51 protein-coding genes are annotated in these 56,010 nt (G+C 68.3%); 27 read left to right on the top strand and 24 right to left on the bottom strand.

All coding sequences use genetic code 11. The features are described from left to right. Nucleotides 1–514: hypothetical protein (locus tag WAS25_RS15730; RefSeq protein WP_422313826.1), on the top strand; the 514-nt coding region annotated here is incomplete at its 5' end. A 100-nt stretch (nucleotides 515–614) separates the two neighbouring features. Here WAS25_RS15730 and elbB read toward each other — a convergent pair. Next, nucleotides 615–1,292, bottom strand: a complete 678-nt coding sequence (gene elbB, locus WAS25_RS15725) for an isoprenoid biosynthesis glyoxalase ElbB (RefSeq protein WP_422313824.1) — start codon at nucleotides 1,290–1,292, stop codon at nucleotides 615–617. Nucleotides 1,293–1,368: 76 nt separating this feature from the next. On the opposite strand from elbB, the gene WAS25_RS15720 reads away from it, so the two are divergent. The 10 genes from WAS25_RS15720 to dsrP all read left to right on the top strand — a co-directional run bounded on the left by WAS25_RS15720 (nucleotide 1,369) and on the right by dsrP (nucleotide 12,954). Next, nucleotides 1,369–2,526, top strand: coding sequence for a pyridoxal phosphate-dependent aminotransferase (locus WAS25_RS15720; RefSeq protein WP_422313822.1), 1,158 nt, complete (start codon nucleotides 1,369–1,371; stop codon nucleotides 2,524–2,526). Nucleotides 2,527–2,551: 25 nt separating this feature from the next. Further along, nucleotides 2,552–4,582, top strand: a complete 2,031-nt coding sequence (locus WAS25_RS15715; protein ID WP_422313820.1) for a DUF4178 domain-containing protein — start codon at nucleotides 2,552–2,554, stop codon at nucleotides 4,580–4,582. Next, nucleotides 4,582–4,761, top strand: a complete 180-nt coding sequence (locus tag WAS25_RS15710) for a hypothetical protein (RefSeq protein ID WP_422313818.1) — start codon at nucleotides 4,582–4,584, stop codon at nucleotides 4,759–4,761. Before WAS25_RS15715 ends, WAS25_RS15710 begins: the two co-directional genes overlap by 1 nt. Beyond that, a complete protein-coding gene (locus WAS25_RS15705) occupies nucleotides 4,761–4,979 on the top strand; it encodes a DUF350 domain-containing protein (protein ID WP_422313816.1) in 219 nt (72 codons plus the stop codon). The genes WAS25_RS15710 and WAS25_RS15705 overlap by 1 nt, the downstream gene beginning before the upstream one ends. Then, a complete protein-coding gene (locus tag WAS25_RS15700; RefSeq protein ID WP_422313814.1) occupies nucleotides 4,972–6,522 on the top strand; it encodes a polyamine aminopropyltransferase in 1,551 nt (516 codons plus the stop codon). The genes WAS25_RS15705 and WAS25_RS15700 overlap by 8 nt, the downstream gene beginning before the upstream one ends. Nucleotides 6,523–6,532: 10 nt before the next feature. Further along, a complete protein-coding gene (locus tag WAS25_RS15695) occupies nucleotides 6,533–8,140 on the top strand; it encodes a flavin monoamine oxidase family protein (protein ID WP_422313812.1) in 1,608 nt (535 codons plus the stop codon). Between the two features lie 264 nt (nucleotides 8,141–8,404). After that, complete coding sequence (locus WAS25_RS15690) at nucleotides 8,405–10,219, top strand: hypothetical protein (protein ID WP_422313810.1); 1,815 nt, start codon at nucleotides 8,405–8,407, stop codon at nucleotides 10,217–10,219. Continuing rightward, a complete protein-coding gene (locus WAS25_RS15685) occupies nucleotides 10,216–10,761 on the top strand; it encodes a cytochrome c3 family protein (RefSeq protein ID WP_422313808.1) in 546 nt (181 codons plus the stop codon). The genes WAS25_RS15690 and WAS25_RS15685 overlap by 4 nt, the downstream gene beginning before the upstream one ends. Beyond that, a complete protein-coding gene (locus WAS25_RS15680) occupies nucleotides 10,758–11,693 on the top strand; it encodes a 4Fe-4S dicluster domain-containing protein (protein WP_422313806.1) in 936 nt (311 codons plus the stop codon). The genes WAS25_RS15685 and WAS25_RS15680 overlap by 4 nt, the downstream gene beginning before the upstream one ends. A gap of 4 nt (nucleotides 11,694–11,697) precedes the next feature. Beyond that, nucleotides 11,698–12,954, top strand: a complete 1,257-nt coding sequence (gene dsrP, locus WAS25_RS15675) for a sulfate reduction electron transfer complex DsrMKJOP subunit DsrP (protein ID WP_422313804.1) — start codon at nucleotides 11,698–11,700, stop codon at nucleotides 12,952–12,954. 125 nt (nucleotides 12,955–13,079) lie between these two features. On the opposite strand, the gene WAS25_RS15670 is transcribed toward dsrP, so the two are convergent. From WAS25_RS15670 to WAS25_RS15645, 6 genes are all read right to left on the bottom strand, one after another. Further along, nucleotides 13,080–14,162, bottom strand: a complete 1,083-nt coding sequence (locus WAS25_RS15670) for an aldo/keto reductase (protein ID WP_422313802.1) — start codon at nucleotides 14,160–14,162, stop codon at nucleotides 13,080–13,082. A 34-nt stretch (nucleotides 14,163–14,196) separates the two neighbouring features. Beyond that, entirely contained in the window at nucleotides 14,197–15,279 is a 1,083-nt protein-coding gene (locus WAS25_RS15665) for an HD-GYP domain-containing protein (RefSeq protein WP_422313800.1), read from the bottom strand. Nucleotides 15,280–15,406: 127 nt separating this feature from the next. Then, on the bottom strand, nucleotides 15,407–15,853 hold the full coding sequence (locus tag WAS25_RS15660) for a hypothetical protein (protein ID WP_422313798.1): 447 nt from the start codon (nucleotides 15,851–15,853) through the stop codon (nucleotides 15,407–15,409). Further along, entirely contained in the window at nucleotides 15,853–17,382 is a 1,530-nt protein-coding gene (gene guaA / locus WAS25_RS15655; protein ID WP_422313796.1) for a glutamine-hydrolyzing GMP synthase, read from the bottom strand. Before guaA ends, WAS25_RS15660 begins: the two co-directional genes overlap by 1 nt. 8 nt (nucleotides 17,383–17,390) lie before the next feature. Next, a complete protein-coding gene (gene glyS / locus WAS25_RS15650) occupies nucleotides 17,391–19,463 on the bottom strand; it encodes a glycine--tRNA ligase subunit beta (RefSeq protein WP_422313794.1) in 2,073 nt (690 codons plus the stop codon). Further along, nucleotides 19,460–20,371, bottom strand: a complete 912-nt coding sequence (locus WAS25_RS15645; RefSeq protein WP_422313792.1) for a glycine--tRNA ligase subunit alpha — start codon at nucleotides 20,369–20,371, stop codon at nucleotides 19,460–19,462. The genes glyS and WAS25_RS15645 overlap by 4 nt, the downstream gene beginning before the upstream one ends. Before the next feature lie 58 nt (nucleotides 20,372–20,429). Here WAS25_RS15645 and WAS25_RS15640 point away from each other — a divergent pair, with 58 nt between their 5' ends. Further along, a complete protein-coding gene (locus tag WAS25_RS15640) occupies nucleotides 20,430–20,975 on the top strand; it encodes a GNAT family N-acetyltransferase (RefSeq protein ID WP_422313790.1) in 546 nt (181 codons plus the stop codon). A 10-nt stretch (nucleotides 20,976–20,985) separates the two neighbouring features. On the opposite strand, the gene WAS25_RS15635 is transcribed toward WAS25_RS15640, so the two are convergent. Both WAS25_RS15635 and WAS25_RS15630 read right to left on the bottom strand, forming a co-directional pair. Further along, nucleotides 20,986–22,800, bottom strand: coding sequence for a hypothetical protein (locus WAS25_RS15635; protein ID WP_422313788.1), 1,815 nt, complete (start codon nucleotides 22,798–22,800; stop codon nucleotides 20,986–20,988). Nucleotides 22,801–22,810: 10 nt separating this feature from the next. Further along, nucleotides 22,811–23,296: an RDD family protein gene (locus WAS25_RS15630; protein WP_422313786.1), complete on the bottom strand. Its 486-nt coding sequence runs from the start codon at nucleotides 23,294–23,296 to the stop codon at nucleotides 22,811–22,813. A 143-nt stretch (nucleotides 23,297–23,439) separates the two neighbouring features. Between WAS25_RS15630 and WAS25_RS15625 the strand changes: the two genes are divergently transcribed. Both WAS25_RS15625 and WAS25_RS15620 read left to right on the top strand, forming a co-directional pair. After that, nucleotides 23,440–24,387, top strand: coding sequence for a carbamate kinase (locus WAS25_RS15625; RefSeq protein ID WP_422313784.1), 948 nt, complete (start codon nucleotides 23,440–23,442; stop codon nucleotides 24,385–24,387). Nucleotides 24,388–24,612: 225 nt separating this feature from the next. Continuing rightward, nucleotides 24,613–24,906, top strand: coding sequence for a YciI family protein (locus WAS25_RS15620; protein WP_422313782.1), 294 nt, complete (start codon nucleotides 24,613–24,615; stop codon nucleotides 24,904–24,906). Here WAS25_RS15620 and WAS25_RS15615 read toward each other — a convergent pair whose 3' ends face one another. The 5 genes from WAS25_RS15615 to WAS25_RS15595 form a co-directional block, all read right to left on the bottom strand. Continuing rightward, complete coding sequence (locus tag WAS25_RS15615) at nucleotides 24,907–25,278, bottom strand: response regulator (RefSeq protein WP_422313780.1); 372 nt, start codon at nucleotides 25,276–25,278, stop codon at nucleotides 24,907–24,909. It abuts the gene before it with no gap. Between the two features lie 34 nt (nucleotides 25,279–25,312). Then, nucleotides 25,313–25,717, bottom strand: coding sequence for a bacteriohemerythrin (locus WAS25_RS15610; protein WP_422313778.1), 405 nt, complete (start codon nucleotides 25,715–25,717; stop codon nucleotides 25,313–25,315). Nucleotides 25,718–25,821: 104 nt separating this feature from the next. Continuing rightward, on the bottom strand, nucleotides 25,822–26,244 hold the full coding sequence (locus WAS25_RS15605; protein WP_422313776.1) for a bacteriohemerythrin: 423 nt from the start codon (nucleotides 26,242–26,244) through the stop codon (nucleotides 25,822–25,824). Between the two features lie 46 nt (nucleotides 26,245–26,290). Then, entirely contained in the window at nucleotides 26,291–26,695 is a 405-nt protein-coding gene (locus WAS25_RS15600) for a bacteriohemerythrin (RefSeq protein WP_422313774.1), read from the bottom strand. A 48-nt stretch (nucleotides 26,696–26,743) separates the two neighbouring features. Further along, nucleotides 26,744–31,225, bottom strand: coding sequence for a PAS domain S-box protein (locus WAS25_RS15595; RefSeq protein ID WP_422313772.1), 4,482 nt, complete (start codon nucleotides 31,223–31,225; stop codon nucleotides 26,744–26,746). 334 nt (nucleotides 31,226–31,559) lie between these two features. Between WAS25_RS15595 and WAS25_RS15590 the strand changes: the two genes are divergently transcribed. The 10 genes from WAS25_RS15590 to WAS25_RS15545 all read left to right on the top strand — a co-directional run bounded on the left by WAS25_RS15590 (nucleotide 31,560) and on the right by WAS25_RS15545 (nucleotide 42,562). Further along, the gene (locus WAS25_RS15590) at nucleotides 31,560–33,284 is read left to right on the top strand and encodes a methyl-accepting chemotaxis protein (RefSeq protein ID WP_422313770.1); all 1,725 of its coding nucleotides are present in this window, start codon (nucleotides 31,560–31,562) and stop codon (nucleotides 33,282–33,284) included. A 98-nt stretch (nucleotides 33,285–33,382) separates the two neighbouring features. Then, the gene (locus tag WAS25_RS15585; RefSeq protein ID WP_422313768.1) at nucleotides 33,383–33,883 is read left to right on the top strand and encodes a chemotaxis protein CheW; all 501 of its coding nucleotides are present in this window, start codon (nucleotides 33,383–33,385) and stop codon (nucleotides 33,881–33,883) included. A gap of 4 nt (nucleotides 33,884–33,887) precedes the next feature. Next, nucleotides 33,888–34,190, top strand: a complete 303-nt coding sequence (locus WAS25_RS15580) for an STAS domain-containing protein (protein WP_422313766.1) — start codon at nucleotides 33,888–33,890, stop codon at nucleotides 34,188–34,190. Beyond that, nucleotides 34,187–35,260, top strand: a complete 1,074-nt coding sequence (locus tag WAS25_RS15575; RefSeq protein ID WP_422313764.1) for a methyl-accepting chemotaxis protein — start codon at nucleotides 34,187–34,189, stop codon at nucleotides 35,258–35,260. The genes WAS25_RS15580 and WAS25_RS15575 overlap by 4 nt, the downstream gene beginning before the upstream one ends. A gap of 15 nt (nucleotides 35,261–35,275) precedes the next feature. After that, nucleotides 35,276–35,638, top strand: a complete 363-nt coding sequence (locus tag WAS25_RS15570; protein WP_422313763.1) for a response regulator — start codon at nucleotides 35,276–35,278, stop codon at nucleotides 35,636–35,638. An 8-nt stretch (nucleotides 35,639–35,646) separates the two neighbouring features. Further along, nucleotides 35,647–37,746, top strand: a complete 2,100-nt coding sequence (locus WAS25_RS15565) for a chemotaxis protein CheW (protein WP_422313761.1) — start codon at nucleotides 35,647–35,649, stop codon at nucleotides 37,744–37,746. Continuing rightward, a complete protein-coding gene (locus WAS25_RS15560) occupies nucleotides 37,743–38,606 on the top strand; it encodes a CheR family methyltransferase (RefSeq protein ID WP_422313759.1) in 864 nt (287 codons plus the stop codon). The genes WAS25_RS15565 and WAS25_RS15560 overlap by 4 nt, the downstream gene beginning before the upstream one ends. Continuing rightward, nucleotides 38,603–39,214, top strand: coding sequence for a chemoreceptor glutamine deamidase CheD (gene cheD, locus WAS25_RS15555; protein WP_422313757.1), 612 nt, complete (start codon nucleotides 38,603–38,605; stop codon nucleotides 39,212–39,214). The genes WAS25_RS15560 and cheD overlap by 4 nt, the downstream gene beginning before the upstream one ends. Continuing rightward, on the top strand, nucleotides 39,211–40,266 hold the full coding sequence (locus WAS25_RS15550) for a protein-glutamate methylesterase/protein-glutamine glutaminase (protein WP_422313755.1): 1,056 nt from the start codon (nucleotides 39,211–39,213) through the stop codon (nucleotides 40,264–40,266). Before cheD ends, WAS25_RS15550 begins: the two co-directional genes overlap by 4 nt. Before the next feature lie 34 nt (nucleotides 40,267–40,300). Then, nucleotides 40,301–42,562, top strand: coding sequence for an ATP-binding protein (locus WAS25_RS15545; protein WP_422313753.1), 2,262 nt, complete (start codon nucleotides 40,301–40,303; stop codon nucleotides 42,560–42,562). 3 nt (nucleotides 42,563–42,565) lie between these two features. Here WAS25_RS15545 and WAS25_RS15540 read toward each other — a convergent pair whose 3' ends face one another. From WAS25_RS15540 to cysK, 8 genes are all read right to left on the bottom strand, one after another. Continuing rightward, complete coding sequence (locus tag WAS25_RS15540) at nucleotides 42,566–43,531, bottom strand: MlaD family protein (RefSeq protein WP_422313751.1); 966 nt, start codon at nucleotides 43,529–43,531, stop codon at nucleotides 42,566–42,568. Continuing rightward, nucleotides 43,528–44,187, bottom strand: coding sequence for an ATP-binding cassette domain-containing protein (locus tag WAS25_RS15535; RefSeq protein WP_422313749.1), 660 nt, complete (start codon nucleotides 44,185–44,187; stop codon nucleotides 43,528–43,530). The genes WAS25_RS15540 and WAS25_RS15535 overlap by 4 nt, the downstream gene beginning before the upstream one ends. Before the next feature lie 10 nt (nucleotides 44,188–44,197). Beyond that, nucleotides 44,198–44,983 carry an MlaE family ABC transporter permease gene (locus tag WAS25_RS15530; protein WP_422313747.1) on the bottom strand — a complete coding sequence of 262 codons (786 nt, stop codon included), beginning with the start codon at nucleotides 44,981–44,983 and terminating at the stop codon, nucleotides 44,198–44,200. 36 nt (nucleotides 44,984–45,019) lie between these two features. Then, nucleotides 45,020–45,664: a CAP domain-containing protein gene (locus WAS25_RS15525; RefSeq protein ID WP_422313745.1), complete on the bottom strand. Its 645-nt coding sequence runs from the start codon at nucleotides 45,662–45,664 to the stop codon at nucleotides 45,020–45,022. Between the two features lie 22 nt (nucleotides 45,665–45,686). Further along, nucleotides 45,687–46,481 (bottom strand): hypothetical protein, encoded by a 795-nt coding sequence (locus WAS25_RS15520; RefSeq protein ID WP_422313743.1) that lies wholly within the window; start codon nucleotides 46,479–46,481, stop codon nucleotides 45,687–45,689. Beyond that, nucleotides 46,478–47,383 carry an ABC transporter ATP-binding protein gene (locus WAS25_RS15515; RefSeq protein ID WP_422313741.1) on the bottom strand — a complete coding sequence of 302 codons (906 nt, stop codon included), beginning with the start codon at nucleotides 47,381–47,383 and terminating at the stop codon, nucleotides 46,478–46,480. The genes WAS25_RS15520 and WAS25_RS15515 overlap by 4 nt, the downstream gene beginning before the upstream one ends. Further along, a complete protein-coding gene (locus WAS25_RS15510) occupies nucleotides 47,380–47,787 on the bottom strand; it encodes a GntR family transcriptional regulator (protein ID WP_422313739.1) in 408 nt (135 codons plus the stop codon). The genes WAS25_RS15515 and WAS25_RS15510 overlap by 4 nt, the downstream gene beginning before the upstream one ends. Before the next feature lie 137 nt (nucleotides 47,788–47,924). Next, nucleotides 47,925–48,884 carry a cysteine synthase A gene (cysK, locus tag WAS25_RS15505; protein ID WP_422313737.1) on the bottom strand — a complete coding sequence of 320 codons (960 nt, stop codon included), beginning with the start codon at nucleotides 48,882–48,884 and terminating at the stop codon, nucleotides 47,925–47,927. A gap of 126 nt (nucleotides 48,885–49,010) precedes the next feature. Between cysK and WAS25_RS15500 the strand changes: the two genes are divergently transcribed. Continuing rightward, nucleotides 49,011–49,439 (top strand): RrF2 family transcriptional regulator, encoded by a 429-nt coding sequence (locus tag WAS25_RS15500; protein WP_422313735.1) that lies wholly within the window; start codon nucleotides 49,011–49,013, stop codon nucleotides 49,437–49,439. Here WAS25_RS15500 and WAS25_RS15495 read toward each other — a convergent pair. Together WAS25_RS15495 and WAS25_RS15490 are read right to left on the bottom strand one after the other, a co-directional pair. After that, complete coding sequence (locus WAS25_RS15495; RefSeq protein ID WP_422313733.1) at nucleotides 49,436–51,466, bottom strand: ATP-binding protein; 2,031 nt, start codon at nucleotides 51,464–51,466, stop codon at nucleotides 49,436–49,438. The two genes, WAS25_RS15500 and WAS25_RS15495, sit on opposite strands and share 4 nt — an antisense overlap. 144 nt (nucleotides 51,467–51,610) lie before the next feature. Further along, entirely contained in the window at nucleotides 51,611–54,742 is a 3,132-nt protein-coding gene (locus WAS25_RS15490) for a C45 family autoproteolytic acyltransferase/hydolase (protein WP_422313731.1), read from the bottom strand. An 87-nt stretch (nucleotides 54,743–54,829) separates the two neighbouring features. On the opposite strand from WAS25_RS15490, the gene WAS25_RS15485 reads away from it, so the two are divergent. After that, nucleotides 54,830–55,699 carry an RluA family pseudouridine synthase gene (locus WAS25_RS15485; RefSeq protein WP_422313729.1) on the top strand — a complete coding sequence of 290 codons (870 nt, stop codon included), beginning with the start codon at nucleotides 54,830–54,832 and terminating at the stop codon, nucleotides 55,697–55,699. Then, nucleotides 55,696–56,010, top strand: a 315-nt coding sequence (locus tag WAS25_RS15480; RefSeq protein WP_422313727.1) for a diacylglycerol/lipid kinase family protein, incomplete at its 3' end; no start/stop codon positions are given. The genes WAS25_RS15485 and WAS25_RS15480, both read left to right, overlap by 4 nt.

The following is a 56,010-nucleotide window of genomic DNA, read 5'->3' as shown; positions in this document are numbered from 1 at the left end:
GGGCCGCCTGCCCTGGCGGGCCCTGGCCGCGGTGGCGACCGACGCGGCGGCCCACCCCCAGGCCGCCCAGCAGGCCACGGAGAAGCTTCTGCAGCTGTGGCCGGTCATGACCACCGGCGAGCGGCGCAGCCTCGCCATCCATGCGCCGAGACAGCTCTGGCCCATGGTGTGGAGGTGTCCTGCGCCCTCGGTGCTGGCGGCCTTCCTCCACCATCCCAAGCTCGGCCTGGAAGCCCTGGTCGCCCTCATCCAGCCGCCCCTGCGTCCGCCCCAGGCGGAAGCCCTGGCCCTCTCGCGCTGGCGCGAGGCCGGGCCCGTAGCTGAACAGGTGCTGCAGGCACTGGACCGTAGTCTCCCCCTGCCCGACTCCGGCCTGGCCCTGGGCCATGCGGCGCCGTGGATCAAGGCGCTGGACGAAGAGGCTCGCATCCTCGCCGCCAGCCGCATCCTGACGCCGGCGCTCCGGCGCATGGTTCACCCGCGGCGGATGGACAGCGAAGGACCGACTGCCTAGGCCATGGCCTGCCGGAATTCCGGAAGGCCCCAGCAGACACCGATAAAGCCAATGGGGTCGTCCCCATCAGTGCAAACCTGGATTTAACCGTGGCTGATCTTTAGGCCCGCTTGAGCACTTCCGCCACGCACCGCTCGATGCCCACGAAGACATCGCTGAGCCGGGCGTCGTCGAACATATAGGCGGGGGTGGTGACCAGGTTGTTCGCCTCGTCCACGACGATCTCCCGCGCGCTGGGCGTGCCCTGGTGCAGGTGCCCCAGCCGGCGCATGGCGTCGGCGCAGCCGGGATCGCCCCCCAGGGTGAGCCTCGCCACGCTGCGGCCCGAGAGCGCCAGGGCCACCAGGGCGGGCGAGATGCAGATGGCGCCCACGGGCTTCTTCGCGTCGAAGAAGCCGCGCAGGAAGGCGGCCACGTCTGGACGCACCTCACCCTCCGGCCCCTTGAAGGCGAAGGTGCAGAGGTTCTTGGCCACACCATACCCGCCGGGCATCAGCAGCGCGTCGTAGTCCTCGACGCGGGCCCGGGCCAGGTCCAGGCACTGCCCCACCCGGGCGATGCGGCTGGCCTCCTCCAGGATGTTGCGCACGGCGCCGGCCACCGGCTGGCCCGTGGCGTGGTTGATGACGTGGTGCTGGTCGGCGTCCGGCGCGATGCACTGGAAGGCGGCCCCGTGCTGGTCCAGGGCCAGCAGGGTCAGCACCGCCTCGCGCACCTCGGCGCCATCCAGGTGGCCGCACCCCGCCAGCAGCACCGCGACCTTGAGTGTCCTCGCCATTGGAGCCTCCTGAGCCTTCCGGTGATTATCGCGCCAATCCGGGAAGCGGGCTGCGGTTCTCGTCTACCCTGAACCCATGCGCCTCTCCTCCCGCCTGCCGCCGGGCTTTGAGCCGAACGCCCTCACGGCCACGCTGGCCCGGCTCCGGGTCCAGGGCCGGGAGGTCCTCGACCTCACCGTCTCCAACCCCACGCGGTGCGGGTTCGCCTATCCCGAGGCGGAGATCCGGGCGGCCCTCGCCCAGCCCGAGGTGCTGGCCTACGACCCCGATCCGCAGGGTTCAAGGACTGCCCGGGAGGCCATCGCCACCCACCACGGCCACGGCCTGCGCGCCGGGGACCTCCTGCTCACGGCCTCCACCAGCGAAGGCTACGGGCTGCTCTTCAAGCTGCTGGGCGACCCCGGGGACGAGGTGCTCGTGCCCAGCCCCAGCTATCCCCTCTTCGACTGGCTGGCGCGGCTGGAGGGCCTGTCAGCCCGGCCCGTGCCTTCCTACTTCCATGACCGGTGGCACCTGGATCTCGGCGCTCTCGAAGCCGCCGTCTCGCCACGGACCCGGGCCGTGGTGGTGGTGAATCCCAACAATCCCACGGGCCACTTCCTTTCCCGCGCCGAGTGGACTGCCCTCACGACCCTGTGCGCCGAACGCCAGCTCGCACTGCTGGTGGACGAGGTCTTCGCCGACTACGCCCTGGAGCCCGCCGAGGACCGGCTGGCCACGGCCCTCCAGGATCCCGAGCCACCCTGTCCGGTCTTCCTGTTCTCCGGGCTGAGCAAGGTGGCGGCCCTGCCGCAGCTCAAGCTGGGCTGGATCGCCGTGCGCGGCCCCGGCGCGGAGGCTCACCTGGAGGCCCTGGCCTTCCTGGCCGACCAGTACCTCTCCGTCTCCGCGCCAGTGCAAGCCGCGGCCCCGCGGCTGCTGGAGCTGGCGGCGCCCATCCGCACACAGCTCCTGGGGCGGCTGGGGGCCAACCTCGCCAGCCTCGATGTGGCCCTCACCGGCCAGCCGCACCTGTCGCGGCTGCCCGTGGAGGGCGGCTGGTCGGTCCTGCTGCGGCGGCCGGCCGTGGATGCGGACGAGGCCTGCGCCCTGCGGCTGCTGGAGGGGGCCTCGGTGCTGGTCCATCCCGGCTCCTTCTTCGACCTGGCCGGCGATGGCCACCTGGTGCTCAGCCTGCTGACCGCGGAGTCCGGATTCCGCGAGGGGCTCCATCGCATCTTCCCCTGGCTGTGACGCCCCTGCATAATCACCCCACCCCATGAGCATCCTCGCCTCCTGCCCCAGCTGTGGTGCCGCCCTGAGCTTCCGGCCCGGGACCATGGTGGCCGTCTGCACGTACTGCAAGGCCCTCGCCGCCCGGAAGGACCGCGATCCCGAGCTGATCGGCAGGGTGGCCGACCTGGTGGACACCGGCTCTCCGCTGGGACTGGCCGCCTCTGGAACCTTTGCGGGGCGCGCCTTCACCCTGGCCGGGCGGGTCCAGCTGAAGCATCCCCTCGGCGGCGTGTGGGACGAATGGTACCTCGCGCTCGATGACGGCCGCTGGGGGTGGCTCGCCGAGGCCCAGGGTCGCTTCTACCTCACCTTCACCCAGGACCCGCACGGATCCCTGCCCGCGGCCGACAGCCTGCAGGCCGGCGGTCTTGCCGACCTGGGCCCTGCCGGCCTCTGGACCGTAGGCGAGATCAGCGAGGCCGCCTTCCACAGCGCCGAAGGCGAGATCCCCTGGGCCGTGGAGCCCGGCACCACCTACCGCTTCGCGGACCTCTCGGGCCGGAACGGCGCCTTCGCCACCCTGGACTACAGCGAGGACCCGCCTCTGTTCTTCCTGGGCCGCGAGATCCCCCTGGCCGACCTCCACATCCAGGGCGGCACCCGCAAGCCCGCCAAGGTCGGCGTCCAGAACCTCAACTGCCCCAAGTGCGGCGGAGCCCTGGCCCTGCGCGCGCCGGACCAGACCCAGCGCGTGGGCTGCCCCAGCTGCGGTAGCCTGCTGTCCGCGGAAAACGGAAAGCTGGCCTTCCTGAAGAGCCTCAAGCAGCCGCATCAGGAGGTGGTGATCCCCCTGGGCACGGAAGGCGTGCTGAATGGCGAGAAGGTGATCTGCATCGGGCAGCTGCGCCGCAGTTGCACCGTGGATGGCATCGCCTATCCCTGGACGGAGTATCTGCTCCTGGACGCCCAGCACGGCTTCAAGTGGCTGGTGGAGAGCGAGGGTCACTGGAGCCTGGCCGTGGCCCTGCCACCCGGCGAAGTGCCCCAGGCGCGCGACGGGCAGAAGAACCTTCAGGCGCTCGGCGCCAACTGGCGGCGTTTCCAGGACGTCGAGGCCTTGGTCGAAGGCGTCTGGGGCGAGTTCTACTGGACGGTGGAGCAGGGGGAGCGGGTGCAGGTGGCCGAGTTCATCGCCCCGCCACGCAGCCTCACCCGCGAGCGCCAGGGGCACAAAGGCGGCGGCGAGGAGGTGAACTGGAGCCTTTCCACCTACCTGGATCCGACCGCGGTCTGGACCGCCTTCAAGCTCAAAGACGCTCCGCCCGCCCCCCGCGGCATCGCCTCCTTCCAGCCCAACCCCCACAAGGTGACCCTCTCCAAATCGGCCCTGTGGGTGGTAGGCGCCCTGGGCCTGCTGCTGGCCCTCGTCATGGTGGAGTCCGCCACCCACCGCAACGAGGAGTTGTTCAAGAAGCGGCTGGACCTCTACGAACTGGCGCCCGGCCTGCGCAAGGAGGCGGCCGAGGCCGTGCGCAAGGGCATTCCCGTGCGCCGGCCCAATGCGCCCGGTTCCCCGGTCGCGCCGGCAGCCGAGGCCCAGGAACCCGTCTACTTCTCCGGCCCCATCGAGATCAAGAACGGCCACCGCAACCTGGCTGTCACCCTCAGCGCCCCGGTCAATAACAGCTGGATCGGCCTGGAGGGCGCCCTAGTGAGCGAGACCACGGGCGTGGCCGAGCTCTTCCTCCTGGAAAGCAGCTTCTACCACGGCGTGGACGGCGGCGAATCCTGGGCCGAGGGCGGGCAGACCAGCACCGTCTACCTCAGCGCCGTGCCCGCCGGAACCTACGTGCTGCGCCTGGCCCCCCAGTGGGACGGGAAGTTCCCCCCCGTCGGCGTCATCGACGTGCAGCTGCGCCAGGGCGTCATGCGCTGGCTCTATCCCGGGCTCGCCCTGCTGGCCATCCTCGTGGTGCCCCTGATCCTGGTGATCCAGGTGGCGGCCTTCGAGGGGCGCCGCTGGCAGGAGAGCATGTATGGCACGGCGGCAACTGCCAGCGGAGGTGATGACTGATGCGGATCCTCTACCTGCTCTTTCTCGGCGGCGGCTTCAGCCTCATGGTCGCCAACGGCTTCTTCGGCCGGGAGTTCTTCGGCCAGCGACGCCGGGCCGATCTGCCACCCAGCGTCCGCCAGACGCCCGGCGCCTACCGCACCTTCCTGCACAACAACGGCTTCCACGGAGGTAAGTGATGTTCACGAACCAGATGCTGCACCAGCTCCTCGTCGCCGCCGTCTTCTCCGCCCTGGGGCTTGCCATCCTGGGCCTAGTCTGGCTATTCCTGGTGAAGGTGCTGCCCTTCTCCCTCCGCAAGGAGATGGAGGACGACCAGAACGTCGCCCTCGGCATCGTCCTAGGCTGCCTCATCCTGGGCATCAGCCTCATCATCGCTGCTGCGATCCATGGGTGATTTGCCGCAACCGGATGCGGAAGCTTCTGCTGCCCAGCCCACGCTAAAAGCGCCGCTGCTCTTCATCAGCGTGCTGCTTATCGCCAGCTGCGGTTTGATCTACGAGCTGGTGGCGGGAACGCTGTCAAGCTACCTGCTGGGGGACTCGGTCACGCAGTTCTCCACGGTCATCGGGGTGTACCTCAGCGCCATGGGCCTGGGCTCCTGGCTGTCGAAGTTCCTGAACCGGGGGCTGGCGCGGCGCTTCGTGGACCTGGAGCTGGCGGTGGCCCTGGTGGGCGGCTTCTCTGCGCCCATCCTCTTCCAGGCCTTCGCCCACACCCATGCCTTCCGGGTGGTGCTCTACAGCACGGTGGTGGCCGTGGGCACCCTCGTGGGCCTGGAGATCCCCATCCTCATGCGCATCCTCAAGGACCAGGTGCGCTTCAAGGATCTGGTGGCCGGTGTCCTCACCCTCGACTACATCGGGGCCCTCTTCGCGTCGCTGCTCTTCCCGTTGCTGCTCATGCCCAAGCTGGGTCTGGTGCGCACCAGCCTGCTCTTCGGCCTGCTGAACGCCGGGGTGGGCCTCTGGTCAACCCACCTGCTGAAGTCCCAGCTGGGACCCATCTTCTGGATCCGCTTCCGCTGTGTGGCCGTCATGGGCCTCCTGGCGATCGGCCTGGCCTTCGCCGGGAAATTCACTCTGGCTGTAGAAGAGGAAATCTTCGCAGACGAAATCGTCTACGCCCGGGACAGCGACTACCAGCGCATCGTGCTCACCCGGGGCCGGGGCAGCTTCCAGCTCTTCCTCAATGGCAACCTGCAGTTTTCCAGCGCCGACGAGTACCGCTACCACGAGGCCCTGGTGCATCCGGCCTTCGGGGTGCGGCCCGATGCGAAGCGCGTGCTCGTCTGCGGCGGCGGCGACGGCCTCGCCGTGCGGGAAGTGCTCAAGCATCCCTCGGTGCAGGAGGTGGTGCTGGTGGACCTGGATCCAGCCATGACCGACATGGCGCGCCGCCAGCCCATGGTGCGCCAGCTCAACGGCGCGGCCCTGGATGATCCCAGGGTGAAGGTCGTCAACGCCGACGCGATGGTGTGGCTGCAGGAGACCACCGCCCCCCCGTTCGACCTGGCCTTCGTGGACTTCCCGGATCCCAACACCTATGCCCTGGGCAAGCTCTACACGTCGCGCTTCTACCGGCTGCTCCAGCGCCGGCTCACCGACGACGCCATGATCACCGTGCAGAGCACCTCGCCCCTGATGGCGCGGCAGTCCTTCTGGTGCATCACTACCACCATGGAGGCCTCGGGGCTGAAGGTGCGCCCCTTCCACTTGGCTGTGCCGTCGTTTGGGGTGTGGGGTTTTGCCCTGGCCTCGAAGCGCGACTTCGCCCCGCCCACCCGCGTGCTGCCCGGCCTGCGCCACCTGTCCGACGAGGCGACCGCCGCCATGTTCGCCTTCCCGAAGGACATGGACCGGGTTCCGGTGGAAGTGAACCGCCTGGACAACCAGGTCCTCGTCCACCTCTACACCCGGGAGTGGCGGCGGTGGTCGTGAGGCCCCAGCCATGAGGCGCCGCGACTTCCTCGCGGCCACGGCGGCCTCCGCCCTGCCCCTGGCCTGCCGGAAGAAGCCCGAGTTCCCTTTCACCGGTGAGCTGGTGGGGCCGGACCTCGCCCTGGGACACCGGTTCCGGGGCCAGGGCATCCCGGTACCCGAGCGCTTCGAGCCGGTCTCCGTCCTCATCGTGGGCGGCGGGGTGGCCGGGCTCAGCGCCGCCTGGCGGCTGGCGGGCGGCGGCCTGGAGGACTTCCAGGTGCTGGAGCTGGAGCCGGAGCCCGGCGGCACCTCCCGCTCCGGCCGCAACCACGTCAGCGCCTTCCCCTGGGCCGCCCACTACCTGCCGGTGCCTGATCGTGGCAACCGCGCGGTGCTCCGCCTGCTGAAGGAGTGCGGGGTGCTGGAGGGCTTCGACGCCAAGGGCGATCCGCTCTTCGCGGAGGAGGCCACCGTCCGCGCGCCGGAGGAGCGCCTCTTCGCCTACGGCCAGTGGTGGGAGGGGCTCTACCTGCGCGCCGGGGCCAGCGCCGAGGACGAGCGCCAATACCACGCCTTCTTCCAGGAGGTGGACCGCTGGGCGGCGTTCACGGATGCGAAGGGGCGCCCGGCCTTCAGCATCCCCCGCTCGCGGTGCTCCAACGCGCCGGAGGCCCGGGCCCTGGACAGCTTCTCCTTCGCCGCGTGGCTGGATGGGCATGGCCTCACCTCGCCGCGCCTGCGCTGGCTGCTGGACTACGCCTGCCGGGATGACTACGGCTCCCACCTGGATACCACCAGCGCCTGGGCCGGCCTCTTCTACTTCGCCGCCCGGAAGCAGGGTCCTGGCGAGGACTCGCGCCCCCTGCTCACCTGGCCCGAGGGCAACGGGTTTCTCGTCAACCACCTGCGGAAGGCCAGCGGGGATCGGCTCCGGTGCGGCATGATGGCCACCTCCATCCGCCCGGAACAGAATGGCCTCCGCGTCGCGGCCTGGGATGCCACGCGGCAGCGCCCCGTCGGCTGGCTGGCCAAGCGCGTCATCTTCGCCGGGCCCCAGCATGTGGCGCGGCACACGATCGAAGGCCTCGGGACCGCGCGTCCGGCCCTGAACCGCATCCACAACGCCCCCTGGCTGGTGGCGAACCTGACGCTGCGGGCCCGGCCCCGGGAGACCACCTTCCCCCTGGCCTGGGACAACGTGCTGCGGAACAGCGAAGCCCTGGGCTACGTGGTGGCCACGCACCAGAGCCTGCGGGACCACGGTCCCACGGTGTGGACCTGGTACCGCCCCTTCGCCGGACCGGACTGCGAGGCCGAACGGGCGCGGATGCTCGCCATGGACTGGCCCGCCTGTGCCCGCCTGGTGATGGACGACCTCCGGCCGGTGCATCCCGATCTCGAAGGGCTGGTGACCCGGCTCGATGTCATGCGCTGGGGCCACGCCATGGTGCGCCCCTCGCCGGGCCTGCTCTGGGACTCCGGGTTCCTGACCCTCGCCCGCCCCTTCGGTGCCGTCCACTTCGCCCACACCGAGCTCAGCGGCATCTCCCTCTTTGAGGAGGCCCAGGATCACGGACTCCGGGCGGCGGAAGAGGTGCTCGCGGCCCTGGGCCGATCCGGGGCCACCTGGCGCTAGCGGCCAGCGGACTGTGATGTCCGGCACATGCCGTGCACGGCCCCCAAAGCCGCCTGGCATGAGCTTCCGCCGGTTTTCTCATAGAATCTCCAGCATGGCTCTAGGATGTCGAAGTCAATTATGTTCTAACAGCATTCATTGTTTTTGTTATGAACCATTTGGAATGTCTTTATTTCGCTTGACGCCCTCATCCCCAGGGCGTGGCATGACGACAACACAATCCGAAATCCATCTCCATTTCCACCTCCTTCCGAGGTCTGGCCCATGTCCATGGCCGAGGTCTTCCCTCCCGAGCGCGATCAGGCCAATGGCCTGGAGCTGCGCCTCGCCGGCCTGGCAGAGCACGTGGCCCGGCTGGAAGCCAGGGTGGCCGCCCTGGAAGGCCAGGGGACGGAGAGTACCCTGGCCGCGGTGATGACCCCGGCCGAAGGCCTCCGCTCCACCCCCGCCGTCCCGCCCACGGCACCCGCGACGGCGGACCTGCCCAATCCCGTCCGCCTCATGGGTCTCATCGGCAGGACCTGTCTCATCCTGGGCGGGGCCACCTTCATCCGGGCCCTGGTGGATGCGGGGACCATCCACCGCGGCTGGGGCGTGGCCCTGGGCCTCGCCTTCGCCATCACCTGGGCCCTCCTGGCGGACCGCGCGAAGCACCCACTCGACTCCGCCTTCCATGCCCTGGCCTCCATCCTCATCGCCTATCCGCTGCTGGTGGAGTCCACGGCCCGCTTCGGCATCCTCGAGCCGGGCCTGGCGGCCTTCCTGCTCCTGGCTGTCACCGGCCTGCATGGTGCCGTGGCCTGGCGGCGGAACCTGCAGCCCATCATCTGGCTGGCCACCCTCGCCTCCCTGGGCTCGGGCTTCGCCGTGATGACCGGCCGGCGGGCCATCGAACCCTTCCTGCTGGTCTTCCTCGTGCTCGGCATCGGCTCCCTCTGGGCCACCTACGGCCGCCGTTGGCATGGCCTGCGCTGGCCCACGGCCCTGGCCGCGAATCTTGGCGTGCTGATCCTCACCTCACTGGCCGCCTGGCCCGGTGGGGCACCGGAGGTCTACCGGGGCATCTCCCCCGCGCGCGCCATGGCCTTCGCCCTGGCCCTCGCCGTGCTCTACATCGGCAGCTTCGCCCTCCGGATGCTCCAGCAGAAGCGGGTGGTGAACGCCTTCGAGAAGCTCCAGACCCTCCTCGTCCTGCTCGTGGGCTTCGGTGGCGCCTTCCGCGTCGCCCTCGCCACGGGATCTGGCGCCGGCGTTCTGGGAGCCGGTGCCTCGGTGGCGGGCTTCGGCTGCTACGCGACGGCCCTGCGCTTTGCGGAGGACCGCGAGGAGACCCGCGCGAATTTCAATTTCTTCACCTTCCTGGCCCTCATCCTGGTGCTGCTGGGCGGGGCGGTCCTGCTGCCGCTGGCGGTCTTCGCACCCGTGGCCGGGGCCCTCGGCCTGGTGGTCATGATGGTCGGCCTCCGCCTCCCGCGGACCGTGCTGTTCGTCCAGAGCGGCATCTTCCTCCTGGCGGGCGCGGCGACCTCCGGGCTGCTCGGCTGGTCCTTCCGCGCCTTCTTCGTGGCCGGCGGGGCCAGTGCCGCCCTGTCCCTGCCGGGCCTCCTCTGCCTGGGTTGCCTGACCGGCGCGGTCGCCTGGTTCCTGCTGCGCCGTCCGTCGGAAGCCACCACCCGGCGGCTGCGGCCGCTGATCCTGGGCCTGGGCGCAGTGGCCGCCATCGGGGCGGGCGCCCTGATCGTCCGCACGCTCAGCGCCGCGCTCTCCTCGGGGGAACCGCAGGCCGATCTGCTCGCGGCGCTGCGCACCGGGGTCCTGTCGCTGCTCGCCATCGCCATGGCCTGGTCCGGCCGCCGGCTGCCCATCCTGGAGCTGCGCTGGCTCGTCTATCCCGTGCTCATCCTCACGGCCCTGAAGTTCCTGTTTGAGGACCTGGCCCTGGGACGGCCCCTGACCCTCTTCCTGGGGTTCATGTGCTTCGGCGCCACCCTCATGCTCGCGCCCCGACTGCTGAAAGCCCCCGCCCCCAAGGGCGTTGGCGACAATCCGAATGCTTCGATCCCGGAGGTGGATTCATGACTGAACGCCTGATCCGAACCGCAGGCCTGGTCCTGCTCCTGCTGGCGCTCCCCGCTGGCGCCAAGGAGCCGCCCAAGAAGGCGGAGCCCATCGCCCAGGAGGGCATCGAAGTGCCCAAGCCGCCCTTCACCGACGGGATCTTCCCCTGCACGGGCTGCCACGACGGCAAGCAGCTGAAGGTGGACACCAAACGCCGCGAGCTGGCCATGCACAGCGAGATCGAGCTCAAGCATGGCCTTGAGTCCCGCTGGTGCCTGGACTGCCACGACGCCAACAGCCGTGACAGCCTGCACTTGGCCAGCGGCGAGAAGGTCGAGTTCACGGCCTCCTACAAGCTCTGCGGCCAGTGCCACGGGGACAAGTTCCGCGACTGGCGCGTGGGCATCCACGGCAAGCGCACCGGCAGCTGGAACGGCCAGAAGCAGTACCTCCTCTGCGTCAACTGCCACAACCCCCACTCCCCCCGCTTCGCGGCCCTGAAACCCATGCCACCACCCACGCGGCCCGAAGACATCCAGACCAAGAAAGGGGGCGCCCGATGACGGACGGCAAGCTCACCTCCCAACCGGACAGCGCCCCACAGGCCTCCAGCGGCTGTGGACTGGACCGCCGCGACTTCCTCGGGGCCGGCGTCGCCGCCGTGGCCACGGCCCTCACCGGCTGCGGCACGCTCAGCAAGGAGGAGTTCCTCCAGCACAACTTCCAGGAGCTGTCCAAGGAGGAAGTCCTCTCCGTCATCGCCCGCCTGGAGAAGGAATACAAGGCTAAGTACGGCAAGGACGTGAAGGTCGGCACCACCCCCGCCATGCCCGGCGTGATCTTCGGCTACGCGCTGGACCTCAGCCGCTGCATCGGCTGCCGCCGCTGCGTCCATGCCTGCGTGAAGGAGAACAATCAGTCCCGCAGCCCGGAAGTGCAGTGGATCCGGGTGCTCCAACTGGACAAGGAGGAGGGCGTCAACCTCCAGCACGCGGACCAGTACTACAACCCGGCGGAGGTACCCGAGGAGGGCCACTTCTACATGCCGGTCCAGTGCCAGCAGTGCAAGAAGCCGCCCTGCGTGAAGGTCTGCCCCGTAGGCGCCACCTGGCGAGAGAAGGACGGCATCACGGTGGTGGACTACAACTGGTGCATTGGCTGTCGCTACTGCATGGCCGCCTGTCCCTACGGCGCCCGCCACTTCAACTGGGGCGAGCCGAACCTGCCGCCGGACCAGGTCAACACGGACACGCACTACCTGGGCAATCGGCCCCGGCCCAAGGGCGTGGTGGAGAAGTGCACCTTCTGCGTCCAGCGCACGCGCAAGGGCCTCTATCCGGCCTGCGTGGAGATCTGCCCGACGGGCTCCCGGAAGTTTGGCAACCTGCTCGACAAGACCAGCGAGATCCGCTACGTCCTCGAGAACAAGCGCGTCTTCAAGCTCAAGGAAGAACTGAACACCCAACCCAACTTCTTCTACTTCTACGGGGTGTGAGGCCATGCTGCGGAACTTCCGGCAATTCATCACCGACACGATCCAGATCGTCACCCACGGCAGCAGGTACTATTACGCGTGGGTCGGCTTCCTGCTGTTCCTCATTGCCGTCGGGACCTGGGCCTACATCGGCCAGCTGAACGACGGCCTCATCGTCACCAAGATGCGCGACCAGGTCTCGTGGGGCTTCTACATCGGCAACTTCACCTTCCTGGTGGGCGTGGCCGCCGCCGCGATCATGCTGGTCATCCCCGCCTACATCTACGACTGGGAGCCCATCAAGGAGATCACCATCCTGGGCGAGATGCTGGCCATCAGCGCCCTGGTCATGTGCCTGGGCTTCGTCATGGTGGACATCGGGCGGCCCGACCGCTTCTGGCACATCATGCCTTTCGTGGGACGGCTCAACTGGCCGCAATCCATGCTGGCCTGGGACGTGATCGTCCTGAACGCCTACCTGGTGCTGAACTACTTCGTGGTGACCTACCTGCTCTACTGCGCCTACACCGAGCGCCACTACGTGAAGAAGATCGTCACCCCGCTCGTGCTCCTTTCCATTCCCATGGCCGTCAGCATCCACACCGTCACCGCCTACCTCTACAACGGCCTGGGCGCCCGCCCCTTCTGGAACTCCGCCATCCTGGCGCCCCGCTTCCTGGCCTCGGCCTTCTGCTCGGGCCCCGCCATCCTGCTCATCCTGCTTCAGGTCCTGCGCAAGACGACGAAGCTCAGCATCAAGGACGAGGCCATCTTCAAGATCGCCGAGCTCATGGCCTACACCATGGGCTTCAACCTCTTCCTCACGGCCGCGGAATCCTTCAAGGAGCTCTACTCGGGCACTGAGCATGTGGTCTATTTCCAGTACCTGCTGTTTGGCCTCAAGGGGCACAACACCCTGGTGCCCTATGCCTGGGCCTCCATCATCTTCGGGTTCATCGCCTTCATCCTGTTCCTGGTGCCGAAGTTCCGGACCAACTGGAAGCTGCTCAACCTCGGCTGCGTGCTGATCTACGCCAGCGTCTACATCGAGAAGGGCATGGGCCTCATCATCCCCGGCCTGACCCCCGATGCCCTCGGCGAGATCTACGTCTACACGCCCTCCTTCACGGAGATTGCCGTGGCCGCGGGCATCTTCGCCATCGGCTTCCTGGTCTTCACCATCATGCTGAAGGCCGCCGTGCCCATGATGCTGGGCGAGTTCACCATCTCCAAAGGCCGGAAATCCGCGGAAGCCCCAACGTCCGATCCCGTCGAGGCGTAGCTTTTCTTCAAGGGCCTGCCAACAACAAGACAGGAAGACCACGAAAGAACACAAGGCAAGTGCCCTTGCAGTTCTTCGTGGTCTTTCCGTCTTCGTGGTGAATTTTAATATTTAGAAATTCCGCATCACCAGCGTTCCTGATCGGTCGCAGGCGCCAAGGCCCAGGGATCGGCCGCCACGCCGTTGATGGTGGCGCCGCTCTGCATCACGTGTCTCGTGTTGGCCAGGAACCCGTGGGGGAAGATGGGCGCGGGAGCGCTGGCGGCGTCCAGCCGGGCCGTGAGCTCTGCGGGGAGGTCCACCTCCAGGGAGGCGAGGTTCCCCTCCAGCTGGGCCAGGGTGCGCGCGCCCAGGATCGGGCTGGCCACGCCGGGGCGTGCCAGCAGCCAAGCCAGGGCTACCTGGGCCACGCCGGTGCCCAGCTCGGTCGCCACGGCCTCGGCAGCCTCGATGATGGTGTAGTTCCGGTCCGTGAGGCTCTTCGACACGCCCGGGACGTGGCGTCCTTCACCCTGCGGCTGCTTGTTCCGCCCGTACTTCCCCGTCAGGAGCCCACCCTTCAGGGGCGACCAGGGCGTGACACCCAGCCCGCAGGCCTGGGCCATGGGCAGCAGGTCATGCTCCACCGTGCGCTCGATGAGGGAGTATTCGATCTGCAGGGCGATGAAGGGCGACCAGCCCCGGAAGATGGCTTCGGACTGGCCCTGCACCACCTTCCAGGCTGGCGTGTCCGATACGCCGAGGTAGCGGACCTTGCCCGCCCGCACCAGATCGTCCAGCGCCCGCATGGTTTCTTCGATGGGCGTGTGCGGATCATCAAAGTGCAGCCAGTAGAGGTCCACGCAGTCGGTGCGCAGACGCCGCAGGCTCTGCTCCAGCTGCTGCTGGATGGCCTTCCGGCCGGCCCCGCCCCCGTTGGGATCGCCCCGGTGGAGGCTGCCGCAGAACTTGGTGGCCAGCACGGCCCGGTCGCGGCCCCCGCGCTCGGCGAAGTAGTCGCCCAGGATCGCCTCGCTATGGCCCTTGGTGTAGATGTTGGCCGTGTCGATGAAGTTGCCCCCGGCGCCCAGGTAAGCGTCCAGCATGGCCCGGCTCTCGGCCACCTCGGCGCCCCAGCCCCAGTCGCTGCCGAAGGTCATGGTCCCCAGGCACAGGGGGCTGACACGCAGGCCGGAGCGGCCCAGGGTGCGGTAGTCGGTGAGCTTCATGGCGGCCTCCAGGGCCCCCAGCGTACACCCGCGATCAGATGCCGGGGTCCTCGTCGTGGGACTCGTCCGGATTCGCGTTCAGGATGGCCCGGAAGCGCTCCAGGTGCGCCAGGAACAGCTCCACCAGACGGGGGTCGAAGTGGACACCGCTGCCCTTTTGGATCAGCTCCACCACCCGCTCCTCGGGCCAGGGCTCCTTGTAGTGGCGGCGGTTGCTCACGGCGTCGTAGACATCCACCAGGGCGGTGATCCGCGCCTCCAGGGTGATGGCCTCGCCCTGCAACCCCTTCGGATAGCCGCTGCCATCCCACTTCTCGTGGTGGCCGATGGCGATGCGGGCGCCCATCTGGATGAAGGGCACCGTGGAACCCTTCAGGATGGTGGCGCCCATGGAGGTGTGCCGCTTCATGGTCACCCACTCCTCCTCCGTGAGGGCGCCGGGCTTCTGCAGGATCGCGTCGGGCACACCGATCTTGCCGATGTCGTGCATGGGCGCCGCGGCCCGGATCGTGTCCACGCCCTGCAGATCCCAGCCCAGGAGGCGGGCCATCTCCGCGGCGTAGAGCCCGATCCGCCGCACGTGCATGCCGGTCTCATTGTCCCGGTGCTCGCTGGCCGCGATGAGCCGAAGGGCGATCTCCTCCCGGGAGTCCCGGATCTCCAGCGTCTGCTCGCGCACCTTCTGGGCCAGCTGCGCCTCGCGGTCCCGGAAGGCGATCTCCAGCATGCGCCGGCGCAGGGCGGAGTTGACCTGCACCAGGATCTCCCGGGGCTGGTAGGGCTTCAGGACGTAGCCGAAGGCGCCCCGCTGGAGGCACTCGATGGCCGTCTCGGCGTCCTCCAGCGAGCTGACCATGACCACGGAGGTGTCGGGGATGCGGTGCTTGATGGCCTTGACCAGGTCCAGTCCCGAGGCCCCGGGCATCTGGATGTCACAGAGGATCAGGTCGATGGTGTCCACGTCCAGCACGGCCAGCGCGGCGGCCACGTCCTCCGCCTCCCGGCAGCGGTAGCCCGACTTCGTCAGGATGTGCCGAAGGGAGAGCCGCACGATGGCAAGGTCATCCACGATCAGGACGCTCACCTGCTGTGGAACCACCTGGATGTCGTCGGTCATGGCTTCCCCGTGTTCCTTCTCAACGGTGGCGGAACGGGATGGCTGTACTACCAGATCATCGCACAGGCAGAAAAGTCCCGGTTCGTCGGGCTCCGTTGCGTCCTTGCAGTTCTTGCCGGCGGCAGGCTCAGCGAGCCCACTCCAGTGAATCCCGCTTGGCCGAATAGTGCGCGCCCAGCCCCAGCTTGATCGCCTGCTCGCAGAGTTCCAGGGCCGCATGGAAATCCCCCAGCTCGCTGTGAGCCTGAATGCCGCGCTCGAAACAGGTCAGACCTTCCAGCAGGCGCCGGTATTCGTGGGGAAAGGCAGCCTCCAGCTCAGGCAGGTAGCCCAGAACCTGATTCACGGATTCAATGCAGGCGCCCCACTGGCCGGACTGACCCTGCGCGTCGGCGCTCAGATCATAGGCCACCGCCTTCACGGCGTTCGGCAGGCTGGCCTGGCTTTCGAAGGTGCGCCGCAGGTACTTCAGGCCGGACTCCGGGCCGCTGAAGGCCGCCTCGCGGTGCCCCGCCAGCAGGTCCTCCAGGACGTCCTTCACCGACTTGCGGACGGGTTCGTTGCGCTTGGCCACTACTCGTACTCAATCGTCGCAGGCGGCTTCGAGGTGATGTCGAAGACCACCCGGTTGATGCCGCGCACTTCGCGCACGATGCGCTGGGCGATGCGGTCCAGCAGTTCGTGCGGCAGCCGAGCCCAGTCGGCAGTCATGAAATCCTCACTGGTCACGGCCCGCAGGGCGCACATCCACTCGAAGGTGCGCTCGTCGCCCATGATGCCCACGGTCTGCACGGGCAGCAGCACGGCGAAGGCCTGGCTGGTCTTCGCATACCAGCCGCTCTCCCGCAGTTCCTGGAGGAAGATGGCGTCGGCGTTCTGCAGGATCGTCGCCCGCTCGCGGGTGATGGCCCCCGGCAGGCGCACGGCGAGGCCGGGCCCCGGGAAGGGATGCCGCTGGTTCATCTCCTCGGGCAGGCCCAGGGCCAGACCGGTGGCGCGGACCTCGTCCTTGAACAGCTCGCGCAGCGGCTCCACCAGCTGCATCCGCATGCGGTCCGGCAGGCCGCCCACGTTGTGGTGGGACTTCACCAGGATGGCGCCGCCGATGCCGCTGCTCTCGATCACGTCGGGGTACGTGGTGCCCTGGCCCAGGAAGTCAGCCTTCACCTTGCCGGCCTCGCGCTCGAAGACCTCGATGAACCTGCCGCCGATGATCTTCCGCTTCTGCTCGGGATCCGTGACGCCCGCCAAGGCTCCCAGAAACTCGTCGGAGGCATCCACCCAGATGACGTTCAGCTCGAAGGGCGCGAAGTAGGCCTGCACCTGCTTCATCTCATCCTTGCGCATGAGGCCGTGGTCCACGAACACGCAGGTCAGCTGCTTGCCGATGGCCTTGTGCAGCAGCAGGGCCGCCACGCTGGAATCCACACCACCGCTGAGGCCCAGCACCACGGTGCCGGTGCCCACCTGAGCGCGGATGGCCTTGACCTTCTCGTCGATGAAGTTCCCGGCGTTCCAGTCCAGGGTCATACCGCAGTGCCGCAGGAAGTTCAGCAGCAGGGGCGTGCCCTGGGCACTGTGGGTGACTTCGGGGTGGAATTGCAGGCAGTAGATCCCGCGCTTGGGATCCTCCATGGCCGCCACGGGCACGCTGGGCGTCTTCGCCGTGACCGTGAAGCCGGCCGGGGCCACCTCCACATGGTCGCCGTGGCTCATCCACACCTGCTGGGCGTGGGGCAGCCCCCCGAACAGCATCGACTGCTCGGGCATGGCCTGGATCTCCGCCTTGCCGTATTCCCGGCTCGCGGACCGGTGCAGCTGGCCACCCAGGTTGCGGGCCAGGAGCTGCTGGCCGTAGCAGATGCCCAGGATGGGCACGCCCAGGTCCAGGATGGCCGGGTCCAGGTCCGGCGCGCCCGCCTCCAGCACCGAGTTCGGTCCGCCCGAGAGGATCACGCCCCGCAGGTCCGGACCGGCCACCTCGGCGGCAGTGGCGCCACTGCTGTAGACCAAGCCGAAGGCACCCAGCTCCCGCAGCCGCCGCGTGATGAGCCGCGTGTACTGGCTGCCGTAGTCGATGATCGCGATGCGTTCGTGGTGCACGGGTGCTCCTACTGCCAGAGGCTGAAGTCCGCCACGCGCAGAAACGCCTGGCGGAGTCGGTGGAGGAGGCTGAGGCGGGCGGCGCGGAGGGCCGGGTCCTCGCACTTCACCATGACCGCGCTGAAGAAGGCTTCCAGGGGCTGGGCGAGGTCGGCCAGGGCGGCGAGGAGGGTGGCCTGATCTGACGAGTCCTCGATGCCGTTCAGCCGTTCCGCGAGCGCCTGCTCGGTGGCGTCCTGAAGCGTGGCCGCGTCAAAAACATCGGCGGGAGCTTCGTCCTTGAGGATGTTGCCGATGCGCTTGGCGCTCTGGGCCAGGGAGGCGAAGCGGGCATCCTCGGCGAAGGCCGAGAGCGCTTCGCAGCGGGCCTTGAGGTCCGCTAGGTCCTCCCAGCCGGTGGCCAGGGCCGAGCGGCGCACGGAGCCGGCATAGCCGGCCTGTTCCAGCTGGTAGGCCACGCGGTCCCTGAAGAAGGCCAGCAGGGCCTCGGTGGTCTCGGCGGGGGGACGGGTGGCCTTCTGCCCCACGGCCATGAGCGCGGTGTGGATGAGGTCCGTGGGCGTCAGCGCCCAGCCCTGTTCCCAGAGGATGCGCACGATGCCCTGCCCCGCGCGGCGCAGGGCCAGGGGATCCTTGGAGCCGCTGGGAATGAGTCCCACGGCGAAGCAGCCCACCACCGTGTCCAGCTTGTCGCAGAGGGACAGCAGGCAGCCCAGGGGCGTGCCGGGGATGGCATCCTCGGCGCCGATGGGCCGGTAGTGCTCCTTCACGGCCATCCAGACTTCCTCGTCGGCCCCCTCGTGCTTCAGGTATTCGCCGCCCATGATGCCCTGCAACTCGGGGAACTCCCCGACCATGAGCGTCCGCAGATCGCATTTGGCCATGCGGGCCGCTTCGAGGGCGCGGTTGACGTGGGCCTCGTCCTGGGAAAGCCGGGTCGCCAGCATCTTCACCAGGGCCACCACCCGGCCGGTCTTGGCGTGGTAGCTCCCCAGGTCCCGCTGGAAGGTGAGGGCCTGCAGCTTCTCCAGGCGGTCGGACAGGGGGTGCTTGCGGTCCTCGGCGAAGAAGAAGCGCGCGTCGTAGAGCCGCGCCTTCAGCACCCACTCGTTGCCCGCCTTCACATAGCCCGCGGGATCGTCCGTGCGGTTGGCCGCGGTGAGGAAGCAGGGCAGCAGGGCACCATCGGGCCCCTCGATGCAGAAACTCTTCTGGTGCTCGCGGAGGCTGGTGACCAGCACCTCCTTGGGCAGCTCCAGGAAGCTGGCCGGGAAGTCGCCCCGCACGATCTTCGGGAACTCCACGATCTCCGCCAGGGTGTCCAGGAGCTCGGCATCGGGCACCACGCGGCCCCCGGCCTCGGCGGCCAGGGCGTCCAGCTGCTGGGCGATGCGGGCACGGCGGATGTCCACGCTGACGACGACGCCCGCGGCCTCCAGGGCAGCCTCATAGCCTTCGGGCGTGGAAATCGTGATCGGCGCCGCGTCCTGGCGATGGTGGAGGCGATGGCCCCAGGTGCTGTTCGTGGCCTTGACGCCATCCACGGTGATGGGAACGACCTCCTCACCAAACAGGCACAGGATGTTGCGGATGGGCCGCACGAACTCGAAGTCCGACTTGCCCCAGCGCATGGCCTTGGGCACGTGCAGGCTGGCGATGAGCCCCGGGAGGGCCTCGGCGAGCAGTGCCACCGTGGGCCGCCCCTGCTTCGTGAGGGTCACCACGGCGCAGGGCTCCTTCTTGCCTGCAGGCTGTTCGAAGCGCACGGCCGAGAAGGGCACGCCCCACTTCTCGGCGAACTTTTCGCCCTGGATGGTGGGCTTGCCCGCTTCGTCCACGCACATGCGCTGGGGCGGACCCACCTGGGTCTCGGTCTGATCGGGCTGGGAAATGGGCAAGCCCACGCCACGCCAGGCCAGCTTGCGGGGCGAGTAGAAGGCCTCCAGATTCGAAGCCGTGAGCCCCTGGGCGCTCGCCCAGGTGGTGAAGGCGGCCGAGAAGTCGCGGGTCAGCGGCTCCAGGAACCGCGCCGGGATCTCCTCGCAGTGCAGCTCCAGCAGGAAGGTCTGGGTGGCGCTCACTTCGCACCCCCCTTCGCGGCATCCACAGGCGCGGGGGCACCTTCCTCGTGCTCCAGGTAGGCCTTGGCGCACCCACTGGCCAGGTCGCGCACGCGCTTGATGATGCCGGGGCGCTCGGTGGTGCTCACGGCGCCGCGGGCATCCAGCACGTTGAAGGTGTGGCTCATCTTGAGGGCCTGCTCGTAGGCGCTGAGGAAGTGGCCGTGGTCCTTCAGCAGGCGCCAGCCCTCCTTCTCGAAGGACTCGAAGAGGGTGCGGTGCAGGTCCAGGTCCGCGTGCTCGAAGCTGTAGGCGCTCAGCTCGAACTCCTCGCGCTGGCGCATCTGGCCGTAGGTGACGGGGAACACGCCGTCGTCGGTCTTCACCTCGCCGTGCACCAGGTCGAAGATGTTGTCGTAGCCCCCCAGGAACATGCAGATGCGCTCGATGCCGTAGGTCAGCTCGGCGCTCACGGGCCGGCAGTCGAGGCCTCCCACCTGCTGGAAGTAGGTGAACTGGCTGATCTCCATGCCGTCCAGCACCACCTGCCAGCCCACGCCCCAGGCGCCTAAGGAAGGTGATTCCCAGTTGTCCTCCTCGAAGCGCAGGTCGTGCTTGGAGAAGTCGATGCCCAGGGCCTCGAGGCTCTCGATGTAGAGGTCCTGCACCTTGGCGGGGCTGGGCTTGAGGATCACCTGGAACTGGAGGTGCTTGTAGACGCGGAAGGGGTTCTCGCCGTAGCGGCCGTCCGCCGGGCGTCGGCTGGGCTCCACGTAGGCCACGTTCCAGGGCTTGCTCCCCAGGGCGCCGAAGAAGGTGAGCGGGTTCATGGTGCCCGCGCCCTTCTCCAGATCGTAGGGCTGGCCGATGAGGCAGCCCCGGTCGGCCCAGAACCGCTGCAGGCGGAGGATGAGTTCCTGGATGTGCATGGGGGCTCGCCAAAACGAGTATTCTAGCGGGTTTTCAGGGGTTTGATAAGCTCGGGGGATGCAGATCCGACCTGCCACTTCCGCCGATGCCAGCACCCTGGCGCTCCTCGGAGAGCGCCTGTGGCGCGAGACCTACACGGGGCTCATTCCACAGTCGAACCTGGAACTGCACCTGGCGGCGACCTTCGGGCTGGTGCAGCAGACCGCAGAGTTGGTGGATCCCGCCAACTGGACCCTGGTGGTGGAAGTCGATGGGGTGCTCCTGGGGTATGCGCTGCTGCAGGCCCATGGCCCCAAGGCGGCCACCCCGCAGGTGCCCTTCGAGCGCCCGCTGGAGGTGGCCCGCTTCTACGTGGATCGCACCCTGCACGGCCGCGGCGCGGCCCAGGTGCTGATGGCGGAGGTGCTCGCCCGGGCCGAGGCCGCCGGCCACGATGGTGTCTGGCTGCAGGTCTGGGAGCAGAACCCCCGCGCCATCCGCTTCTACGCCAAGGCCGGCTTCAGCGATGCCGGCGACGCCACCTACCGCATCGGCGAGCAGGTGGACCGGGACCGGCTTCTGGTGCACACGCTGATGACGAGGGGCACGGGCCTCGTCTCCTGAACCGTCACCCTCACTCCGGTTCTTCGATTGGACGGCCCAGGGGAAGGTCGTCCAGATCTTCGTCGACAGGTGGCGGCATCGTCAGCCGCAGATAGGCGGCCTTGGCCTGCTCGTCACCCTTTTCCATGGCCTGCTTGTACCGGGTCAGAGCCAGGTCAATGTCTCGGGGGCCTCCCAGGCCGTTTTCGAGGTAACGGCCCAGTTCCACCATGGCCCCCACATGTCCAAGCGCAGCCGCCTCTGCAAAGGCATGACGAGCCTTGCCCAGATCCCGGGAAACCAGTCCCTCTCCCGAGGCATAGAGAAGCCCGGCATTCCACCAGCCCGTCTTGCTACCTCTGGCCCCTGCCTTGAGGTACAGCCCGAGTGCCACTTCGGTGTTCTTGACGACAACCAGGCCGTGCGCGTGAAACCACCCCAACTGGTTCATCGAGGACTCATCCCCGCTCTCCGAAGCCATCTGGTAGTACCGGATCGCCTCCGTCAGGTTCTGGGTGACTCCGAGTCCGTTTTGATAGGCCCATCCAAGTTGGTGCTGGGCGGCCACCCAGCCCAGGTCCGCCGCCTTGCGGAAGCAGTCCACTGACCTTGAGAGATCCTTTGGAACGGGGTCGCCATTGAGGTAGCAGTGACCGAGCTGGTACCAGGCCTGAACCCAGCCGCGCTCCCCGGCCTGCTGGTAGAAGTCTATGGCCTTGGCCCCATCCTTCTCCAGCCCCCACCCGTTCTGGGTGAACCATCCAAGCAAGTAGATCGAGTAGGCGGAGCCAAACCTGGCCCCCTGCCTCAGCCAGCGGACGGCCCGGTTGTCATCCTGAGTGACCCCCTGTCCTCGGTGGTAGAGCATGGCCAGGCGGGGATAGGCCCAGTGGAACTCCTGCTCTGCCGCCTTCGTGTACCACAGGACCGCCTGCGGGAAGTCCACGGGCCCGCCGATGCCGTTCTCGTGGCAGTTGGCGACCCAGTACATGCCGACCGGAGCGCCCGCCTTCGCGGCCTGCCGGTAGAGAGCTGCCGCACGGTCCGTGTCCTTCTTCACGCTGTTTCCGGACTTCAGCATCTCCGCCAGGGCCACCAGGGCCAGGGGGTCCTCCAGGGCATCCGGTTGGGTGAACCACTCCAGGGCGGCCTGGGGGTTCTTCGGTACTCCGGTGCCGTTGAGGAAGTTCAGGCCCATCCGCCGGGGGCCGTCCATGTACCCCTGCGCGGCGGCCAGCTTCGCGTATCCGAAGGCCGCCTCCGCATCCTTCGGAAAGCCGGATCCCATCTGGTACATCCAGGCGAGGGTCATGGGATAGAAGCGCGATTTCGGCTGCTCCGCCGCCCGCTCGTACCAGCTCCTGGCCTGGGCAGGATCCCAGCCCATGCCTACGCCGTACTCATGGCACTGACCCAGCTCCGCCATGGCATCCGCGGAACCCAGGTCGGCGGCCTGGCGCAGCAGCCTGGCATATTCGGCGTGGTTCACCGGAACTCCGAACCCGTTCTGGTACAGCTCCGCCAGATGGTAGAGCCCGCGGGCATTGCCCTTCGCCGCGCTGGCCTTCAGCCACGTCATGGCCTGGGCGGCATCCTTGGGGATGCCCTCGCCACGGAAGTGCATCCGCCCCAGGTGGGCCATGGCCTCGGCGTCGCCCCCCTCCGCTGCCTTCAGGTACAGCTCCGCGGCGCGGCTCCGGTCCCGCTTGACCTCCCCCTGCCCCAGCCAATGCCGATGGGCCTGGACCAGGGCATCAGTCAGGACTGGCGATGGCGGCACTGTCCGTTCCTGCGCCACTCCAGGCAGGGCGAGCAGGAGCGCGGGCAGCGTCAGGCGAAGGTCCACGGCGGCGCCCTCAGGCCTTGATCACATGCGTGTCGGCGAAGAGGTCGTGCAGGCAGCGGCGGGTGGGCTGGAAGATGAGGAGGGCATCCACCAAGTGGATGACGTTGCCTAGCCCGCGCACCTTGAAGATGAGCTCGATGGTGGCGGCGGTGACCACGAAGGGCAGCCAGCGGAGCAGGAAGACGCGCCAGAGGCTGGGGATCTCGCCTTCGCTGGTGATCATGCGGATGCCCAGGACCTTCTTCCCGATGGTCTGGCCGTTCTTCACCAGCAGCACGATCTGGGTGACCAACAGGGCCACCCACACCACCGCCGCCGCCAGGAGGCCGACCACCAGCATCCCGACCTGGCCGGACAGCATGGCTCCTGGCAGCAGCAGGAAGATGGGCGCCAGCGGGGCGAACTGCAGCACCACGTCGATCAGCGCCGCGCCCAGCCGGCTGAGCCGGGTGGCGGCCTCGACTTCGTAGGTGTCCTGGGTCTGGTTGGGGTCCATGGCCGTCCGCTCCCTTCTTGACAGGGTGCAAAAGGCCGATGGCCGAAGCAAGGGTTCTGTGGGCTGTCCCGGGGTTCCTGTGATGTCTGTCCTTTGCTACCCAAGGCCACGACTGTATGCTCCTCGTTTCCCCGGGGTATGGCATGACCCGAAAGATCGCACTCCTCGCCATCGGCGGCAACGCGTTGCTGAAGGAAAAAGAACGCGGGCTCCAGGAAGAGCAGCTGGAAAACGCCCGGGAGACGGCCGAGATGCTGGCGAAGGTGGTGGCCGAGGGCTACTCGCTCTGCGTGGTGCACGGCAACGGGCCCCAGGTGGGCAACCTGCTCATCCAGCAGGAGGCCGCCTCCGGCCAGGTGCCGCCCTACAGCCTCGATGTGTGTGGGGCCATGACCCAGGGCTCCATGGGCTACATGCTGGAGCGCATGCTCATCAACCGGCTGCGCTTCCTGGGTGTCGATGCGCCGGTGACCTCGGTCCTCACCGAGGTGGTGGTGGACAAGGAGGACAAGGGCTTCCAGGACCCGACGAAGCCCGTGGGCCCCTTCTACCCCGAGTTCCGGGCCATGGAGCTGATGCGTTCCAAGGGCTGGAAGATGAAGGAGGACTCGGGCCGCGGCTGGCGCAAGGTGGTGCCTTCGCCCAATCCCCTGGAGATCGTCCAGCTCGACGCCATCAAGACCCTCCTGCAGGCCGGGAACTCCGTCATCGCGGGCGGCGGCGGCGGCATCCCCGTGATCCGCGATGCCAGCGGCTTCCTGGTGGGCGTGGAGGCCGTCATCGACAAGGATCGCCTCAGCGCCCTGCTGGCGACCCAGCTGGGCGCCAACCTCTTCATCATCCTCACGGGCGTGGCCAAGGTGGCCCTGGACTTCGGCAAGCCCAGCCAGCGCTGGGTGGACCGCCTCACGGCCAGCGAGGCGCGGCGGCACCTGGCCGAGGGCCAGTTCCCCCCGGGCAGCATGGGCCCCAAGATCGAGAGCGCCCTGGGCTTCCTGGAGGGCGGCGGCGACGAGGTGCTCATCACCACCGCCGAGGCCCTGGCCACCGAGGATCCCGCCACCGTGGGCACCCGCATCGTGCGGGACTGAGTCGGGCGAAGCCAACGGTCGCAAGAATGAAAAGAAGAACACCGATAACTGCTGATTCACACCGATCAAGCAGGTGGAGCGGACGACCGGCCAGCCGCAGCCCAGTCAGTTGCCCTTATCGGCGTTCATCATGTTTTTTCAGTGTTCATCGGTGTTAGGTTTTTCTTGCTGCCCAATTCGGTGGCAGCTTGTGTTCGTCTTCGCCATGGCTGATTCGGAGGCCCCATGTACGCCATGATCATCGTCCGCTACCGCCGTCCGCTGCCGGAGATCGAGGCCGTCACGGAGGCCCACCGGGCCTACCTCCGTGACCTGCAGGCCAAGGGCACACTCGTGGCCTCGGGGCCGCTCGATCCGCGCTTCGGCGGCATGTGGCTGGTGCGGGTCCAGGATGAGAACCCCCTGGCCGACCTGGACGCCTTGATGGCGGGCGACCCCTTCCACCAGCAGGGGCTGGCCAACTACGAGCTGCTGCCCTGGAAGGTCATGCAGGGCAAGGAAGGGCTCGACCGGATCTGATCAGACCGCCTGCGCCAGCACGTCGGCCACGGTGGCGAGCAGGGTCTCCTCCTTGAGGGGCTTGTGCAGGATCTGGTTGACGGCCTGGCTCTTCAGGGCCTCCATGACGGCCGCGTCGTGCAGGGCGGTCACCACGATCACCGGCAGGCCTGGCTTGGCCTTCCTGGCCATCCGGGCCACCGTCAGGCCGTTGCAGCCCGGCATCTGGTAGTCGGTGACCACCAGGTCGGGGTCGCTGGCCAGGATGCGGTCGGCCACCTCCATGGCCGTCACCTCCGCCCAGGCGTCCACCTGGTGACCGGCCTGCTCCAGGATGTGCTGGATCAGGTTCCGCATGAGCTTGCTGTCGTCCACGACGACGATCTTCGACATGGCCGCTTCCTTTCAGGCAGGAGTGGCGTGCGCCCTACTTCCGGTCGTTGGCCCGCTTGAACTCCACGTAGCCCATGTCCACCTCGTTGATGTGGTGCTTCAGCCACTCGGCGAGGAACCTGGAGACTTCCATGGTCACGGGCTTGCCCTCGGCGAGCTTGCCCTGCAGCTCCTTGGCCTTAGCCACCAGCTGGGAGTGCTCGGCCATGTGCGAGGTGAGCTTGGGATAGCCCATGTCCTTCATGACCTTCTCTTCCGTCTGGAAGTGCTCGACGGTGTACTTCACCAGGAAGTCCATGCTCTCCTTCACCGCCGTCTTGGAGGTGCCGTCCTTGAAGGAATCGGCCAGCTTGTTCACGGCGTCGAAGAGCGCCTTGTGCTGGGAATCGATGATGGCGATGCCCGTCTCGAACCGGCTGTTCCAAACTGCGATGGCCATGGTACCTCCAAGGTGGGTGACACCCTCTCCATCGGCCCTGCCGGAAAGCCCCTTGAATTGCAGCGCTCAAGAACCGGGCGACCAGACCGCCTGCCAGCCTTCGCTCAGAGCCGTTGGACCGTCACGGTGGGCGGCTGCTCCGTGAAGAAGCGGGCCATGGCCAGGTCGTACTCGTTGATGTGGTGCTTCAGGAGGTTGGCGAGGAAGATCGCGACGTCCAGGGTGACGGGCCGGCCGTCCGCGTACCGGTCCAGCAGCTCCCGGGCCTTCCCCACCAGCCGGGCATGCTCGGCCAGGTGCTCGGCCAGCCCGGGGTAGTTCCGCTCCCGCATGTAGCGTTCCTCGGTCTCGAAGTGCTCGACGGTGTAGGCCATGAGGGACTGCAGGCTGCGGTCCACGTGCGCGCTGGAGGTCCCCGTCCGGAAGGCCTCGCCCAGCTCATTGAGGGCCGAGAAGAGGGCACGGTGTTGGTCGTCGATGACCTCGATGCCGGTCTCGTAGCGCTGGTTCCAGCTGGCGATGTTCATGGATGGACCTCGGGGATGGCAGGGCGGTGGGCGGTGGGGGTCCCGGTCACTCCCGGTTTTTCTCCCGCACGAACTCCGCGTAACGCAGGTCCGAGCCGCTGATGTGGGAGGTGAGCCACTCAACCAGGAAGATCGTCACGTCCATGGTCACGGGCTGGCCGGCCACGAGCCTGCCCTGCAGCTCCTGGACCTGCTGCAGGAGCCGGGCGTGCTCGTCTTCGTGCGCCGCCAGGCCGGGGAAGCCGTCCTCCCGCATGAACCGCTCCTCGGTCTGGAAGTGCTCCACGGTGTAGGCCACCAGGAAGTCCAGGCTCTCGACCACCTGGTTCCCGGCGTTGCCCGCCTTGAACGAGTCGGCCAGCCTGTTCACGGCCTCGAACAGGCCCTGGTGCTGGGCATCGATCAGCTCGACGCCGGTCTCGAATCGGCTGTTCCAAACGGCGATGGGCATGGCGGTCCTCGGGGATGGGTCGGGTTGGCGAAGGCGGCGGACGCCGCCTCAGACGCCGGGGGTCTCGGGGGTGGGCTGCAGGTGGAGGTTGGCGATCTTCAGCTGGATTTCCTTGAGGCTGTAAGGCTTCCGGATGCTGGAAACCGAGGGCCGCCCCTCCAGCAGGGGCGAGATCTCGTCATCGCTGTAGCCCGAGGCCATGATCACGGACAGGCCGGGCCGCAGGCTCAGGAGGCGCGGCAGGGTCTCGGCGCCGCTCAGACCGGGCATGTTCATGTCGAGGAGCACCAGGTCCACCGCCAGGCCATCCTCCAGCAGCTGGATGGCCCGGGCCCCGGTGGCGGCCTCGGTGACCTTGTGCCCGATCACTTCCAGCAGGGGCACGGCGGACTCCCGGATCAGGTCGTCATCGTCCACCAGCAGGATGTTCAGGGAGCTGCCGGACTGGAGCGCCGACCCCGGTTCCGGGGACGCCGCCAGCTCGGGGACCGCCACGCGGCTAGCCGGGAACCGGAGGATGGCCTCCGTCCCCTTCCCCAGCTCGCTGTGCAGCTCGAAGGCGCCCTCGTGGGCCTGCATGGTGCCGTAGACCATGCCCAGGCCCAGCCCCGTGCCCTTGCCCTGGGGCTTGGTGGTGAAGAACGGATCCATGGCCTTGGCCAGGACCTCGGGCGGCATGCCCTCCCCCGTGTCTTCCACTCGCAGCACGAGCCCCCCGGCCTCGTCGGCCTGGGTGCGGATCCGGAGGGTGCCGTTGCCCGGCATGGCGTCCAGCGCGTTCACGCAGAGGTTCATGAGCGCATGGCTCAGGGCGCCCGGATCGCCCCGCAGCCAGCCGAGACCCTCCGCCAGCTCCAGCCTGAGCTGTATGCGCTTCGGGGTGGTGTGGCCCAGGAGCTGGCTCATCTCCCGCACCAGCTCGTTGAGGTCGATGCTGCGCTCCTCCTGGAGGTCCTTCCGCGCGAAGTAGAGCAGGCTCTTGACCACGCCCCGGCCGCGCATGCAGGCGGTCATGATGGTGTCGAGGTTCTTGGCGGCCGGGCTGAAGGGATTCGCAGTCTCCCGCAGGGTCGAGGCCAGCCCCAGGATGGCGCCCAGCACGTTGTTCATGTCGTGGGCAACTCCCCCGGCCAGACTGCCCAGGCTCTCCAGCTTCTGGGACTGGTGCAGCTGGGACTGGAGGTCGGCCTTCTCCTCCTCGGCCCGGTGGCGGTCCGTCACGTCCCGGTTGACGCCGACCATCCGCACGGGATTGCCGTTGGAGTCCCTCAGGATGGTGGCATTGGCCTTGATCCACAGGACGGTGCCGTCCCGGTGCCGGACGCGGAACTCGGTGTCGAAGGGGGCCTCTCCCCGGAGGGCGGCTTCGCACTCCCTTACCGCGCCCTCAAGGTCTTCGGGGTGCAGACCGTCCTTCCAGTCCTGCAAGGATCCCTGGATCTCCTGGCGTGTCGTTCCGTAGAGTTCGAACATCCGGTCGTCCCAGATCATGGTTCCCGCCTGGAGGTCCCAGTCCCAGACGGCCATGCGGGCTGAGTCCGAGGCGAGCCGCAGGCGTTGATTGCTCTCCACCAGGGCTTCTTCGGCCAGCTTGCGCTCGGTGATGTCCTGGATGATGCCCACCATGGCCACGGGCTGATCGTCAGCATCCCGGTGGATCTCCCCCTTCCCGTGGACCCACCGGCGCTGGCCGTCGGCGGCGCGGAGGATGGGGTAGTCCAGGTCGAAGGGCTCATGGCGCTCGATGATCCCGGTGAAGTAGGCCGCCAACCGGTCCCGGAAGTCCGGGGCCACGACCTGCAGCCATCCCTCCAGGGTCCGGGGATGGTCCGGGCCGATGCCGAAGAGCTGGTCCAGATACGGGCTGCCTGTCCAGCAGTCCTCCCGGATGTAGAACGTGTAGGTGCCGATGCCACCCGCCTCCTGGGCCTCCTTCAGGCGCCGCTCGCTTTCGAGTAGGGCGATCTCGGCGCCGCGGCGCTGGTCGTCCAGGGCCAGGTGGTCCAGGGCGAAGGAGATGTCCATGGCCGCTTCCACCAGGAGGGCCTCCTCGGGTGCGCCGAAGAACCCCACTTCCCTGGAATAGACGCAGAGGGCTCCGATCACCTGGCCTTCAAGGCGGATGGGGAAGGCGGCCACAGCCCGGAACCCGGAATCCATGGCATCCGCCCGCCAGGGCTCGGTGCCCGGGGTGTTCAGGAAATCGTTCATCACACAGGGGCCCGCCTCCCGGATGGCCCGGCCCACGGGCCCGGCGCCGAACACCGTCGGGCCGCTGGCAACCTGGATGCGGTCGAGGTAGCCGCGGCGGTCGCCATGGCTGGCGGCCATGCGCACCTGCCCGGCCCGGGGGTCGTCCAGCCCGATCCAGGCCATGTCGAACTTGCCGAACTCGACCATGACCTCGCAGATCTTGGCGAACAGTGCCTCCCGATCCGGGGACCAGACGATGGCCTGGTTCACCTGGCTCAGCGCCGAGTAGAGCTCGGTCATGCGCTGCACCTCGTGCTCCTGTGCCCGCCGCTCCGAGATGTCCCGCACGAACCCGATCACCGCCGGCGCGCCGTCGAGCTCCAGGGCCCGCACGCTCACCTCCACAGGGAAGGCGATGCCGTCCCTGCGCTGATGAACCGCCTCGAAGCGGGCGGAGCCCGCCTGCACCATGGCCCGGTAGCGATCCCGGCTCTCGGCCCGGCTCCCGGGTTCCCGCAGCTCGAAGACTTCCAGGCCCACCAGCTCGCTTTGGGTGTAGCCGTAATACGCGGCGGCCTGGGCATTGGCCTCGAGGATGCGGCCTTCGCCGTCCATGACCAGGATGGCGTCCCCGGCCTCCTGCATGAGCACCTGCACGCGCTGGACGAGGTGCAGCTGCCCGCGCAGCCGCTCCGCGTCCCGGTGCCGCTGGAGCACCCCCAGGCCAGCCCCCAGCAGCAGCAGCAGGAGCAGCAGGCCCAGCCCACCCAGCCAGACGCCCTGGCGCAGGGGACCGTAGACCTCCGCCGCGTCCACCTTGGCGACCATGTGCCAGGGGGTGCCCGGCACCTTGCGGAGCACCGAGACCACGGGCACGCCCCGGTAGTCCCTGCCCTCCATCAGTCCTTCCAGGCCCAGCACGGCGCGGGTGGCCGGCATGTCGGGGTGGGTGGCCAGGTCGAAGCGCAGCCGCAGGGCCGTGTGCTCCTGGTGGCGCAGGTTGTTGAGGTAGAGCACCTGGTCCCCCTCCCGGCGCACCAGCAGGGACTCGGCGCTGGGGCTGGGAGTGGGCCAGGACTGGATCAGGGGGAAGAGGTGGGTGCCGGCGTCCGCCATGAGAAGGAGGGCGCCCTGGGCGGGCCCCCCGGCGGTGCCGCGGACCGGGATCCAGAAGCCCAGGTGGACCTCCTCCGAGCCCGGCAGCTGGTGCAGGTCCGCCACCGTCACCCCGGGGGCCACCAGGGCCGCCCTGACCTCGGCCGACGGCTCCGGCGGCTGGACTGGCAGGTGGTCGGGACGCACCAGGAGGCGCACCTGGCCCTGGGCGTCGAAGAGGGTCACCTGCCGGTAGCTGAAGGTCCGCTGCAGCTCGGCCATCCAGCTGCGCACCTCGCGCTCGGGCGGGGCCTGGGCCGCGCCCGCCAGGTAACGCTGCAACTGGGTCTGGATCAGGGCGCCCTGGGCGATCACGTGGGCATCGCCCCGCCGCTCGGCCACCCACTCTGCGATCTGCTTGGCCTTCAGGTCCGCGATGGTCGAGAGCTGAGTCTCGACCTGGGTCCGGGTGGCCCGGAGCTGCTGGCGTAGGAGGAAGCTGCCCCCGACCAGGATCCCGGCCACCAGGCATAGGGTGATCGTGAGCATTCTTGGCGAGAACCCGAAGGTCGCGCCGGGGCGGTCACTGCGGAAGGCGGCCAGGGGCCAGGTGTCCCGCCCCGCCGCCAGCAGCTGGGCGCTGCCCAGAAGCAGCACGCAGAGCGCGGCCGGCAGCGACATGGGGATCCGGGCCGTCCCATACAGCAGGGGCGCGCCGGAGGCGTAGCTGAACAGCACCGCCAGGCCGAGCAGGAGCGGGGCCAGGGCCAGCAGGGCGGCGGCCTGCCGGGTGCGCCACCCATCGCCGGGCAGGCGCCGGACCAGGCAGGAGAGGGCGATGCCAAGCAGCGACAGGTCCGTCAGCACGGACGTGAACTGCAGCTTGGGCCAGAACCGCAGCAGCCAGGTCTCGAAGGCCAGGGTGCCACCGGGAAGATGGCCCAGGACAAAGGCCAGGCTCACGGCCCCCACACCGCCCAGCATGGCCAGCGCTGAAGCCCTGGCCGGGCCGGTCCAGCGCTCCACGCCCAGGAAGACTCCGACCAGCAGGAGCACCAGGGCGGCGGCCAGGGGTGACATGGGCACCAGGCTGTGGCCGAGGGCCGCGAGCAGGGGCTGGCCGAAGAAGGTGCCCACCAGGGAGCCCACGGCCACCAGGGCGGCCCCCAGCGACAGGCCCCGGACCAGGCGCAGGGCGCTGGCGGACGGGGTCGTGGCGGGTGACATAGGTGACGCGTTCATCTAGAGGCCTTGATCCAGGTTTCGGCTCAATTTTCTGGACAGTGAGTCCTGGCAGGGCGGGGAAAGCCACGCGGGGATCGCGTATGAAAGCACGGCGGCTACGGCCTACGCCTGCAGTGTGACGCAAATCACATGAGGGTCGTCAATAACTCACAGACCCCTCATGTCCACCGATGAAGCCCTATTCACATCCGACCCGCTGTCCGTTCAAACCTTCATGTGAACTACAACCTAATTGGAAATTTACGCTCTTGTCGCGACATCTTTCGGATCTTCAACTAACAGCCTCATCCGTCTAGATTTTCCATCCCCCACTCAACTTCCGGAGGTTCCCGTGAGTTTCCTCGACAACATCAAGATGGGCCCCAAGCTCATCGGTTCGTACCTGATCCTGGCCGCCATCACCGCCGCCGTGGGGGTGCTGGGCATCCAGAAGCTGCACGCCATCGATGCCGCGGATACCAGGCTGTACGAATTGATCACGGTGCCTCTGGGCGAGCTGGGCGATATTCGGCAGAACTTCCAGCGCCAGCGGGTGAACTTGCGCGATGCCCTGTCGACAGGCGATGTGCAGAAGTTCGGCAACCGGATCAAGGAGCTGGATGCCGAACTCGCCAAGGTCGATGAATCCTTCCAGAAGACCATCCTCACCGAGGCGGGCAAGGCGGATTTCAAGGCCTATAAGGATGCCACGAACAAGTACGATGCCACCGGAGCCCAGATTCTGGCCCTGGCCACGGCCGGCAAGGCAAAGGAAGCCGAGGGCCTGCTGCGGGGCGAGGGGGCCAAATTTACCACTGAGGTCAACGCGGCACTCGACAACCTCCAGAAATCGAAGCTGAAGCTCGCCAAGGACACCTCCGACGCCAATACCGTCCTGGCCAACTCCGCCACCAACCTGATGATCGGGATCATCGTCGTCGGCGTGATCTTCGGCATCTTTACGGGCATCGTCATGACCCGGGCCATCACCCGGCCCCTGGCCCGCTTCCAGGATGTATTGGAGGCCGTCGCCGGCGGCGACCTCAGCATCCACTCCGACATCAAGAACAAGGATGAGCTGGGCCAGATGAGCGAGGTCCTGAACGGCACCATCAGCAACCTGCGCGAGTCCATGCTGCAGGTGCAGGAGAGCGCCATGGCCATCTCCACGGCCTCGGGCGAGATCAGCATGGGCAACACCGACCTGAGCCGCCGCACGGAGGAACAGGCCGCCAGCCTGGAAGAGACCGCCAGCAGCATGGAGCAGATCACCAGCAACGTGAACCAGACCGCCGACAACGCCCGGTCCGCCAACAATGAATCGAGCAAGGCCCGCCAGGTGGCCACAGAGGGCGGCACCGCCGTCACCCAGGTCATCGCCGCCATGGAGGCCATCAACCAGAGCTCCGCCAAGATCAACGAGATCATCGGCGTGGTGGACGAGATCGCCTTCCAGACCAACCTGCTGGCCCTGAACGCCGCGGTGGAAGCCGCCCGGGCGGGTGAACAGGGCCGCGGCTTCGCCGTGGTGGCCGCCGAAGTGCGCAACCTGGCCAAGCGCAGCGCCGATGCGGCCAAGGAGATCAAGGGCCTGATCCGCGAGAGCGTGGCCAAGTCCATGGACGGCAACAAGGTCGCCGCCCACGCCGGCGAGACCATCGCCGAAGTGGTGAACAACGTCCAACGGGTCACCTCGCTGGTCAGCGAGATCGCCAACGCCACGCAGGAGCAGAGCACGGGCCTGAACGAGATCAACAAGGCCGTGGTGCAGATGGATGAGGTCACCCAGCAGAACGCCGCCCTGGTGGAGGAAGCCGCCGCCGCCGCAGAGTCCCTGGATGCCCAGGCCCACGCCCTCACCGAGATCGTCGGCCGCTTCAAGACGGGCGTCGAGGTCCGTCGCACGGCCGCAGCCCCCAAGGCCCGCACCACGGTCACGTCCTCCCCGGCCGCCCGGCCCGCCAAGAACGGGCACCCCGCCCTCAAGCGCGCCGCGGCGCGTCCTGAGCTGGCCGCCGCCAAGCAGCCAGTGCCGACGCCCAAGAGCGACGATGACGGCAACTGGGAGGCCTTCTGATCGCTGCAGGGTTCCCGGCGGGTATTCAGGCACTGCTCTCCCTCTTCCGAAACCATCTGTAGCCCGGTCGCAGCCACTGGACCGTTGCGGAGAACAACATGGCAAGCACTGAAGCCAGTTCCCAAGGTCTCCAGCAGGTGCTCTGCTTCGCCCTCGCGGGCGAGGCGTACGCCCTGCCCATCCTGAAGGTCCGGGAGATCCAGGCCCAGGCCACCATCACCCGGATCCCCAAGGCGCCGCCCTACATGCCCGGGGTCATCAACCTCCGCGGAGCCATCGTCCCCATCCTGGAGCTGCGGCACCGCTTCTCGCTGGGGGAGGCCCCCGAGGACACCCGCCCGGTCATCGTCATCGTGGAGGTCCAGGGGCGCACCCTGGGCATCCGCGTGGACTCCGTGTCCGACGTGCTGGACCTGGATCCCAACGCCATCCGGCCCGCGCCGGAGCTGGGCACCCAGAGCGCCCTGGGCCGCGAGTTCATCGCGGGCCTGGCCAGCCTGCCGGGAGCCACGGGGACCGACTCCATGCTGATCCTGCTGGACCTGGACCGTCTGCTCTCCGACGGCGAGCTGATGGCCCTCGAAAGCGCCACGGCCTGAAGCCATGGTCAAGAAAGCGGCTCCCTCCAGCCCCAAGCTCTCCTTCGAGGGCGATCTGGACATCTTCGCCATCCATCAGCAATGGGAGCTGGCCCTGCCCCTGCTCACCACCGGAAACGGCAGTGCGGAGGTGGACCTGTCCTCCGTGGGAGACCTGGACCTGTCCGGGCTCCAGCTGCTCGGCGCCCTGGACCGGGATCTCCGGGCCAAGGGCATGCCCGTCTCGGTGGTGGGCGCCAAGGCGGAGTGGGCCACCCGCTTCGCCGCGCTCGGCCTGGGTCACCTCTTCGGTGGGGCCCAGCCATGAGCCGATGGTTCTCCGGCGGCTCCGCAGCCGGACCCACGCCCGTCGAGGCGCCCGCGCCCCCGATGGCGGGCCATGGGGAGGCTCTGCTGCGCCTCGCGGCCTGCGAGGCCCGGATGCTGGAGGGCCAGGTGAACTTCCTGACCCCCGAGCTGCTCCAGGTGGACAGCCTGGTGCGGGAGGCCGCCGGCACGCTGGAGGATGCCCTGAAGACCCTGGACCGCAGCGTCCAGCACCAGCACCTGCTGGCGGGCGAGATCCAGGCGGCCATGCAGAGCACCCTCGAGGGCGATGCCAGCGAGGCCAGCGGCAGCACCTTCGATGCCATGAGCGCCACCATCATGGGCACCCTCGACGGCTTCGTGAACCACATCACCGAGATCTCGGAATCCACCGCCCAGCTGGCGGACCAGGTCAACGACATCCGCGAGCGCTCCTTCCGCATGGAGACCATGCTGGAGGAGCTCTCCGAGATCGCGGGCCGCACCCACCTGCTCTCCCTGAACGCCAGCATCGAGGCCGCCCACGCCCGGCAGTTCGGGGCGGGCTTTGCCGTGGTGGCGGGCGAGGTCTCCAAGCTGGCAGACCGCAGCACGGCCCTGAGCAACACCATCCAGGAACAGGTCCTCGGCACGCGGCTGGCCCTGGAGCGCACCGACGCCCATGTGCACGCCATCGCCAGCCAGGACATGAACGTGGCCATGGCCTCCCGGGGCGAGTCTGAAGCCCTGGTCATGTCCCTCCGCACCTCCAACTGGGTGGTGAAGGACCTGGTCGTCCAGCTTGAGGAGAACGCCCGCAAGGTCACCGAGCAGGTGGGCCACGTGGTGCGCAGCCTCCAGTTCGAGGATCTGGTCCACCAGACCCTGATGGCCTGCCTGAAGGAGCTGGGCAACCTGCTGGAGCAGTCCCAGGCCTGGAAGGCCCTTGAAGTTGCGCTGAAGGCCGGCGAACCGGAGGGCCCCGCCCTGGCGGCGCTGGAAGCCACCCTGGGCCAGATCGAGGCGGCCCGTGTGCAGTTCCGTGCGGTGAAGAGCGGTTCGCTCGCGGCCGGTGAAGTTGACCTTTTCTGATCAGGAGCCAAAACGATGGGCCGTCTCATCCTCACCGTCGATGACTCAAGCACCATGCGCCAGATGATCACCTTCACCCTGAAGGGCGCGGGCTTCGATGTCCTCGAAGCGGGCGATGGCGTGGAGGCCCTGGAAGTGGCCGCGGGCAAGAAGCTGGACCTGATCGTCACCGACGTGAACATGCCCCGCATGGACGGCATCACCCTGGTGCAGCGCCTGCGCGCCCTGCCCCAGTTCAAGTTCACGCCCATCCTGGTACTCACCACCGAATCCGACGCCTCCATGAAGATGAAGGGCAAGGAGGCGGGCGCCACGGGTTGGATCGTCAAGCCCTTCAGCCCGGAAAAGCTCCTGGACACCGTGAACAAAGTCATCTGAGGTTCCCCATGTCCGATGCGATGGCCCAATTCCGCGATGCCTTTTTTGAAGAGGCCACCGAGCTGGCCGACGGCATGGAGGCCACCCTGCTCTCCATGGACCTGGCGTCGGTGGAGGTCGAGGATCTGCACACCCTGTTCCGCGCCGCCCACTCCATCAAGGGCAATGCGGCCACCTTCGGCTTTCCCGAGGTCGCTGCCTTCACCCACAAGCTGGAGAGCACCCTCGAGCCCGTCCGCCAGGGCACCCGACCCATGACGCCGGACCTGCGCGAGCTGCTGCTCCAGGGCGTGGACCTCATCCGCAGCCACCTGCACCATGCCCGCCGGGGCGAGCCGCTGCCCGCCAAGGACAAGCAGGGGCAGGAGGCCCTCGTGGCCCTGCTGCAGGCGGACCCCGGCTCCGCCCCGCCTCCGCCTTTCCAGGCCGCGCCGACCCCGGCCCGGACCGTGGCCATGAAGGGCGGTCGCGGCTTCTCCATCCGCTTCGAGGCCCCCACGGACGCGTTCCGCCGGGGCATCAACCTGGAGCGGCTGTTCCGTGACCTGGCCAAGCTCGGCACCCTGCAGATCTGGCCCGACCTGACGCGGATCCCCCCGTTCGAGCAGCTGGATCCCGAGGACTGCCACCTGGCCTGGGACATCCGCCTAGAGACCGCCCACCCCCAGATCGACGTGGATGACATCTTCGAGTTCGTGGCGGAGGGCGACAACCTCCGCATCCAGCCCCTGGCGCCCGAAGGCAGCGTGCCCTCCCTGGGCGAGATCCTCCAGACCGAAGCCGGGGTCAGCCCCGCCGACATCCGCGAGGCCCTGTCCCAGCAGAAGCGCCTGGGCGAGCTGCTGGTGGACATGGGCAAGGTCAAGCCCGAGGCGGTCAACAAGGCCCTCGACCAGCAGCAGAAGAAGCGCAACCAGGCCGAAGCCTCCACGGTGCGCGTGGCCACCGAGAAGATCGACCGCCTGGTGAACCTGGTGGGCGAGCTGGTCATCACCCAGGCCATGCTGGCCCAGGCCTCGCAGCAGTCGAACACCCTGCAGGGCGAAGAACAGATGAGCGCCGCCCTGCTGCAGTTGGACCGGCAGACCCGCGAGCTGCAGGAGCGCGTGATGGGCATCCGCATGGTGCCGGTGGAGATGGTGTTCTCCCGCTTCCCGCGCATGGTCCACGAGCTGGGCAAGCAACTGGGCAAGGACGTGGAGCTGGTGATGGAGGGGCAGTCCACGGAGCTGGACAAGACCTTCATCGAGATGCTGGTGGATCCCCTCACGCACCTGGTGCGCAACGCGGTGGACCACGGCATGGAGGACAAGGCCGAGCGCCTCAAGACCGGCAAGCCCGCCATGGGCACCATCGGCCTGCGGGCCTCCAGCCGGGGCGGCCACATCCACATCGAGGTGAAGGACGACGGCAAGGGCCTGAACCGCGACCGCATCTACCAGAAGGCCCTGGACCGGGGCTTGATCCAGCCGGGCTCCCGGCCCTCGGACGAGGAGCTGAACCTGCTGATCTTCGAGCCGGGCTTCTCCACCGTCGAGCAGGTCTCGGACCTGTCGGGCCGCGGCGTGGGCATGGACGTGGTGAAGCAGAACGTGCGGTCCCTGGGCGGCCGCATCGAGGTGGAGAGCCAGCCCGGCCGGGGCACCCTCATCCGCCTGGTTCTGCCCCTCACCCTCGCCATCCTCGATGGGCTCACGGTCCGCGTGGCCGAGGAGACCTACGTGTTCCCCCTGGCCTCCGTGCTGGAGAGCTTCCAGAGCCGGGGCGGCGACGTGCAGACCGTGAAGGGCGACCGGGAGGTGATCAGCCTCCGGGGCGAGTTCATCCCCGTGGTGCGCCTGCAGCGCCTGCTGGCGGTGGGCTCGGGCCAGGAGGCCTCCGACCGCTCCCTGCTGGTGCTGGTCGAGTCGGAGGGCCGCCGCGCGGCCATGGCCGTGGACGAGCTGCTGGGCCAGCAGCAGGTGGTCATCAAGAGCCTGGAGACCCACTACCGCCGCGTGGAGGGCATCTCGGGCGCCACCATCCTCGGGGACGGCCGGGTGGCCCTCATCCTCGACGTGCCGGGACTCATGCGGCTGGAGGCAGGGGCCGCCGCGGTCGGGGTATGAACCGGTCGCGCAGCGCGGATGCCGAGGCCCTGAACCAGGGCCGGGAACAGCTGTCCACGGCCACCTTCACAGCCCTGCGCGACCTGCTGCATGCCCACTCCGGCATCGCCCTGGCCGGCCACAAGCTGACCATGGTGCAGTCGCGCCTGGCCAAGCGGCTGCGCGTCCTGGGCCTCCAGACCTACGAGGAGTACCTCCAGCGGCTGGAGAACCCTGAATCTCCCGAGTGGCCCGAGTTCATCAACGCCCTCACCACCAACCTCACCAGCTTCTTCCGCGAAGGCCACCACTTCACCCAGCTGGTGCCGCTCCTCAAGCCGTTCCATGCCGCCTCGCGCCGCATCCGGATCTGGAGCGCGGGCTGCTCCACCGGCGAGGAGCCCTACACCCTGGCCATGACCCTGCTGCAGGGCTTCGGCTCCGCGGCGACCATCCAGATCCTGGCCACCGACCTGGACACGGCAGTGCTGGAGACCGCCGCGCGCGGCGTCTATCCCATGGCCCGCATCGAAGGCCTGGACGACGCCTGGAAGCGCCTAGCCTTCCTCAGGGGTTCCGGAGCCCAGGAGGGCCAGGTGCGGGTGCGGCCCGAGGTGCGGCAGCTCATCACCTTCCGGCAGATGAACCTGCTGGAGGACCGGTGGTCCGTGCCGGAGGCGCCCTTCCAGGCCATCTTCTGCCGCAACGTCATGATCTATTTCGACAAGCCCACCCAGCGGAAGCTCCTGAAGCGCTACCACGACCTGCTGGAACCCAACGGCCTCCTCTTCGTGGGCCACTCCGAGGCGCTGCTGGATGCCTCCCTGGGCTTTCAGTCCCTGGGCCAGACCATCTACCGGCGCCGGGAGGCGGCCCCATGAGCCCCCCCGCCCCCCTGGTGCACGGCCGGGCCTCCAAGTACCTGGACCGCAACTTCAACCGCCAGGCCATGAAGATCCTGCCCGGCGAGTTCTACGCCACGGCCGAGGACGAGGTGATCGTCACCGTCCTCGGCAGCTGCGTGGCCGCCTGCATCATGGACCCCATCGCCATGGTGGGCGGCATGAACCACTTCATGCTCCCGGTGAAACAGGGCGAGCGGGATCCCGACGTGTTCTTCGCCGCCCGCTACGGCGCGGCGGCCATGGAATACCTGATCAACAACCTGCTGCACCTGGGTGCCCAGCGGGACCGCCTGGTGGCGAAGGCCTTCGGGGGCGGCAAGGTGATGCGCGGCATGTCCACGGACGTGGGCGGGCAGAATGTGGACTTCGTGCGGGAGTTCCTGCGCAACGAGGACATCCCCATCTGGAGCGAGGACATGGGGGGGCCCTACCCCCGCAAGGTCTACTTCTTCCCCCACACGGGCCAGGTGCTGGTCAAGCGCATGGAGACCACCCACAACGACACCGTGCTGAACCGCGAGCTGACCTATATCCAGGAAGTCGTGGGCAGGCCGATGAGTGGGGACGTGGAGCTGTTCACATGAGCACAGAGCGGAAGCGGCGCGTCCTGGTGGTGGATGACAGTGCCCTGGTGCGCCAGGTTCTGACCAACATCCTGTCGCGCCATCCCATGCTGGAGGTCGTGGGCACCGCCAAGGATCCCTACGATGCCCGGGAGCGCATCAAGGAGCTGGATCCGGACGTGCTCACCCTCGATGTCGAGATGCCCCGCATGGACGGGCTCACCTTCCTGGGCAAGCTCATGAAGGCCCACCCCATGCCTGCGGTGATGCTGTCCAGCCTCACGGCCAAGGGCACCACCACGGCCCTGGACGCCCTGGACCTAGGCGCGGTGGACGTCATCGGCAAGCCCGTGGCGGACCAGGCCGCGGGCCTAGAGCGCATGGGCCTGGAGATCGCCCAGACGGTGTACGCCGCCTCCCTGGCGCGAGTGGGCGGCCACCGCCCGCCGGTCCAGGCCCCGCCCTCCCTGGCCTCCCTGGCCGCCCGCGCCAAGGCCGGACGGGCCCTCATCGCCATCGGTTCCAGCACGGGTGGGACCGAGGCCCTGCGCCAGGTCTTCGAGTCGATCCCGGAGAACCTGCCCCCCATCGCCGTCGTCCAGCACATGCTGCCCGGGTTCACCGCCGCCTTCGCCGAGCGCCTGGATCGCAGCTGCCGGGCCCGGGTGAAGGTGGCCGAGGACGGCGAGTCCCTTAAGGCTGGCACCGTCTACCTCGCGCCCAACGAGGCCCACCTCACCGTGGGCCGCCACAGCGTGGGCCTGGTGGCCATCCTCACGACCGGGGACCGCGTGTCCCACCACCTGCCCTCGGTGGACGTGCTCTTCGACTCGGTGGCCGCGTCCTGCGGCGCGCACGCCATGGGGGTCATCCTCACGGGGATGGGGGACGACGGTGCCCGCGGCCTCCTGAAGATGCGCCAGAAGGGGGCCAGGACCCTCGGCCAGGACGAGGCCAGCTGTGTGGTCTACGGCATGCCCCGCGCGGCCTTCATGCGCGGCGGCGTCGAAGAACAGGCCCCCCTGGGCGCCATCGCCAAGCACCTAGTCGCCTGGTGCGAACGCGACACCTGAACTTATCCACTCCCCACCCATCGGGACCAGGTCCATGCTGCTACGGCTCCCCACCATCCTCGCGAAGACCGGCACCCTCCGGGCCGCCTTGGTGCTGCTCGGGGTCTGGACAGCCCTCATGGTGTCGATCCTGGGGATCTCGAACTTCTTCGACGTCAAGGAGGCCCAGGAGATCGCCTTCAACCGGGCCATGGACAGCTACCACAAGGACCTGGCCTACCGCCGCTGGGCGTCGCTGCGCGGGGGCGTCTACGTCCCCCTGGACGGCCAGACGCCCCCCAACCCCTACCTGGCCCACCGCCCGGACCGGGACATCACCACCACCGGCGGGAAGCAGCTAACTCTGGTGAACCCCGCCTACATGACCCGCATGGTCCATGAGCTGGGTGAAAAGGAATATGGGCTGAAGGGACACCTCACCAGCCTCCACCCCATCCGTCCCGAGAACGCCCCGGACCCTTGGGAGCGCAAGGCCCTGGAGTCCTTCGAGCGGGGTCAGAGGCAATTCTCCGAAGTGCTCCACCAGGAGGGGAAGCGGATTCTCCGGTTCATGGGCGCCTTCGTGGTGGAAACCAGCTGCCTGGGTTGCCACGCCCAGCAGGGCTACAAGGTCGGAGACATCCGCGGGGGCATCAGCGTGACGGTTCCCGTTGGGACCATCCACTCGCCGATGCGCCTGGATCACAACGACATCTCCCAGCTGTTCATCGCGGGCTTCTGGCTGCTGGGGAGCCTCGGCATCCTCATCTATGTCCGCCGATTGGTCCGTTCCGCCCGGGATCACCAGGCCATGCTGGCGGCCGTGGAGGATAGCTCCCACCGCTTCCACAAGCTCTTCCAGTCCTCGCCGGCGCCCATGTTCATCCACCGCGAGGGGCGCTTCATTGAAGTGAACCAGGCGGCCGCCCACCTGCTAGATGCCGACGAGCCGACCCAACTCATGGGCCTGGAGGTCCTGAGTTTCATTCACCCGGAGTATCGGTACCTCGTGGGGGAGCGCATCCACTCCGTCCAGCAGACCGGGGAGATCGCTCCGGCCCTCGAAGAGGTCTTCCTCACCTACCGGGGGCGGGAGGTCTGGGTGGAGGTCCAGACGGCCGCCATCGAGCTGCCGGGCGGCCCGGCGATCCTCGTGTTTGCCCAGGACCTGAGCGAGCGGCGGCGCGCCGAGGAGGAGCGGCGCAAGATGGAAGCCGAGATCCAGCACGCGCAGAAGCTGGAGAGCCTCGGCAGCCTGGCCGGCGGCATCGCCCACGACATGAACAACGTGCTGGGAGCCATCCTCGGCATGGCGACCCTTCTGCAGATGAAACGGGAGGGGGACGTGGCGCTGCTCAAACCCCTGAAGACCATCGAGAACGCCGCCAGCCGCGGCCGCGACCTGGTGAAGGGTCTCACGGACTTCGCCCGGAAGGGCCTCCAGCAGGCTCAGCGCCTGGACCTCAATGCCCTCGTCCGCGAGGAGCTCGACCTGCTGGTCCGCACCAGTCGGCAGCGGTTCACCTTCGACGTGGAGCTGGACGAGGCCCTGCCCCCGATCATGGGCGAGAAGAGCTCGCTGGGCAGCGCCTTCATGAACCTCGCGGTCAACGCCTTCGACGCCATGCCCAAGGGCGGCACCTTCCGGGTCAGGACCTTCCTGGACCAGGACCAGGTCTGCCTGGAGGTGGCCGACACCGGCGAGGGCATCCCCGCCGACATCCTCTCCCGGGTCACGGATCCCTTCTTCACGACCAAGGCCCCGGGCCGGGGCACGGGCCTGGGCCTGGCCATGGTCTACGGCACGGTCAAGGCCCATGGCGGCTCGCTGCACATCGAGAGCGAGGTGGGCCTTGGGACCTGCATCCACTTGCGCTTCCCGGCCATGATTCCCAAGGCTCCCTCGGGCGGGCCCGAAGCGCTCCTCGTGGCCCATGCCGACCGCCCCTTGCGGATCCTGGTGGTGGACGACGACGAGCTCATCCGGGACATCCTGCCGCCGATGCTCGAGCAGCTGGGTCACCACGTCGAGTGCACCTCGTCGGGCCTGGAGGCCATCCGGCGCCTGGGCGCGGGTCTGGAGGTGGACCTGGTGATCCTGGACCACAACATGCCCGGCATGACCGGCGCCGAGGCCCTGCCGCGCGTCTTCCAGCTACGCCCCACCGTACGGATCCTCATCGCCACGGGCTTTCTGGACACGGACCTCAAGCTCCTCCTGGCCGACTTCCCCACGGTTGCCAGCCTGCAGAAGCCCTTCTCGCTGGTCGAGCTCCGCAAGGTCCTGGAGGCCATCTCGACCGAACTGGGACACTAGCCTTCAGGGTTTCGGCGGGGCCAGCTTGCCGGTCTCCACCCGCTGCTTCGCCTTCTCCCGCTCCGCCTCGCTGGGCGTGCCCCAGACGACCCGGCTGGGCTTCTGCTTCAGGAGCTCCAGCAGCTCCTCGACGGAGGCCAGGGAGCGGCGCAGACTCTTGAGGCTCTGTTCAAGCTCCGGGTGGTCCTGGGCGGTGAAGCGGCTCATGAAGGCATCCGCCTGCTTCAGGGTCGAGGCCAGACTCACCAGGATCTGGTCCAGTTCGGGCCCGCGCTTCTCCATGAGCCGGCGCACCGTGGTGAGGCTCTGGTCCAGGGAGGCCAGGGCCTTGTCCGCCTCGCCCATGCTGCGGTCCGCGTGGCCCACCAGGCCCCGGCTCTCCTTCGCCAGGGTCTGGAATTCCTTCAGGGTGCCGTCCAGGGACTGCAGGGCCTGGCGCACCGAGGGATGCTCCAGCACATCGCCCAGGCCCTTGCGCTCAAGGCGCTCGCGCAGGCCGTCCACGCCCGCCTGCAGGCTGGCCATGAGACGGTCGGTGCGCTCCAGCACCCCGGCGATGGACACGCCCGAGTCCCCGGGGATCTCGTCGCCCGCGACGAGCGGCACCACCCGCTCGGCCACCTCGGGCAGCCGCAGGTCCAGCATCACGCTGCCCACGCCCTTCGGCGCGAGGTTCGCCCGGGTGCCGCGCCACAGCCTGATGTCCTCGCGGACGGCGATGCGGGCCAGGAAGTGGTAGACCTTCCCCTCCAGTCGCATGTCCACCCGTTCGACCGAACCGACGCGGAAGCCCTTCAGCTGCACGTCGGTGCCGGGTGCCAGCCCCTCCATCTGCTCAAGCCGCACCACCAGCGGGTAGCTGCGCTCCGTGACCGCGCCGGCGTTCTTGTAGGCCACCAGGGCCAGGAACAGGGCCAGGGCGCCCAAGACGAGCAGACCGAGGCGGGCATCCTGCTTCTCGAAGTTCATGGCGACTCCATGGGCACGGGACTGAGCTGGAGGCGTGCCACCTCCAGGTGGGTGAAGGCATGGGGCTCTTCCGCGGCGATGACCAGGGTGCAGGCGTGATCTGCAGTCCAGGTCTGCAGCAGCTCCAGGGCGATGGCCCGGTCCGCGGCGTCGAGGCCCTCCATCGGGTCATCCAGCAGGATCAGGTCGGGCTCCATGGCCAGCACCCGCGCGAGGTTGCCGTGCCTGCGGGCGGAGGCGCTCACCGCGTGGGGACGGAGCTCCGCCACCGCGAGCAGGTCCAGGCGTTCCAGGGCCGCTTCGGTCCGCTGCCGGGCCTCGGCCGCTGGGGTCCCCTGGAACCGCAGGGGGAGGGCGAGGTTCTCCCGCAGGGTGAGGTTCGAGAGCAGCCCACCCGAGGCGAAGGCAAAGCCCAGCCGCACCTTCCCCGCCAGCGCCAGGACACCGTCCCCGGGCCAGACCGGGTGACCGCCCACCAGGACTGTGCCGCGGGCCGGGCGCTCGATCCCGGCGATGACCTTCAGGAGACGGCTCTTCCCGGCGCCGCTGGGCCCGGTGAGCAGCAGGTTCCCGCCTCGCGGCAGGGCCAGGTCGAGTCCCTGCACCAGCAGGCGGCCATCCGGGGCATCCAGGGCGAGGTCGTGGAGCTCGATCATCCCCGCCCCGTCAGAAGTAGAGGAGGGCGGCAATGAGGCCGTCCAGGCAGAACACGGCCACCAGCGCCGAGACGACGGTCTTGGTGACCGCCTGGGGGATCTCGGTCTGGCTGCGCCGGATGCGCAGGCCGAAGTGGCAGGCGTGGAAGGTGATGGCCCCGGAGAAGAGCACCACTTTGAGCAGGGTGGCGGCGAAGTCGCGGTTGGAGAGCGCCTGGCGCACGGAGTCCATGTAGAAGCCGAAGGTGACGCCGTACTTCAGCTTGGCCACCAGAAAACCGCCGCCCAGGGCCAGGGCATCGAAGCAGACCACCAGGGCGAACACGGAGACCAGCACCCCCAGCCAGCGGGGCAGCAGCAGGTACTGGTAGGGGTTCACGCCGTGGGTGGCCAGGGCATCCACCTCGCCGTTCAGCTGCATGGCGCCCAGCTCCGCGGCGATGGCCGTGGCACTGCGGCCGATGACCAGCACCGCCGTGAGCAGTGGGCCCAGCTCCCGCAGGATGATCAGCACCATCAGGGTGCCGATGTAGTTCTCCGCCCCCAGGCCCGAGAGCTGGCTGAAGGCCTGGATGAGCGTCACCGCGCCCAGCAGCAGGGCCGTGCCGCTCACCAGCCACAGCGCGTCCAGTCCCGTGAAGCGGACCTGTAGCTTGGTCTGGCCGCCCACCACCGCCAGCTGATCCATTCGCAGAAGGAGGGCATGGCGCAACGTGCGCAGCACCAGGTGCGCCTGGTCGCCCAGGAACTCCAGGAAGCCGCGGACCGGTGCGCCCAGCCTGGCGAGAAAGAGCATCACGTTTCACCCGCAGATTGGGCCCAGGCTAGCAGGTCACGGGTTCAGCACGAAGCCATCCGCGTAGTCGATGACGGTCACCACCCGGTAGTCGCGGTGGGGCCCGCTGCCCGCCCCGGCCTGGTGCAGGTCCGGGTTGAAGAGGTTGCGGCGGTGCCCACGGCTGGGCACGCAGTCGTCGATCAGCAACTGGAGGACCACCTGCCGGGCCTCCACCTCCAGGGTGCCGATGTTCTCGGCGATGAGCCCATGCCAGGTCCCGAGCCGGTTCAGCCGGTCCGAGAGCTTGCTGCCGTCCGACCCCACGTGCTCCAGGGCTCCGCGGGGGCCGATGTCCCGGGCGTGCAGGCGGGCGGCCCGGGCCAGCCCTTCGTTGAAGCGGAGCGGCCCCACGGGCTTCTGCTGCTCCAGGAAGGAGATGGCCTCATCCAGGGCGGCCACCCCTTCCTCGGTCCGCAGAGGCGTCCGGCCCGGGCGGTTCCAGAGGGTGCCCTCGAAACAGTCCCGCAGCTCCCGCAGGTGTTTCGCGTAGGCCCTTGGCTGCAACCGGGCGTCGCTCATCTCTTGCACCACGGCCCGCTCGAAAGCGGTGGCCTGCTCCGGCGGCACCTGGGCGCCAAGGCCGGCCCACAGCAGGGCTGGAAGGACTGGGCGGAGGAATCGGAGGAAGGGGTTCCGCATGGGGGCCTCGGGATCCAAGACTCTAGCGGATCCGAGGCGACACTGCCTGCTGCTTGAGCGACTCGGCTTTGGATCGGAGCACCCAGGCCGCCTGCGCCGACCCGACCAGCAGGGCCAGTCCCAGGCTGAGGGCCAGGGTCACCGACACCCAGCGGTGGCCGCGCTGGAGATCCGCCCTACCCTGGGCCACCTGGAGGTAGCCCGCCAGCGCGAGGCCCAAGGTCACCACCACCAGCAGGACCAGCCAGAGGTGCAACATGGCCTCGAAGGTCCCGGCGCCGATCAGCCTCAGGCTCAGCTGGCGCACCCCCCAGGCGAAGGTCGCCCAGGCGGCCAGATCCAGTGCCAGCCAAGGTGAACGGGACCGCACCTGGATCGACACCGCATGGAACAGGAGGAGGCAGACGAGGCTGCCGGCCAGCCAGGTACCCACTGTCTGGCCCGCCTGCTTCAGGGAGAACAGCCGCCAGAGGCCGCCAAACAGAAGGGTCGGCAGGCACAGCACCATGGCGGCAAGCACGGCCATGCCGACCCCTGCCCCCACCTTGCCGGCGAAGATCTCGCCGGTCCGGAGCGGCTGGTTCAGCAGGAAGCCGAAGCGCCGCTCCTCCAGGTCCCGGCCCACCATCGTGGCGCCGAAGAGGGCGGCCACCACCCAGGCGAGCAGGGTGCCCGAGCCCACGGCCAGGAGGGTGGTCTTCCCCACTTCGGCCTCGAACTGCATCCCGACCAGCTGGATGCAGCCCATGCCCAGGGCCAGCAGGAAGACGTTGCGCCGGCCGATCCATTCCCGACGGAAGACAGCGAGGGTGGTCATGAGGCTACCTCCGATTCCGCGCCCACCAGGGCGACGAACAGCTCTTCCAGGGAGAGGGCGTGGACCCTCAGGTCGGGACGGTCGCCATCCAGCAGCCGCGTGGGATCGCCCTGGGACAGCACCGCCTCTCCGCCGAGCCCGCCCTCGCGGAGCCGCAGTGGCGCATAGGGTGCCAGATCCTCGGCCCGCAGCGCCTGGAACGGCGCCCAGCTCACCTTGCGATGGCGGGCTTTGAGCTCCTCCAGGCTGCCGTCCACCAAGAGCCGACCCTCGTGCAGGATGCCCACCCGGTCGGCGATCCCCTCGATGCCCGCGAGATCATGGGTGGTGATGAGAATCGTGGTGCCCCGGTCCGCCAGCTCACTCAGCAGCTCATCGTAGACCTCGCGCCGGGCCACGGGATCCAGACCCAGGGTCGGATCATCCAGCACCAGCAACTGGGGTTTCGGGCCCAGCGCCAGCGTCAGGGCAAGCTGGGCCTTCTGGCCCCGGGAGAGCTTCCCGAAGGGGACATCGAGGGGCACCTGGAAGCGAGTCAACCGCTCGTCCGCGGCGGCGGCGTCCCAGGTGGGATGAAGGCCCGCGCAGAACCGCAGGAGCTGGCGAGGCGTCATGGCCGGCGGCGCATCCGGTTCTTCGGACACCACCCCCACCCTCTGCATGAGCGCGGTGCGTGAGGACCAGACGTCCTGCCCGAGCAGGTCCATCTGTCCAGATTGGGGCTTCTGGTGGCCCAGCAGGCACCGGACCAGCGAGGTCTTGCCGGAGCCGTTGCGCCCGAGCAGGGCATAGACCTGGCCGGGCTCCACCGTGAAGGAGACCCGGTCCAGGGCCTGGGTCCGGCCGTAGCGGACGCTGAGGTTCCGGCAATCCACAGCGGGAATCACCTGGATGGTCGTCATGATTTGCCTCCCGCACGGGATGGTTTGAGGGACTTCCACACCGTGGCGAGGCAGGTAGTCGCCTCGGGCAGATCCGCGCCAGTGGTCAGGGCTGTGGCGGCGTAGCGGAGGGCACCTTCGCGGAGCAGGGCCGCCCGCTCGCTGGCCCGGAAGGCCGGGGGCGAGTCCGCGACGTAGGTGCCGTCACCCCGGCGGACGCTCAGCACGCCGGCCTCCACGAGGTGCTGGTAGGCCTTCACCACCGTGTTGGGGTTCACGCCGAGGTCCCGGGCCAAATCCCGGACCGAGGGCATCAGGGACCCGGCCGAGAGTCCCCCGGAGGCCACCAGGCGGCGCACGCCCTCCTCGATCTGTCGCCAGAGGGGGGCCGCTTCGGCGGAGTCCACTTGAAGAAGGGTCTTCATCCCGTGCCTCCTGGGCGAGGATTACTGTATCAGTGAACTAATACAGTAAATCAGACAAGGCTGCCGTCAAGGGCCTGCCCTAAAAAAAATGAGGGCCCCGAAGGGCCCTCGCCTGGTGCTGCTTCGATGGAATGCCTTCAGATGGCGGGACCGTCGATCTCCGCGAACAGCGGATGCGTCAGGTAGCGCTCGCCGGTGTCGCAGAGCACGGCCACCACCGTCTTGCCCTCGCCCAGTTCCTTCGCCACCTCCAGGGCCGCGAAGACGATGGCGCCGGTGCTGATGCCGGTGAGCAGGCCCTCCTCCCGGGCCAGGCGGCGGGCGATGGCGATGGCGTCGTCGTAGGCCACGGGCCGGATGCGTTGGAAGGCCTTTCGATTGAGGATGCTGGGCACGAAGTTAGGTCCGATGCCCTGGATCTTGTGGGGACCCGCCTGGCCCGCGCTCAACAGTGGCGAGGTCTCGGGCTCCACGGCGACCACCAGGGTGCCGGGCTTCTTCTCCGCCAGCACCTCCCCCACGCCGGTGACCGTGCCGCCGGTGCCCACGCCCGCCACGAAGGCGTCGAGCTCCGGCACCTGCTCCAGGATCTCCAGCGCGGTGGTGCGGCGGTGGACCGCCGGGTTGGCGGGGTTGTCGAACTGGCGCACCAGGAAGTAGCTGGGGTCGGCGTCGGCCAATTCCTGGGCCTTGTCCACCGCCGCTTTCATGCCGCCGGAGCCCGGCGTCAGCACCAGCGTCGCGCCGTAGGCCTTGAGCAGGGCGCGGCGCTCCTGGGTCATGGTGTCGGGCATGACCAGGGTGATCTTGTAGCCCTTGGCCGCCGCCACGAAAGCCAGGCCGATGCCCGTGTTGCCGCTGGTGGCTTCGAGCAGGGTGCTGCCGGGCTTCAGGACGCCCCGGTCCTCCGCGTCCTGGATCATGCTTAGGGCGATGCGGTCCTTCACGCTGCCGCCGGGGTTGGCGCTCTCCAGCTTCACGTAGACCCTGGCGGAGCCCGCCGGCACGATGCGATTCAGGCGCACCACGGGGGTGTAGCCCACCAGGTCGTAGGCGTGTTCCACGCGGTTGGGGCGCTGGGTGGGAGTCTGGCTCATGGTCGTGGCCTCCTTCAGGCTTCGGGCGAGCCCGAAGCCTGAAGTATGGGAAAGTGAAATTATTTGTCAAGTTTGTCAATTGTTTTGATTATATATTCGTGTCAGGATGGCGACGGAGGTTTGGCCATGAAGAGCTCAGCCAAGGGACGTTACGGATTGCAGCTCATGGTAGAGCTGGCCCTGCAGGCGGGGCGCGGCCCGATCCTGGTGGAGACCATCGCCGTCCGCCAAGGGCTCCCGCCCAAGTTCCTGCGGGTGCTGCTGGGCAGCCTCAAGACCGCCGGGCTGGTGAAGGTGCAGCGCGGACCCAGCGGCGGTTGCGAGCTGGCCCGGCACCCCAGCCACGTCAGCGCCCTGGAGGTATTGGAAGCCCTGGAAGGCCGCTTCGGCAGCCCGGGCCTTCCGCCCGATGCCACCCATGGCGCCCAGACCGTGCGCGAACTCTGGAACCGCGGCACCGAGGCCGCCCGGGCCGTGCTCAAGGCCACCACGCTCGCCGACCTCGCCACGCGCCATCAAGCGCTGGAGGTGGACAGCCAGGGGTACTCGATCTAGGCCAACCCGTACTGGCTGAGAACCTTCCGCAGTTGGGCCAGGCTGTAGGGCTTGGGCAGGAACCCGGCGACCCCTTCCCCCAGTTCGCTGGTCTCCAGCGAGAAGCCGCTGCTGAGGATGATGGGCAGGTCGGGATCGAGCTGATGGATGAGCCGGGCGGTCGTCCGCCCATCCACCCCCGGCATGATCTGATCCATGAGCACCAGGGCGAAGCCGTCGGGCTGGCCCTGGATCCACTCCAGGGCCTCGCGGCCGTTCTTGGCGGTCACGGCGTCCAGCCCCAGCCCGGCCATGAGCTCTGCCGCATTGAGGAGGATCATGGGCTCATCGTCCACCACGAGGATCTGGGCCCGCCGGGTGGCCTTCACCGGAGGCTCGCCCGCGTCGTGGGAGGGGAGGTAGATGGTGACCGTGGTGCCCCCCGAGGGCCGGCTGGTCACGCGCACACCGCCTTGATGGGCCCGGAGGATGCCGAGAAGGGCGGAGAGCCCCAGGCCCCGGCCCGTGGCCTTGGTGGTGAAGAAGGGGTCGAAGATCCGGGCGAGGGCCTCCGCCGGGATGCCGCAGCCGGTGTCGCTGACCTCAAGCACCACATAATTCCCGGGCGACATGGGCGGCGAGGGCGGGGCCAGGGGCAGGTGGTCCGCCGTCAGGCATTCCACACGGGTGGACAGGGTGATGGTGCCTTCGCGCTCGCCGATAGCCTCGGAGGCATTGGTGACCAGGTTCATCACGACCTGATGGATCTGGGTCGCATCGGCGAGGACTGCCGGCAGCCGCGGACTCGGCATCACCAGGAGCTGCGCCTGCTTGGAGATGGAGACGCGGAGCAGTCCGGTCATGTCCTGCACCGTGCGGTTCAGGTCCATGGCCGCCACGTGCAACTTGCCCCGGCCGCTGTAGTCCAGCATCTGGCGCGTCAGGTTGGAGGCCCGCTCCAGGATGGACTCGAGGTTGCCCAGGTGCGCATGGACGGGGCTCTCGGAGGGCAGCTTCATCTGGGCCAGGTTGAGGCTGCCGGTCATGGCGGTCAGGAGGTTGTTGAAGTCGTGGGCGATGCCCCCGGCGAGGAGGCCGATCCCCTCCAGCCGCTGGCTTTCCCGCTGGGACTCCTCGTGGAGCTTGCGCTCGCTGATGTCGGTGAGCACCCCCACGATCCGCATCACGCCATCGGGCTGGAGATCGACCCGCTCCATGTGGTCCAGGAGCCAGATCCAGCGGCCATCCTTCCGCCTCAGCCGATACTCGACGACCGCCGACCCCGTGCTCCGCGTCTGATCAAGCGCCTTGTGCAACTGGAGGCAGTCCTCTGGATGCAGGTTCTGCTCCCAGAGGTCGGGCACCGTCTTCAGCTCCTCCTCGGTGAAGCCCGTTACCTCGGCCACGTTCTCGCTCACCCAGGTGGCCGCCATGGGATGCGGAGTCTCGGCATCGTAGAAGACCACCGGGAGACTGCGCAGGATCCGCCTCAGCCGCCGCTCGGTGGCCCGATGAGCCTCCTCGGCCTGCCGGCGTCCCAGGGAGAAGGCCACGTGCCCCGCCAGGGTCTGGGCCAGTTGCACTACATCCGGGTGGATATCCCCAGGCTGGTCGGCGTACACCATGAGCTTGCCCAGCAGCCGCCCCTGGTAGAGCAGCGGAATGAAGGCCAGTCCATGGATGTCCTCACTGCGCAGCACCGCCTTGATGTCCAGGCTGAGCGGCTCCTGGAGGGGGTCGGCCATCAGGATGGGCTCCGGCTCGATGGCATCCCGGGACCACGGCGAGTGCCCGTCCGTGACCTCGCGGTATCGGTCGCTGAGCCCCATCCAGGCACGGAAGTGCATCCGGCCGTCCTCGCCCCAGGTGAGGATGGCCGCCCGGGTGATGGGCAGGGCGGTGAGGATCCCCTGAATGGCCGCTTCGAAAATCTCGTCCATGGTGGCCGCGCGGGTCACGGCCGTGGCCAGGCGGTGGATGGCCTTGAGCTGGAGGTAGGGCTTGCTGGCGTAGAGGCCAGGATCCGTATCGCCGTCGAGACGGCCCACACTCGGATCGAATTCAAAATGCAATGGCTGGTCTCTCAAGGATGGCGTGAACTGGATTCAGCCCATGCTAGCCCACCCCAGAGCTGTTCGAACAAGAATCGTGATGCACAGCATCCACTGGAATGGAATCGGCCGCCGGGTGGGCTAGTGGCTGGGCTTTATTTGCCCAAGGATGATGTCCAGCGCTGCCGGAACCGTGTGCCCCTTCTGCTGCACCTCACTGCCGCGATAGAGGCCCCAACCGGGTAGCCCCCTCGGCCAGGCCTTGGTCATCGCCCACTGCTGGATGCGGCTGTTGGCCAGCACCACGACCAGGAAGCGCTTGGGGTTCCAGGGGTTGGGGAAGGCAGCGAGGAGGCCGTCGTCGGGCCTCCCGTAGGTGCGTCCCTGCCACTTGAACCAGCCGGCCCCCACCTTGACCGGGAAGCGGCCCTCGGCCTGGAGGCGGGCCGCCACGCCGTTGTCGGCGGGACCACCGAAGAGCAGGAGATCGCTGGCGGCCAGCTCCGCATCGCAGACCTCGGCATCGGCCTGGACGGGGAGCAGCACTTCCGTGGTCAGCTCGGCCAGAAGGTCCCGGTACTGCAGAGCCAGGGTGCGCTGGGCCTCGACCTCGCGGGCGGTGCCAAACACCAGCCGCGTGGCGGTCCAGTCGTCCAGCACGTTGCCGAGGACCCAGAAGTTCGGACGGGGCACGGGGATGTCGTGCCCGGCGTTGAAAGTGACCCGGCTGGGCAGGGCCTCACAGGGAAAGGTAAAGGTGCCGGTGGCGCCGGTCATCTGGATGCGCTCCAGGCGGGCGCCCTTGAGGGTCTCCAGGTTCACGGAGGCGATGAAGGGATAGGCGAAGCCTGACTGCTCCACCGTGAGGGTCACGGCGTAGCCAGTCTCGGCCTTCTTCACATCCACGTTCATCCGGGGTGCAGGCAGGTCGGCGCGTTCCAGCCAGGGCTTCAGGATCGGCGCCACGTCGCGGCCCGCGCCTTCGGAGAGGGCCTTGATCAGGTCCTTGGTGCGGGCGGGCTTCCCGTTGAAGCGCTCATGGGCCGTGCGCATGGCCTTGGCGAAGGCGGCGTTGCCCAGGTGCAGGCGCAGCTGGTGCAGGGCGAAGACGCCGCGGATGCGGGGGATCTGGTAGGCGCCGTAGCGGTCGTAGGCGGTGGCGGTGGCCAGGGGCGCCTGGGCGCCTTCCTTCGCCTCCAGGTAAAGGTAACGGGTGTTCAGATCCGCCAGAGTGGCGGCCTGGGCCTCGAAAGCCTTGGCGGGCGCGGCGGGCAGGCCCTTGAGCTGCTGCCAGTAGGCCGCAGACGCACTCACGAACCAGCTCTCCGCATCGGTGGCAGGCTTCACGGTGCCGGACCAGAGACCCTTGGCCTCGAAGCCATAGGCCTCCTTCATCCCCGCCACCTCCGGTGAAGGCGCAGCCTTGGCCGGCTTCTCCTCTCTCCAGGACGCCTTCGCGGCCTGGAGCTTTTCCGTCACCCAGATGGGACTGAACGTCGTGTAGCCATGGGTCAGGTGGGGCGTGGCGCCCGGCAGATCAGCGATGAAGCGGCCGCCCACCAACTTCTCGCGCAGGGTGGTCTTGCCCTGGTGGGCGATGAAGACCAGCTTCTCGGCCATCTCGGAGGTGGTGAGCTTGCCGTCGCAGGCGTGGGGCCGGTTGATGGGACTGCTGGCCAGGATGCGGGTGGAGGCGTCGATGTCGAAGCCGCCCTTGCCGTAGGTGCGGAAGGCCTCCTGGAAGGCGATGTCCCGGTTCCAGGTGTTGAAGGCGAGATCAGCCGGGGCGTTCTCGGGGTTGGCGCCGTACTCGCTGCGCACCTCGAGGTCGCGGTTGTTGTTGTTGGCCCAGATGAAGTCGCGGTGGTTCCCCGGGGTGTCAGCGGGCCTGCCCTTGGTGCCGGTACGCCACATCTTCGTCTTCTCAGTGCCCAGCAGGAAGCAGGCGCCCTCGTCGGTCTTGGTGTCGGCCATGGTCCAGTCGTTTGTGTAGAGGCCGTTGTTCTGCTTGAGGAGGATGGCGGCAGCCTCGTCGATGGTGGCGGCGTACTGGGCGGCCTTGCGGATGCGGTTGCTCTGGGGCGTGCCCTCGGGGTTGAAGGGCGTCTGGCCCACCGTGGTCTCGCCGATCACCAGGCCCGAGCCGTTCAGGTACCAGTCGGTGCCGCTGTGGATGCCACCCGCGAAGGTCTGCATCACCACGCGGTGGCCCTTTTCCGGGACGATGTCCAGCATCACGCCCCACTCGGTGCCGGTGTAGCCGTTCCACATGAACAGCTGGGTGAAGATGAAGCGGCCGCTCTTGGTGGCGCCCTTGGTGGCCACGAAGGAGGAGCAGTGGTCGCCCTTCCCGGCCTTGTCCGCCTCGTCGTCGCCGGTCATGAAGGTGCGGCCCGTGAGCGGGTTGGGTGCGTGGGTGAGCCCGTCCTGCAGCGAGCTCATGTCCACGGCACTGTTCAGGGTGACGATGTCCAGCAGGTCGAGGTCCCGGCCCTTGAACTTGGCGCCGGCCTTGACGGCGCCATCGGCGATGCCCTTCATCTCCTCAAGGAACTCCACGTCGTACTTGCGGAAGAAGAGGGCGTCGGCCATCTGCCGCTGGTCGGCCCAGCCCCGCACGGGGTCGGCGGCGTTCTTTTGCACGCCCAGCTTGGTGATGTAGCGCACGATCTCGTCGGCCATGAGCTCGCCGTGCTGGCGGCCGCGGGCATAGGGCGCGCCCTCGATGTGCAGGAAGGTCCAGCCCCCCATCTCGTAGCGGAAGCCCTTGCCCGCCCAGCGCACGGTCTCCATGGGGATGAAGGCTGTGACGTCCTCCACCTTCTCCAGCTTCACGGCGCTGAAGGTGGCGGCGCCCGTGGCCTTGCCGTTGCGGCCCAGGTGCAGCTGCACGCGGTCCGTGGGGCTGGTGGCCAGGAACAGCAGGGAGACCTTGCCTTCGGAGGTGCCCGCCACGCTCTGCGAGGCGTTGGTGAAGGGGAAGCTCTCCATGGTCAGGCAGGCGCCCAGGGCGGTGGGGTAGCGCACCAGGGCGTCCACCTTCACCCCTTCGGTCTTGATGTTGGCGGTGAGCCGGTAGAGTTCTCCAACTTTCAGCGGCAGGGGCGACGAGACCAGCGTGGCCTCGGAACCATCCCCGGAGGCTTGCAGGCGCAATCCGGCCGCCTGCCCCGTGGAACCCGGCTTCAACGTCCAGCCTGAGACCGGAAGGTCGGCGGCGGTGGCCAGCAGCGTCACAGCCATCAACAGCCCGGCGCGGAACATTCGGATCATAGGAGCCTCCACCCTCCAGGATGCCAAACCCATCGCGGAATTGCCTCGTTTTTTGAGGCAACCCCGGGCAGCGGCTACCCTTGGGACATGGCGCTGAAAAAATGGACCTTCACCGTGGACCCGGAAGACGCGGAGCTCCGCCTGGACCAGCTCATCGCCAAGCGCACGGAGCTGTCCCGGCGCTCGGCCCGGGAGGCCCTGAAGCTGGGTGGCGTCCAGGTGGACCGCAAGCGGGTGAAGGTGGCGGGCAAGGTGGTGAAACCCGGCATCGAGGTGCGCGTGGCCTTCGATCCCGACCTGCCGCCGGTGCCCACCACGCCCATCCCCGTCGTGTTCGAGGACGCCTGGATCATCGCCGTGGACAAGCCCGCGGGCATCGCCACCCAGGGCACCTGGGCCACGGACCGCCACGACCTGCTGGCCCTCCTGAAGACCCAGCGCCCGGACCTGAGCCTGTTCCTCCACCACCGCCTGGACCAGGGCACCTCGGGCCTGCTGGTGCTGGGCAAGGATCCGAAAGCCAACAAGGGCCTGGCCGAGGCCTTCGCGGGCCGCGACCTGGAGAAGCTCTACATCGCCCGCATCTCCGCACCCCTGGCGGCCTGCACCGTGGACGCCCCCATCGGCCGCATCCGGGGCGCCGATCCCGGCCGCTTCGGCACGGCCGGGGACCTCATCGAGCCCCGCTCCGCCCGCACCGACTTCCGCCCCGCCACTGCGGAGGAAACCGCCGGCCTTGTCCCCGGCCACTGGATCGTGGCCCGCATCCACACAGGCCGAACCCACCAGATCCGCGTCCACCTGGTCCACCTGGGCCATGCCATCGTGGGCGACACCCTCTACAGTGGCGCCGCCTCGGACCGCCTGTGGCTGCATGCCTGGCGGCTGGGGCTGAAGCATCCGGTGACCGGGGCAGACCTGCAGCTGGAGGCTCCGCCAGAGCGGTTCCGCGCATGAAGCTGCCCATCCTCTTCAACCCTGCCTCCGGCATCTCGCCCAAGGCCCCCGACGTCCTCCTGAGGCCGCTACCGAAGGAGCTGCGGGACCGGGTGGAGCCCCTGCCCTTCGGCCCTCCCTGGGATTTCGAGCCTCACATCGCCCAGGCGATCCAGGGGGGTGGTCCGCTGTTCGTGTGGGGTGGTGACGGTACCATCCACCACGCGGCGAAGGCCCTGATCCAGCGCGGCTGTCCCGTGGCCCTGGCCGCGATTCCCGGCGGCAGTGGCAACGGGCTGGTGCGCGGGTTGCGCACGCCGCTGGAGCCCGCC

It is taken from the genome of Geothrix sp., from assembly GCF_049292215.1.
GTDB lineage: Bacteria > Acidobacteriota > Holophagae > Holophagales > Holophagaceae > Geothrix.
This window is presented reverse-complemented; position numbering and strand designations above follow the sequence as displayed.

Excerpts from the sequence above, each read along its gene's own strand:
- elbB (WP_422313824.1), bottom strand. The coding sequence starts at position 1,292 with ATGGCGAGGACACTCAAGGTCGCGGTGCTGCTGGCGGGGTGCGGCCAC.
- WAS25_RS15720 (WP_422313822.1), top strand. The coding sequence starts at position 1,369 with ATGCGCCTCTCCTCCCGCCTGCCGCCGGGCTTTGAGCCGAACGCCCTC.
- WAS25_RS15715 (WP_422313820.1), top strand. The coding sequence starts at position 2,552 with ATGAGCATCCTCGCCTCCTGCCCCAGCTGTGGTGCCGCCCTGAGCTTC.
- WAS25_RS15710 (WP_422313818.1), top strand. The coding sequence starts at position 4,582 with ATGCGGATCCTCTACCTGCTCTTTCTCGGCGGCGGCTTCAGCCTCATG.
- WAS25_RS15705 (WP_422313816.1), top strand. The coding sequence starts at position 4,761 with ATGTTCACGAACCAGATGCTGCACCAGCTCCTCGTCGCCGCCGTCTTC.
- WAS25_RS15700 (WP_422313814.1), top strand. The coding sequence starts at position 4,972 with ATGGGTGATTTGCCGCAACCGGATGCGGAAGCTTCTGCTGCCCAGCCC.
- WAS25_RS15695 (WP_422313812.1), top strand. The coding sequence starts at position 6,533 with ATGAGGCGCCGCGACTTCCTCGCGGCCACGGCGGCCTCCGCCCTGCCC.
- WAS25_RS15690 (WP_422313810.1), top strand. The coding sequence starts at position 8,405 with ATGTCCATGGCCGAGGTCTTCCCTCCCGAGCGCGATCAGGCCAATGGC.
- WAS25_RS15685 (WP_422313808.1), top strand. The coding sequence starts at position 10,216 with ATGACTGAACGCCTGATCCGAACCGCAGGCCTGGTCCTGCTCCTGCTG.
- WAS25_RS15680 (WP_422313806.1), top strand. The coding sequence starts at position 10,758 with ATGACGGACGGCAAGCTCACCTCCCAACCGGACAGCGCCCCACAGGCC.
- dsrP (WP_422313804.1), top strand. The coding sequence starts at position 11,698 with ATGCTGCGGAACTTCCGGCAATTCATCACCGACACGATCCAGATCGTC.
- WAS25_RS15670 (WP_422313802.1), bottom strand. The coding sequence starts at position 14,162 with ATGAAGCTCACCGACTACCGCACCCTGGGCCGCTCCGGCCTGCGTGTC.
- WAS25_RS15665 (WP_422313800.1), bottom strand. The coding sequence starts at position 15,279 with ATGACCGACGACATCCAGGTGGTTCCACAGCAGGTGAGCGTCCTGATC.
- WAS25_RS15645 (WP_422313792.1), bottom strand. The coding sequence starts at position 20,371 with ATGCACATCCAGGAACTCATCCTCCGCCTGCAGCGGTTCTGGGCCGAC.
- WAS25_RS15640 (WP_422313790.1), top strand. The coding sequence starts at position 20,430 with ATGCAGATCCGACCTGCCACTTCCGCCGATGCCAGCACCCTGGCGCTC.
- WAS25_RS15630 (WP_422313786.1), bottom strand. The coding sequence starts at position 23,296 with ATGGACCCCAACCAGACCCAGGACACCTACGAAGTCGAGGCCGCCACC.
- WAS25_RS15625 (WP_422313784.1), top strand. The coding sequence starts at position 23,440 with ATGACCCGAAAGATCGCACTCCTCGCCATCGGCGGCAACGCGTTGCTG.
- WAS25_RS15620 (WP_422313782.1), top strand. The coding sequence starts at position 24,613 with ATGTACGCCATGATCATCGTCCGCTACCGCCGTCCGCTGCCGGAGATC.
- WAS25_RS15615 (WP_422313780.1), bottom strand. The coding sequence starts at position 25,278 with ATGTCGAAGATCGTCGTCGTGGACGACAGCAAGCTCATGCGGAACCTG.
- WAS25_RS15610 (WP_422313778.1), bottom strand. The coding sequence starts at position 25,717 with ATGGCCATCGCAGTTTGGAACAGCCGGTTCGAGACGGGCATCGCCATC.
- WAS25_RS15605 (WP_422313776.1), bottom strand. The coding sequence starts at position 26,244 with ATGAACATCGCCAGCTGGAACCAGCGCTACGAGACCGGCATCGAGGTC.
- WAS25_RS15600 (WP_422313774.1), bottom strand. The coding sequence starts at position 26,695 with ATGCCCATCGCCGTTTGGAACAGCCGATTCGAGACCGGCGTCGAGCTG.
- WAS25_RS15595 (WP_422313772.1), bottom strand. The coding sequence starts at position 31,225 with ATGAACGCGTCACCTATGTCACCCGCCACGACCCCGTCCGCCAGCGCC.
- WAS25_RS15585 (WP_422313768.1), top strand. The coding sequence starts at position 33,383 with ATGGCAAGCACTGAAGCCAGTTCCCAAGGTCTCCAGCAGGTGCTCTGC.
- WAS25_RS15580 (WP_422313766.1), top strand. The coding sequence starts at position 33,888 with ATGGTCAAGAAAGCGGCTCCCTCCAGCCCCAAGCTCTCCTTCGAGGGC.
- WAS25_RS15575 (WP_422313764.1), top strand. The coding sequence starts at position 34,187 with ATGAGCCGATGGTTCTCCGGCGGCTCCGCAGCCGGACCCACGCCCGTC.
- WAS25_RS15570 (WP_422313763.1), top strand. The coding sequence starts at position 35,276 with ATGGGCCGTCTCATCCTCACCGTCGATGACTCAAGCACCATGCGCCAG.
- WAS25_RS15565 (WP_422313761.1), top strand. The coding sequence starts at position 35,647 with ATGTCCGATGCGATGGCCCAATTCCGCGATGCCTTTTTTGAAGAGGCC.
- WAS25_RS15560 (WP_422313759.1), top strand. The coding sequence starts at position 37,743 with ATGAACCGGTCGCGCAGCGCGGATGCCGAGGCCCTGAACCAGGGCCGG.
- cheD (WP_422313757.1), top strand. The coding sequence starts at position 38,603 with ATGAGCCCCCCCGCCCCCCTGGTGCACGGCCGGGCCTCCAAGTACCTG.
- WAS25_RS15550 (WP_422313755.1), top strand. The coding sequence starts at position 39,211 with ATGAGCACAGAGCGGAAGCGGCGCGTCCTGGTGGTGGATGACAGTGCC.
- WAS25_RS15545 (WP_422313753.1), top strand. The coding sequence starts at position 40,301 with ATGCTGCTACGGCTCCCCACCATCCTCGCGAAGACCGGCACCCTCCGG.
- WAS25_RS15540 (WP_422313751.1), bottom strand. The coding sequence starts at position 43,531 with ATGAACTTCGAGAAGCAGGATGCCCGCCTCGGTCTGCTCGTCTTGGGC.
- WAS25_RS15535 (WP_422313749.1), bottom strand. The coding sequence starts at position 44,187 with ATGATCGAGCTCCACGACCTCGCCCTGGATGCCCCGGATGGCCGCCTG.
- WAS25_RS15530 (WP_422313747.1), bottom strand. The coding sequence starts at position 44,983 with ATGCTCTTTCTCGCCAGGCTGGGCGCACCGGTCCGCGGCTTCCTGGAG.
- WAS25_RS15525 (WP_422313745.1), bottom strand. The coding sequence starts at position 45,664 with ATGCGGAACCCCTTCCTCCGATTCCTCCGCCCAGTCCTTCCAGCCCTG.
- WAS25_RS15520 (WP_422313743.1), bottom strand. The coding sequence starts at position 46,481 with ATGACCACCCTCGCTGTCTTCCGTCGGGAATGGATCGGCCGGCGCAAC.
- WAS25_RS15515 (WP_422313741.1), bottom strand. The coding sequence starts at position 47,383 with ATGACGACCATCCAGGTGATTCCCGCTGTGGATTGCCGGAACCTCAGC.
- WAS25_RS15510 (WP_422313739.1), bottom strand. The coding sequence starts at position 47,787 with ATGAAGACCCTTCTTCAAGTGGACTCCGCCGAAGCGGCCCCCCTCTGG.
- cysK (WP_422313737.1), bottom strand. The coding sequence starts at position 48,884 with ATGAGCCAGACTCCCACCCAGCGCCCCAACCGCGTGGAACACGCCTAC.
- WAS25_RS15500 (WP_422313735.1), top strand. The coding sequence starts at position 49,011 with ATGAAGAGCTCAGCCAAGGGACGTTACGGATTGCAGCTCATGGTAGAG.
- WAS25_RS15490 (WP_422313731.1), bottom strand. The coding sequence starts at position 54,742 with ATGATCCGAATGTTCCGCGCCGGGCTGTTGATGGCTGTGACGCTGCTG.
- WAS25_RS15485 (WP_422313729.1), top strand. The coding sequence starts at position 54,830 with ATGGCGCTGAAAAAATGGACCTTCACCGTGGACCCGGAAGACGCGGAG.